This window comes from Gallibacterium melopsittaci (assembly GCF_042433085.1).
GTDB classification, from domain to species: domain Bacteria; phylum Pseudomonadota; class Gammaproteobacteria; order Enterobacterales; family Pasteurellaceae; genus Gallibacterium; species Gallibacterium melopsittaci.
Map to the genome: position 1 here is coordinate 64,714 of NZ_JBHLWA010000024.1, position 54,181 is coordinate 118,894.

Consider the following 54,181-nt stretch of genomic DNA (forward strand, 5'->3'; position numbering starts at 1 on the left):
TGTCAAGAATGGGACCAAGAAAAAGCGAGGAAAAGGCAAACTTCGTCCAAGAATTAAGAGTGCAGTATCCGTTAACCCTGTTGTTAATCTATGCGCAATTAGCCAGAAGTACGTTCTTTTATCATATAATGCAACAATCCAAGCAAGCAGATAAAGATACCTCCTTATCAACAGTTATTAGCTGAGCATCATATTGTGCAGAGTATGTCGAGGAAAGGAAATTGTATAGATAATGCTGCAATGGAAAGTTTCTTTGGTCGGATGAAAGTGGAATGTTTTTATGGGAAAACCTTCGAAAGCATTGAGGAACTGGAATCTGTTATCAAAGAATATGTTCGTTATTATAATGAGGAAAGAATACAATTAAAATTAAATGGACTGAGTCCTGTTCAATACAGAATTCAGTCCTTAAAATAGGCGTCCAACTTTTCGGGGTCAGATCAGAGGTATGCTCTTCGTATTATTTCATTTACAAGACAACAAACCTATCGCAAACATAGATACCAAGGAAATGACAGCCGAGGACAAAATTGTAACAGAAACGCTATAGAATACTGTTCAGAACAAGCCAATCAAAGGCAACGTTTAGGCGATTATGAAGGTGATACAAATGCTTGGCAAAAACATCAAGATGCATTGTAGTTAAAAGTTGAATCTACCTATTTACATGGTTTTATGGTGCTGTTAGAATCCCGCCCTTATCCTGATAAAAAAGCAAAAATATTTAATTTATTTAACAAAGCTTACTTAGTAACTAAACATTTTCATAGTAATAATATAGGGAAATAAAATGAATCATATTTTTAAAGTTATTTTTGATAAAACACGCGGTATTTTTGTTGCCGTTTCTGAATTAACTAAAAATCATACTAAAGAGAAGTCAGAACTGATAACCCGGCATAGGGGGGGGGTAGTGAGAACGTTTACGCTAACTAATGCTTCAGCGGGAGTGCTAGCTGGGCTAGGGGTATTAAGTGCATTCGTAATCTCGCTAGAAGCAAAAGCAGGGCTCGATATACGAGCAGCTTATAATGCTATTGCGTCTTTGGATTGTAGTAATCGAGAACTATATGGCGTGGATTTAGCACCAACAGCAACAGCAAATTCCATTAATGAAAATACTGGCTGTCCGACACAATACTCAGTGACTATTGGATATGGTGCTATTTCGCAGAGTTCTGGAGGCACTGCAGTTGGGTATATGTCAGAAACAAATGGAGAGAACTCAACTGCACTAGGGCGTGCAGCAAGAGCTGGAACTGTAAAGGAAACATCACGAAAAAATGTTTCAATTGTAGCACGCCAAGCCACAGCTGTTGGTTATAACTCGCTAGCTTTTGGGAATAATTCAGTGGCAGTGGGAACCTATGTAGGGGCAAACTTAAATGGGATTGTGGTGGGGAATAATACCTATGCACAAGGTGTCAGCTCAATTGCGATTGGTGGGGCAGATTTAGTATCTGGCATCAGTAATTCTGAATTTGGTGATAAATTACCAAATTCAACCATCCAATCTTTATTTGCACCATTATGGAATGAAACGACAGGTTTCTTTTCGCCAAGTTCGGTAAATAATGGGGTAGGAAATAGTTCAAATGGGTTTGCAAACCTTTACGGAGGATCTGATGATACCAATGAGCGCCGTATTAAATCACCAACCTATGCTCGTGGAAATGGGGCAATTGCAATTGGTACGCGAGCTTTAGCTGGGGGAGATGTGTCAACAGCGTTAGGTCCGCTTTCTTTTGCGTTAGCAAATCGCTCTACAGCTGTTGGGATACGCTCGTTTGTTGAAACTGGTGCAATTGGGGGAACAGCGATTGGTGAGCAATCACGTGTTTTCTCATCAAATGCGGTATCAATTGGGAACTTAACGGAAGCGACCAATGCTAATACTGTTGCTTATGGTTATAAAGCCTATGCGGTGGGTGAAAACTCAATGGCAATAGGGAATCAGGTCGTTGCTGGAGGATCTGTAGAAAATGGGGGGACATTCATTAATGCTTATGTTAATGGTGATAATGCAGTAAATATGGCAGATAATGATTTTGCCGATGTGCGAGCGGCGGTAAAAAACTATTTCATTGCACAAGAAAATAATAGATTGACTAGGAGAACTGGGGATACTTACTTAACCATTGGTGACTTAGATATCAAAAAATCAGAAGAAGTGGGTAAAAATGTTATTGTTCTAGGGAATAGTTCAGCTGCTTTAAAAGATAACAGTATCTCCATCGGTTATAGCTCATTAATTGATGCGAATAACTCTTTAAATATTGGTTCTTATAACTATATTAGAGCTAACTCTAATAACTCGATTATCTTTGGTTTAAATAATCGAATTATCAGTGGAGCTGGTTACGAAAATAATATCGCAATTGGTTTGGATAATATCATTAGTAGTGCCGTTAAAGATAGTATGACAATTGGAAGAACTAATTATATTGGTCAGAATATCAGCGATACTGTGGTGTTTGGTTCTAAGGTGTCTCTGCAAAATGGGTCTAATCGTACTTTTGCCATGGGGAAAGATGTGGCGATAGGTTATGATACCGTGGCTCGTGATAATAATAAAGCTATTAGTAACCTTTCTGGCGGAAGTGGGGCTAGTGATGTGATTGCCTTCGGAAGTTATTCAGAAGTATTTTCAGGTTCTAGTAACTCCATTGCGTTAGGAACTCGAGCAACTATTTCAAATAATTCTCCTTTTGCAACTGCAATCGGTAGTAGTGCACGTGCAAGTGCAAATTCTGCAATGGCAATAGGTGTGGGAGCTATTGCCTCAATTCGGAATTCTATTGCATTAGGGGTGAACTCGGTGACGGATTATACAGAATTTGCATTAGAAGGATGGATGCCCAATAAAGAGGATGCTATTTATAGCGTTAGTTCTAATTCAACTGGGATAATTTCGGTAGGTAAAAAAGGAGCTGAGCGTCGAATTACTAATGTAGCAGCTGGTGCATTAGATACGGATGCAGTGAATGTGTCACAACTTAAATCAGTTTATGCAGATATGATCGCAGCTGATTTTATGAGTAATAAGACCCAACGTGCCTTACATTATCTATCGGTTAGTAATAGCGGAGCGAGTTCTAAATTAGCAAAAGAATTAGAACAACAGGAAAATTATAATGATTATGTCAATAAGAAAGCTCAATACCTTACTTATGTTGCTCGTAAAGAAAAAAATAATGAGGCATTTAGTCAAACTTCATTAGACAAAATGAAAAGTTATTTAGAGCAGATAGAGACGAGCAATGCAAGTTTTGCATCTTTAGCAAGCAAACTTAGTCAGATTCAAACGGATGGTATGAGCCAATATAGCGATTTCAGTGCAGCAGTAGCGGCAATTAATGCTGCCAAAACGACTGATAGTGGGCAAAAAGTACTAACAACGATCAGTGAAAATGATATTGCAGCCTCTAACTATCAAAACAATACCGCTTTAGCAGAAGATAGTATCGCTATTGGCTATAAAGCTTCGGTCAAAGATACGGCGACAGGCGGTATAGCGATAGGAACTGAATCTCAAGTTGATCTAAGGAATAGTATTGCTATTGGTCATACAGCTCAAGTTAAAGTCGGCCCAGAGGGCAGCATTGCACTAGGTTTTGGCTCACAAACTGCCGCACTTAATGGTTCACAAGTTAGTGATTATGTGATTACTGGGAAAACGGAAGTAGCTGGTTTCAATGCAAACAATCCAGTCTTATCTATTGGTAATGCGACTGTTAATCGTCAAATTCAACACGTTGCACCAGGGGTACTTTCTGAATCATCAACTGATGCAGTCAACGGTTCACAACTTTATTTCACCAATCAAGCAATTGCAAATCTTGAGAGTAAGCTATCAGGTAATAGTATAAATCCTCCTTCGGACGGTGGCTCGTCTAGCAGCTCAGATGCTGCATCATCTTTGCAATTCACAGATGATAAAGACACAGATAGTTTAACGGTAGCACTAGCCAACCAAAAATTAAAAATAGCAGGTACGAAAGATCAAATCGAAACTGTGGGTAAAGATCAAACGTTAACAATTAAGTTAGCTGAAACGGTTACCAAGAAGTTAGATAAAATTGATACAAATGGCGAAGAATCTTTAACAGCGTTATTGGCGAAGAAAGCAAATCTTGATGCGTCTAACCTTAAAGACGGAGGTACGGATGAGACTAACTATCTCACTAAATGGCGTAATCAGTTAGGCGGAATAACTTTTAATGGCGACACTGGTTCAACGAAGAAAAAGTTAGGCTCAACCCTCAAGATCTATGGGGCATCTGATACAGAAACTGCTGAATCTGGCTTTACTAAGGGTAATATCAAGGTTATTGGCGGAGAAAATGGTTTATTTATCCAATTAGCACAGAATCTCCAAGGTCTAGGCGATATTCAAATCAATACCTTAAAATTAGGTACAAGTGATAATGCACCAACGCTTACTGCGGATAGCGGTAATATCAGAGTGAGTAATGGGGCGAAAATTACTAATCTAACTGATGGTACAGATTTAAGCGATGCGGCAACTGTTGGACAGCTTAAGCTAGACTTTGTAACAGATTCAACGGAAGCGAAAGCAGGTAAAGTTAACTTAGTTAAAGAGAAGTTAAGTATTAAAGGTGCTTCTGGTTTCATTACCACAGCAAATTCAAAAGATGGTCAAGAAATAACAATTGATCTTGCTCAGGATCTTAAAGATAAACTTGAAAAATTAAATACTCCGCAAGGAGAGCAAGGTGCTAGTGGTATCATTAAGGGTACTTTGGGTGATAAAGGCACAGATGCTGATGAAGCACGTAAAGCGGTAGCTGGCGATGCTAAAGACGGTAAAGGCGGTCTATTGGCGCAAAACACTGGCTTGAATAACGCTGCAACTGTTGGCGATCTCCAAACTGTGGCTAAAGCAGGCTTAAGTTTTGCGGATAATGCAGGTACGGAAGTTCATCGTCCATTAGGCACACAATTGAATATTGTTGGTAAATTAAATACTGATAAAACAGCAGGCGATACCACCGTTAAGGCAGATGATTACGCAAGCGATAATCTCGCTACCTTTGCTGATGCAACCAATAACTTAATCCGTATTGCGATGTTGAAGAACCCAACATTCACTGGGGTAACATTAGATAATGGTAATACTGATGACACCGCAGCAAAAGTTACTCTTACCCCATCTAAAGCAACAGATGGCGATAATAAAGGCAAGACTGTTCTTAACCTTTCTAATGGTGAGACAGTAGGAGATGATGGTAAAGGTGACGATGTGGTAATTACTGGCGTAGCTGCTGGTAAGACAAATGACTCTGTGGTGAACCTTGGTCAATTAAACGATCTTGCTGCTAAAGTGGGTACTGAACCTGTCAATGGTATTGATGGTAAAGATGGTAAAGATGGCATAGTTAGCACCACTGACGGTAAAGGCGTTCCAGGTACAAATGGTAACGATGGTAAACAAGGTCCAGCTGGTAAAGATGGCTTAAACGGCACTACTGTGGTGAACAAAGTTCAAGCACTACGTGATGGCGTGGCGGGTACGGTGGTTTATACCGAAGCTGATGGTAGCCGTGTTCTTGCTGAAAATGGTAGTTACTATAAAGCTGCTCTTGTAGATGGCATGGAAAAAGCTAATGACGGTTTATGGTATGCCGAAAACGATGTTGATGAAGATGGTAATGTGATTAACGCATCTGCTGAAGGTAAGACGCTCAAAGATCTTGCTACAGCAGATCAAAATAAGATTGTTGCAGCAAAAGACGTTATCCTCTCTGCGGTCAATGCGGATGGTACTACTAACCTACCAAGCACTTTAGCAAACGTGAAGAGTGGTTTAGGCTTAACTGGTAAGGCGGATAATTCTGATGCAGGCGATGATACAGCTGATAAAACAGCCTTGACAACACCTGAGGCAATCAGTGCTGATGCAGCTCAAAAAGTGATTGCTGGCGATACCAAAAATGGTAAAGGCGGTTTATTGGCTAAAGCAGGTGCTGACTTGAACAAAGCAGCAAATCTTGGTGATTTACAAGCGGTTGCTCAAGCTGGTCTAGATTTCACTGGTTCAATTGATGCGTCAACTGCTGGCGATAAAGGCACAACTGTACATCGTCCATTAGGTACTGCATTGAATATTATTGGTGCGAAAGATACTAATGAAGGTTTAGGTGGTAAAGAAGCTTACTCTGCACAAAACTTAACAACATTAGTCGATGCTGAGAATAATCAAATCCAAATTGCGATGAAGAAAGCCCCTGAGTTTGAGTCTATCACCCTTAAAGCAGAGGGTGCGACAAATGGTGTGCAAGTAACGCCTAATGTGAATGGCGATAAACTCACCTTTGCTAATACAACAACCACAGCAGGTTCGGATACCAAGGTCGTTCTCTCAGGCTTAAAAGACGATTCAACAGATGGAACTTCTGCGGTAACTCGTGCAGCCTTTGATCAATTAGCTAGCACAATCGGCGGCAATGGCAGCAATGGTGCAGCAGGTACACCAGGTATTGGTGGAGTGAATGGTACTAACGGTACTCAAGGTCCTGCTGGCAGAGATGGTCTTGATGGTAGATCGTTAACGGATCAAGTATTTGCACAACGTGAAGGAGTTTCTGGCAATATGGTTTACACCAATAAAGATGGTGATCGTTTAGTGAAGATCGATGGCGGATACTACAAGAAAGATGCATTTGATGGTTATACGTTAGCGAACGATGGTAAATGGTATGCGAAAGAAGATGTCAATGCAGATGGTTCCCTAATAGAGAATCCGACTAGCCAAGCTAAATCACTTACAGAACTTGCTGCTGAAGTAGCAAAAACTGATGGCAATAAAGTTGAAAGTAAAGATGTGGTGATTTCTGCGGTTAATACGAACGGTAGTACCAAAGATGCAATGGTCTTAGCGAATGTGGATAGCACCTTGAAACCAGCTGATACCACCGCAGACAATGCTCGTAAAGCGGTAGCTGGAGATAACAAAGACGGTACAGGCGGTATCTATAGCTTAACTGATGCAGAGCTTAAACACGCTGCTTCAATGAAAGACCTTCAAACTGTGGCTCAAGCTGGCTTAGAATTTGCTGGCAACAACGGCGACGCAGTACATCGTCCATTAGGTACACAATTGAATATTGTGGGTAAATTAAATGCTACTGAAACAGCAGGCGATACCACCGTTAAGGCAGATGATTACGCAAGCGATAATCTCGCTACCTTTGCTGATGCAACCAATAACTTAATCCGTATTGCGATTAAGAAAACCCCAACCTTTGAGGGTATTGTGTTGGATGGTCAAAATGGAAAAGATGGCTTTATCGGTGTAAATGAAAACGGTGAAGTGGTTGTTATCAATGGGGTTGATGGTAAGAATGGTGTTGATGGCCTAGACGGTAAAGATGGTTCTAAGATTATTACTGCAAAAGACCTTACTGGTGAGAACGCCACTATCAAACTTGCTTATGCAACTACTGATGGTAAGGGGTATTCAAAAGATAATAGCGAAGTTAAATCTAGCACGGTTAAACTTGATGAAGGGTTACATTTCAACAATGGTACCAATACCACAGCTGAAATTGGCGAAAATGGTATCGTGAAATATAACCTCAAGAGTGAATTAGCAGGCATTACCTCAATTGAAGGTGAAACTGAAGCAGGTAAAACAGCCGCTAAAATCACTTTGGGAAAACCTGTAGCGACAGGAGAGACCCCAACCATCAATGTAAATAAGGCACGTTTAACTGATGTTGCAGCAGCGCAAGATGATAATGATGCAGTCAATAAAGCACAATTAGATGCGTTGGCAGCAAAAGTTGGTGTTGGCACTAAGCCTATCAACGGTATTGATGGTGCGGCTGGTAAAGATGGTACAAGCAAGATCGGTGATCGTGGTGTTCCAGGAACAAATGCTAGCAATGGATTACAAGGTCCAGCAGGTAAAGATGGTCTTAACGGCACAACACTTGTTAATAAAGTCCAAGCCTTGCGTGATGGTACTGCGGGTTCATCGGTTTATACGAACGCAGAGACTGGCGAACGTGTTTTAGTCGAAAATGGCGAATATTACACAATCAATACAGTAGATGGTAAAGTCAAAGCTAACGATGGTCTCTGGTATGATAAAAATGATGTTGATAGCAAAACTGGTGAAGCGAAATCAGGTACAACAGGTCAAACGCTAGCACAGCTTGCGGGTGATGATGAGACTAAACATCTTACCAAAGATAAAGTGGCAGTGTCTGCGGTAAGTCCAGACGGTACAACCACTAACCCAACTACATTAGCAAATATCAAGGGTAACCTTGGCGACAAAGGGTTAGTAAGCGATGATGCTGCTAAGAAAGCTGCTGTTGATGCTTATAACGATGGTAAGGCAGAAGCTGATAAAGCGACTAGCTATGATGATTTAGTTGCTAAATTAACCGCTGCAGAAACAGAAGGTGATGATGCGGCTAAAGCAGCAGCGGCTAAAGCGAAAGCTGATCAACTTGTGGCGGATGCTAAAGTTAAGTTGATGACAACAAAAGATAGCGATACAGCACAAGCATTAGCAACAGCAGCTCGTGAAGCAGTTGCAGGTGCAAATAAAGATGGTAAAGGCGGTCTATTGGCACAAACCACTGGCTTGAATAACGCTGCAACTGTTGGCGATCTCCAAACTGTGGCTCAAGCTGGCTTAAGTTTTGCGGATAATGCAGGTACAGAAGTTCATCGTCCATTAGGTACACAACTTAATATTGTGGGTAAATTAAATGCTGCTGGAACAGCAGGTGATACCACCGTTAATGAAGATGCTTACGCAAGCGATAATCTCGCTACCTTTGCTGATGCAACCAATAACTTAATCCGTATTGCGATTAAGAACACCCCAACCTTTGAGGGTATTGTGCTTGATGGTAAGGGTGCTGATGGTAAAGATGGCTATATCGGTGTGGACGCTGACGGTAACGTTGTTGTGAAGAACGGTATCAATGGTACTGATGGAACAGGCGGTACTAATGGTGCTTCTCGTGTGATTACCGAAGCTGATATCAACGGTACTGGTGGTGTAAGTGTTAATCTTACTTACAGTGTAAATAAGGGTAATACTGGAACTACTTCGTTGAATAAGGGGCTAAATTTTGTTGATGGTACTAATACCACAGCTTCTATCGATAAAGATGGTAATATCAAGTATGACCTTAATGATACGTTGACGGGTATTACTTCTGTTGGTGGTAAAGATGGTCAAGGTAAGATTACATTTGGTGATAACAATACTATCAACGTAGGTGGTGCAAGAATCACTAATGTAGGTGCACCTACTGAGAACAGTGATGCAGCGAATAAAGGCTATGTAGATACCGAAGTAGCGAATAAAGTAACAACAGTAACAAATGAGCTTACTAATAAAGGCTTGAAGTTCTCTGCAAATGGCGAAGAAGGTACAACCGTTAAACTTGGCGATACTGTAAACGTAAATGCAGGAGCGAATACAAAAGTTACCACTACTAAGCCTAAGGACGGCGTATTTAGCTATACTATTGAAGTTAAAGGTATTCCGATGACTTATGTGGATAGAGAAGGTAAGCCATTAGTTCAAGTCGGTGATGATTTCTATCACTTGACAGCGAATGGTGCAGTTGACTTTACTACTAACGTTAAACCAGCTGGCATTAAGGCAGTAAAAGATCCAAGTAAGCTAAATAATGAAGCGGTTGCTGATGATAACTTAGCGACAGTTGAAGTAGCTGATGCAGATCTTACTGATTCAAAACAAGCAAAAGCAGCGGTAAATGCTGGGCAAGTGGCCGACTTAATTGGCAAAGATGCTATTAAGAAAGACAGCAACGGTAACACTAAAGTGGATATTGGTGGTACAGGTAAATCCAGTATCAGTGATGCTGTAGCTCAAGTGAAAGCAGATGCAGTAAAATCTAAAACAAAGATTGCTGCAGGTGATAATATTGAAGTGACTGATGCCATCAATAGTGACGGTAGCACAACTTATACTGTGAAGATGAAAAATAATCCTGAGTTCACTGAGTTGAAAGTGGGCAATGTGAAGATGACTTCATCAACAGATAATGATGGTATTAATGTATTAAATGTTGGTGATGTACAAAATCCTACCCGAATTTCAGGTGTTGCGAATGGCGTAAATCCAAACGATGCGGTAAATGTTAGTCAGCTTCAATCATTGGGTAACCACTTATCGAATCGTATTGAGAATGTTAACCGTAATGCGAATGCTGGTACTGCAAGTGCAATGGCAACCGCTGGCTTGCCTCAACCGATAGAAGCAGGACGTAGTGTAGTTGCTGTTGCTGGTAGTAGCTATGCTGGTGAAAATGCTCTGGCATTGGGGGTTTCAAAAGTTTCAGATAATGGTAAGATTATCTTAAAACTTTCTGGAAACTCAAATAGCCGTGGTAAGGTTGGTGTAACAGCTGGTGTTGCTTATCAGTGGTAATAGAGATAAACCTCAGTAAGTCGTTTTAATACGACAATAAACCAAAACCGAGTGAGAAGAAATTTTCACTCGGTTTTTTTGTGGATAAATTTAGGAAAATATTAAGCAAACCATTTCACAAACAACACAATCCCAATAATAGCGACTAAGGTTTGGCGAGTAATAATGCTGGTTATTAAAGGTAAATTTCCATCTAACTGGCACCTCTGCATTTATTTGTACGTGTCAGTTTTCATTTTTGCCAAATGTCTAATCTTTCCCAATTATCAATTATTCCAAAATCAGTGAGTGATACAGCATGATTTACGGGAGTAGGAAAATCATTTATTAAAGCTTGAAAACGCTGTCCCTAAGATGAATTTGGGTAAATAACTTTAATCCATGCTTCATAATTTTAATTTGAGATCAAAGCAAACCTTAAAAACTCCACAAAATGATCCGCCCAATGTTTTTCGTGGTGGATTTCGTTTGCCATTAAACGTAGGCAGATATTGTCTAGTGAGTGTCCTGTACGAATTAAGGTTTGATAATAGTGTAACGTACAATCAATATAGGCTTGATTCATATTGGAAATAAATTGTGCATCGGCATCATCACCTTCTTTAGTACCAACGTGAATAAAGACCTTACTAGCTTGATCAATGGGGTGTTGATGAATAAAGTCGAGAAAGGCAGATTCACTAAACCATGATGCTAAGGAAAAGACGCCTAAATGCCCAAAAATGTGTGGATAAGCCGATCCCATATAAGCGGTAATAATTCCACCCATTGAACTGCCTGCTAATAAGGTATGTTCTCGTTCTGGTAAGGTGCGATAGTGTTGATCAATAAAAGGTTTTACAACTTCGACCACCCATTGCCCATATTCCATACCTAAACCGCCGATATTCCGCATTTCTGCTGAACCGACATCTGTTTGCCAAGGGGCATACTCATCTAAACGAGCTTCTCCAGCATTATCAATACCGACGACAATCATTTGCGGTAGTTCTTTATCGTGTTTGATAGTGGGAATAATCTTCCACGAATAGCCAGAATAAGACTCTTTACTATAAAAAATATTCTGTCCATCGTGCATATATAGTACGGGATAGCGTTGCCATTGCTGTTGATGATAATTTTTGGGCAGAAGAACACGCACACGACGCATATGATCAAAATATGGCACATAAAAATGATGTTCTTGCATTTCAAGGTAATGATGACGATACACGATAATTCCTTTTGCGGTAATTAATGTTCAGATGTGAAATGCTCTAGACCATACTGATAGAGGGCATTCTTTTTATAACCATATATTTCGGCTACGATCGCAGCTGCTTTTTTCAGTGGTAATTCTTGGCTAATCAAGCGTAAACTTAGCAGAGCTTGTTCGCTAAAATCCGATTTATCAGATTCAGGTGCCCCTTCAACAACTAAAACAATTTCTCCTTTACAACGATTAGCATCTTGTTTTAACCAGTCAATTAATTCCACTAAACGGTTACCATAGATAGTTTCCCAGGTTTTGGTTAATTCTCTTGCCATGACAAGATAGCGATCTTCACCAAAGATCAATAGCATATCTTGTAGTGTGTCTAAAATTCGATGAGTGGATTCATAAAAAATCAGTGTTCGAGATTCTTGGCGTAACTCGGATAAGCGATCTCGGCGAGCTTTGCTTTTGGCTGGTAAAAAGCCTTCAAAACAGAAGCGATTAGAGGCAATTCCTGCTGTAGAAAGTGCTGTAATAGCAGCACAACAACCAGGAATAGGAACAACTTTAATATCGGCTTGGCGGCAAGCTCGTACAAGATGAAACCCAGGATCACTGATTAATGGTGTACCTGCATCAGAGATTAAGGCAATATTGGTACCTTGTTGTAATTTTTCGATTAATACAGTGGCTTTCTGTTGCTCGTTATGATCATGTAATGCGAATAATGGTTTTTTGATTGCATAATGATTAAGCAGTAAACCACTATGCCGTGTGTCTTCTGCTGCAATAAGATCAACTTGGGTTAAAATATCCAACGCACGTTGGCTAATATCATTTAAATTTCCGATTGGTGTAGCAACAATATACAATGTGCCAAATAAATTGCTCATAATTAAGTCTTTTATTTGCTTTTAAACTAATAGATAAGTAAGATTTTACAGGTACTCAACCTAAGGTTGAGCGGTTTTATTTTGTCATGATAGTTCAAATTATCATAGGGATGAATATGTTAAACATTCTATTACAACGGATGAATTTAAAAAATCTTTTCCTGATTTTTTTTGTTGTGTTTAGTGTCGCAGGATGTAGTGTTTTATCAGGTTCAGGTAACACGATGTTACAAAACGATGCTTACGCTAGTTCAGATTTTTATTTAGATAAAGTCAATAGTAGTCAAGATGATGAAGAACGAATAAATTATCAATTATTGGCAGTGCGTGCTTTATTAAGTGAGAATAAAATTGATCAAGCGGCAAGTTTATTAGCTTCGTTAAAATACTTAGATGATGATCAACAACTTGATGCAAATTTATTAAAAGCACATTTATTAGCAGCTCAACGTGATAATAATAGTGCTACTAGTTTATTAAATACGATTGATCTTAATCGTTTAAGTAATTCGCAAAAAGTACGTTATTATGGTGTATTAGCTCGAGTAGCAGAAAATAGTAAAGATATTGTGGGTTCAATTAATGCACATGTTCAAATGGATCGTTTTATTAGTGATATGCAGCGTAAACAACAAAATAACGATACGATTTGGAGCTTATTGAGAAGTTTAGATAAGAATACACTTAATAGCTTAATTGTTGACCCAAATGATATTGTGTTAAAAGGTTGGATAGATTTAGCAAAAGTTTATAACGATCATATTTCACAACCAGATCAAATGCGTTTTGCGATTCAAAACTGGAAAACCACTTATGCGAATCACTCTGCAGCATTCTTATTACCAACCGATTTGCGTGGGGTAGTTAATTTCCAAAATCAGCAACTTCAACAAGTTGCATTATTGCTGCCATTAAGTGGTAATGGTGAGATAATCGGAAAAATTATCCAACAAGGTTTTAATGACGCTCATGGGACTTCGTCAGTGATTGTGAAAGCCTATGACACAATGAGTGGCACACCTATTGCTGATCTTGTTAATCAAGCAAAACAAGAGGGGGCTCAAGCTGTTGTTGGTCCATTGTTAAAAAATAATGTGGAAACCTTATTGAATAGTAATGCGATGCAAGGATTAAGCGTATTAACGCTTAATACGGCACAGAGTATGCGTCCATTACAAGGTGTCTGTTATTATGGATTATCACCTGAAGATGAAGCACAATCTGCTGCAGTAAAAATGTGGAATGATGGTGAAACTAATCCAATGGTATTTGCACCACAAAATGATCTTGGACAACGCAGTGCTTCTGCATTTAATGCAAGATGGCAGAGTCTCGCAGGAACGGATGCCAATACTTATTACTACAATCTAGTGGATGACATTTTGGTAAATATTAAAAATGCTTCCATGTCAGGCAAAGTGAGTGCGATTTATGTGGTGGCAGATAGCCAACAGCTGCAAGAGATTAAAACCACATTAGATAATTCAGATGAACATGGCATTGCGATTTATGCAACTTCACGTAGTAATTCTGCGAATAATGGTCCTGATTATCGTATGACAATGAATGGCGTGAAATTTAGTGATATTCCATTCCTAAGTGATCTTGATTCAGCAAGTTATCAACAAGCATTAAAACTCGCTAATGGTGATTATTCATTACTTCGTTTATATGCAATGGGGGCGGATGCGTGGATGTTGATTAATAAATTTGCTGAAATGCGTCAAATTCCAGGTTATAGCATTAATGGATTAACTGGTGTATTAAGTGCTGGCGATGGCTGTAATATTGAGCGTGCTATGACATGGATGCAATACGATAACGGCAATATTAAGACAATTAACTAAAATAATATGTCGTTATTCCGTCCAAGAAAACAAGGTGGCGAGTTTGAACAACAAGCTCGCCATTTTTTAGAAAAAAAAGGGCTGAAATTTATTGCAGCGAATCAAAATTTTCCGTGTGGCGAATTAGATCTCATTATGCAGGATCACCAAACGATAGTATTTGTTGAAGTACGTCAACGTAAGAGTGATAAATTTGGTTCGGCAGTAGAGAGTATTTCTTGGGCAAAACAGCAGAAGTTATTAAAGACGGCAAATTTATGGTTAAGTCAACATGACCAAAGTTTAGATACGGTAAATTGTCGATTTGATGTAGTGGCGTTTGATGGTACTAATCATCAATTAACTTGGCTAAAAAATTTTATTGAATTCAATGGTTGAGAAATATGTTAGAGAGAATAAAAGTGTTATATGAAGAGAGTATTAAGGGGCATATTGCGACTGCAGCAGTCATTCCAGAGATTTTGGAAAAAACAACTACTGAATTGACTCAATGTTTATTGAGAGGCAATAAAATTGCTGTTTTTGGATATGGACGTTCTACGGCAAATGCTCAATTATTGGTCGCAAATTTAATTAATCGTTATCAATTAGTACGACCGAGCTTTCCAGCTGTATTTCTAGGATTGGAAGGAGCAATCGGTGCGGCATTATTAAGTGATAATAATCTGTTGGAAGCTTACCAAAAACAGTTTAATGCAATGGTTCAAACTGGCGATGTTTTAGTCGTATTAACTCCAGATACTGAAGAAATTTCACTTTCTCTTATTCGCCATGCTAAGGAAAAAGATATTTTAGTGATTGCATTAACAGGTGATAAAAGCGATCATCTAAATGGTTTATTAGATGAAAATGATATTAATATCGCTGTTCTTGTACAAAAAGAAGTTCGAGTATTAGAACAACATTTATTTATTATTAATACTTTATGCGAATTAATTGATTTTTCACTGTTTTCTCATTAATCCCAAAAAGGAGGCAATAATGCGTAATCGTCAATGGAACAAACTGGTAAAATTAGGTGTAATGGTTGGTACAATTTTATTATTGCAAGGTTGTGTTGCAGCTGTACTTGGTGGTGGAGCATTAGCGACTAAAGTGGCAACTGATCCACGTACTACGGGTACACAAATTGATGATCAAACTTTAGAATTTCGTGTAGCTGATGCGTTACGTAAAGATAAACAACTCAATGAACAAGCTCATATTAGTGCGATTGTTTATAATGCGAGAGTATTGTTGGTTGGGCAGGCACCAAGGGAGGATTTGCGTGAAGTGGCAGTTAATCTGGCTCGTGGTGTTAGAGATATTGCGGATGTGTATGAACAAATTGAAATTGGACCAGAAGTAAGTCTTGCACAAGTAAGTAAAGATACTTGGATTACTACGCAAGCGAAATCTAAACTTTTTGTGAATGGTAATGTAAAAGCGACAGATGTAAAAATAGTGACTGAAAATGGTATTGTCTATTTGTTAGGTCGTGTGACACAAGCACAAGCTAATGCAGCAGTTGAAGCCGTCCGAACTATTAATGGTGTGAAGAAAGTGGTTAGAGTCTTTACTTATTTAAATTAACTTCTGTTAATGAATAAATGCCTTAAATACCTTTGCTGTTTAAGGCATTTTTTATGGCTAATCTCAGGGTAACTGATAAAAGTAAAGGTAGTAAATTTTTCATTTACTACCCAAAACAATAAAAAGATAAAATTTTATTTACCATCCCATGCGTTTAATGCTGCTTCACGAATTTTTAGCCGCTCAGATGCAGATTTTTTGAAGTAGTTAGGATCTAAGCCACCTTCCCAATCTCCATAATTTGGATTTGGTAATACAATATATTGTTTACCAAATTTGCTTTCATTTTCGGCAACAAATTGACGGCGTTCTGCATTAGGTTTGCGGTAAGTTGCATCACCATAATCGTTTAGATTATCCCCAACATACATCACAATTTCATAACCCATTTTTTCAATTTCGGCAAAACGTGCTGATTTTGCTGATTTATCTTTCTTCAAGAGTAAAGTTTTATCATTTACACCAGTGAAACCTAAACGTTTCATATCATCAATCGTTGCAACTTTTTCATTGCTATCTTTACGGTTAGAAACATAGAACATTGTACCGCCATGGCTATTAACATAATTTGCGAACGCTACTGCACCTGGAACAGCAGCAGTTTGACGTGCATTTACCCATTTAGTCCAACCTTCGCTGGTATAAGGTTGTAAGTTTTTAGATTGCCATGCAGCGTGAGCACTATTATCCAATAGTGTTTCATCTAAATCTGATACCACTGCTTTTTTCTTACCTTTTTGGACTTTAGCTTTATCAAAACTTACTTTGGCAATATTAAATGCTTGGTAAGCTAATGCTTGGTATTCACCAGATTGTTGTACCCAGTTCACCCCAAAAGTTGCTTGATCTACTAAACGTTGTGCTGCTTGTTGTTCCGTATTTTGTTGCGTACTACAAGCGGATAACGCTAATGCAGTGGAAATGGCTAAAACAGATAATTTTAAAGTTTTCATTGTTATCTCCTTGAGGTTAGTTCAATAATGCACTTCGGTATTGTACGCTTTTCAATATTGAGAAGTTGTTGATAATCTGTGATATGGATCACAAATTTAAATAATTCTGCAGGATAAATTCTGCAATGATTATTTAACTGACTTAAATTGTTTATTTTTAGTAACCAATAATATGGTATCTTCCCCAATGTAAAAAGAGCCAAATTAGATTACAATATTTCGCCTGAACGAAGATAGCGTTAGAGACGTGTTTAATTTAATCATCAAGAGGAAAATATGAAAAAAAGTACATTAATTGCGGTTTTGATTGCGATTGTTTTAGGTTTTACTGTAATGAGTAGTTACAATAGTCTTGTGCAAGCAGAAGAAGATATTGATTCTGTTTGGGCGAATGTAGAGTCGCAATACCAACGTCGTGCCGATTTAATTCCAAATTTAGTGAATACTGTTAAAGGTCAAGCAAACTTTGAACAAGACACTTTAACTAAAGTGGTTGAGGCTCGTGCTAAAGCAACTCAAATTAAAATTGATCCTGCGAATATGACGGAAGAACAATTAGCACAATTCCAACAACAACAAAATCAAGTCGGTTCAACTTTATCTCGTTTGTTAGCGACAGTTGAAAATTACCCACAATTAAAAGCGAATGAAGGTTTTTTAACTTTGCAAACACAATTAGAAGGGACTGAGAATCGGATTAATGTTGCACGCAATACCTTTAATGAAGCAGCTAAAGTATATAACAAAAAAATTCGTACTTTCCCAACTAAATTAGTTGCCATGTTATTTGGTTTTAATGAAAAACCATATTTCAAAGCAGATATTGGTGCAGAAAAAGCACCAACAGTTAATTTTTAATGAATAATCGGATTTTTTATTATGTTATTTAAACAACCGATAGATAAAGCCCGTGTTGAACGGGCGATTGTGCAACTGGAATTACAAACCTCTGCTGAATTACGGGTATATGTAGAACAAAAGTTACCAGTGGAGCATGCTGTATCTGGTATGCAACGGGCAACAGAATTATTCCAACAATTAGAAATGGAAAAAACAGTGCAACGAAACGGGGTATTAATTTATCTGGCATTACATTCCAAGCAGTGTGCAATTATTGGTGATCAAGGTATTGATCACTATGTTGAGGCTGGTTTTTGGCAACAAGCGTGTGATTTGATTGTTACTGCAGCAAAACAGAAACAATATACCGAAGGTATTGTTAGTGCGATTGCCCTCATTGGTGAGCGTTTGTCACTTCATTTTCCATATCAAGAAAATGATCGCAATGAATTACCAAATGAAGTGGTGATCAAATGAAAAAATATGCTTATGTATTATGGTTCTGCTTATTTTTTTCGACAGTGAGTGGAGCTGCAAATTTCCCATCCGTGCCACAACCTTTTCACTATTTAAATGATTATACTCACACTTTAAGCGAACAACAGCAACAAGCTATTGAACAACAGTTGGTCAATTATAGCCAAAAGACCAGTTCGCAAATTGCGGTCGTGATGATCCCAACTACGGGGGAAATGGAGATTGCAGATTATACTTTTGCGTTGGGCGATCGTTGGGGTATTGGTCGTAAAAAATTAAATAATGGTGTCTTGATGTTGATTGCAAAAAATGATCGTAAGGTTTTTATTGCAACAGGACAAGGATTAGAAGGAGTATTACCTGATGCTTTTTTAGGTAAAGTGATCCGTCAAGTGATTACGCCCGCATTTCGTGAAAATCGTTATGCGACAGGGATTAGTGAAGGCTTGAAATATATTATGGCTGCCAGTCAAGGTGAGTTTAAGCCTGAACAACTTGCTGAGCCAGAGCGTTATGATTTTATTCCTGTATTAATGGTGGCTTTTTTCTTCCTAGTTGTTTTTCTTAGTGAACGTCATAAACGTAGAACTTATATTAGTCCACGTTCTCGGCATTACCAATCTGGTGGTATCTATATTAATCTAGATGATAATCCATTTGAACGACATCACAGAGGTGGTTTTGGTGGTGGTGATCGTGGTGGTTTCGGCGGTGGGAGCTTTGGAGGAGGCGGAGCTGGTGGAAGCTGGTAACTCTAATGAGTAAGATTGGTTTATTACGAGGCTTATGTTACAATCTCGACGCTTTTTGGTCTTGTCGTATAACGTGAGGTTAAAATAGATGGAAACTATTGAAAGAATTAAACAACAATTAAGTGAAAACCCAATTATGCTTTATATGAAAGGCTCACCAAAATTCCCATCATGTGGATTTTCTGCAAGAGCAGTAGAAGCAATTATTAATTGCCAAGTGCCTTTTGGTTATGTAGATATTTTGCAGCATCCAGATATTCGTGCGGAGTTACCCAAATTTGCAAATTGGCCAACTTTCCCACAATTATGGGTAGAAGGTGAGTTAATTGGTGGATGTGACATTATTTTGGAAATGTTCCAAAAAGGTGAATTACAGCCATTATTAAAAGAAACTGCTGCAAAATATGCAGATCCAGAACAAGCTGAATAAATCATAAGCAGCCCTCGACAATGAGGGCTATTTTTTTGAGGATAACAATGCAAAAAAATCTGACTTTTTATTTTTTACGTCATGGTCGTACTGAATGGAATGAAAAGGGACTGTTACAAGGACAAGGTGATTCACCATTGACAGTAGAGGGAGTGAAAGGGGCGTTATCTGCGGGACAAGCATTAAAGGCTATCCCTTTTGTTGCTGCATATTCTAGTGGTTTACAACGAACGATTGATACAGCACGTCATGTGATTGGTGAGCGTGATATTCCATTATTCCAGCATCAAGGATTAAATGAACAATTTTTTGGCCAATGGGAAGGTATTCAGATTGATACTATTCGGTATACTGAGCCATTTCAAAACTTGGTCAAACAACCTGAAATTTATGATCGACATATTGCAGAATATAATCAAGGCGAACCTTTTAGTACATTAGCCGATCGTTCATGGAAAGCCGTGCAAGATATTATTAGAGTGCATCAACAAGGAAATATTTTAATTGTTTCGCACGGGCATACCTTGCGTTTACTTTTGGCTTTGCTTGGTGGTCATACCTGGCAAACGCACCGTCAATTAGGCGTGAGTGAAAGTCTGATTAATTGCAGTATCAGTGTCGTCAATTATCAACAAAACGAAGATCAAAAAACGTTTAAAATTGAACGAAAGAATGATACTTCACATCTATCTATTGCTACTCCGTTATAAAGTCAGACTCTAAATTTGTTATGTAAATAATAGTGGCACAACAAAGATTGTTGCCACCATAACAATAAGCGTAAATGGGACGCCAATTTTGACAAAATCAATAAATTTATAACCCCCAGGCCCTAAAACCATTGTATTGACTGGGGAAGCAACGGGCGTCATAAAAGCGGCTGAAGCAGCAATGGCTATCGTCATTACAAAAGGAACTGGCGATGTACCCAATTTTACTGCCATTGCAACGGCGATAGGTGCCATTAAAATCGCCGTTGCGGTATTTGAGATAAACGAACTGATAATGGCACAAAGTATAAATAGGCTAGCCAAAATAGCGTGAATTCCCCAGCCACCTACCAAATCTAATAAGGTATCAACAGCTAATGCAATACCGCCTGTTTTAGTTAATGCAGTAGCAAAAGGCATCATACCAACAATTAAAATAAGGCTTGGCCAATGAATAGCATTGTAAGCACTTTTGGCATCAATACAGCGGAATTTAGCGAGTAAAATACAGGTGATTAAAGCTGCGATGACATTAGACACCATGCCTGAAACCATTAAGCCAACCATAATTGCAACGGAGAATAGTGCATGAGGTGCTTGACTTAAAGCAGGGGCAACCTGTTCAATTTCGGCGGGTGAATTTAGTAAAAAGAAATCTTGGTTTTTGCTTTGTAATGCTTGAATCTGTTTCCATTCTCCAATGACGACATATTGATCCCCAACGGTAAATTCAATGTTTGCCAGATCGGTTTGTAAAAGTTGATGACCTCGTTTTACCCCTGCAATCGTTAAGCCATATTTATTTTGAAAACGAACATCTCGTACTGTTCTGCCGAGTAAAGTACTTTCTGGAATTGGAGAAATTTCTGCCATACCCACACTTTTTGCTTTCTCACTAAAATAGTGACCTCTAACTTCGATTGGTTTTAAGTGGTGCTGCTGACAAAATTGCTGCCAATCAAGATCATCATTTGTAATATCAAATAACAAAATATCTTTTGCACGCAGTTCGGTTAGTGCTGTTGGTGTGACGACAATACGTCGAATACGTCGCCACCGTTCAATCGCAATAATCAAAATGTTATAGCGTGAATGGAGATGTAATTCATCTAATGTCTTACCAATAAAGGGAGAATCAGGTAAAACAATCACTTTGCGAGATCGGTTTGAGAGTTGATAACTTTCAATTAAATCGTTCATTGAGGTGCGGTTATAGTTTTGCTTTAAATCTTCTGGATTACCGCTATCTAACAAACGGCGAGCTAACAACAAATAAAGGATTCCTAGCACTAACACCATAATGCCAATAGGTGTAAAGGAAAAAAAGTTTAATGCGGGCCAGCCTACTTTTACTAATTCGGCATTGGCGATTAAGTTAGGTGGCGTTGCAATGAGTGTCATCATTCCGCTAATTAGGCCAGCAATACTTAAGGGCATCATTAAACGTTTTGGTGAGATGTGCATACTGCGACAGATCGCTAATACCACAGGAATAAAGATTGCTACAATGCCAGTTGAGCTCATGAATGCCCCTAAAGTACCAACTGCCAACATTAATAAAATGAGGACTTTCACTTCATTATTATTGGCAATTCGTAATAGCCAATCACTGACTTGGTAAGCAATGCCAGTTCGTAATAAAGCATCACCAACGACAAATAACAACGCAATCAATACAACGTTCGGATCGCTAAAACCAGCTAAAATTTCAGGGACAGTTAAGATGCCCGTTAAGCTAAAAGCAACTAATACTAATAAAGCAACGACATCCATACGGATTTTGTTAGAAATAAATAACCAGATTGCAGCAATTAATAGAACAAGGACAATAATAAGTTGAGGATTTATTTGATTGGGCAGCCACTCCATCAGTACCACGATAATGCTCCATAATGAAAAGAAAAATAAAAATAATCCTAACACAAAATAGGTATTTTAAATGTGATCAAAGGAGAAAATCAGAGAAATATTGTTAAATGTTAGAAAATTTAGAAAAAAGTAAACATTTTCATCACATAATACGATTTTTTGGCATATAATCAGACAGTTAGAGTTTTTATATTTTTGAGGTAATGGTTTAATGTTATTTAATGGTGTGTGTAAATGGAGTTATGATGCGGTACGTGATCGACTCACGGCTGTATTGCCTAATTGCACCCTAATTGAAACAACATTAAGCAAAAGTGTATTAAATGGTGATGGTTTAGCAACTAATGACTTTTCCCTAGCAGATTTAGACAAAGTAGCGACTTTTCTGGATATGCTAGATCCTTTACAACTTCCTGAAGAAATTAATCAACGTCTTGCATATAGTGCCATTGCTTGTGAACACTTTTTATTACCTAAACAACCACAAAACTGGTTTTTTGCGGTGTTAAATGGACAAACCGTGACTGAACCGAGTTTAGCTCGTTGCTTTATTAATGCAACACAATCTTGGGCAACGTTACTTGTTACCAATATTGAAGGTAATATAGCGAATGTTATTTTGCTTGAACAAAATATTGTGTTGCCACAATTAACTTACTATTTCGGTGATCCATTCCGAATCAATGTAAATCGTCTTGAGGCTTTAGTTATTGAAGTTGATGTGCCTGAGATGATGTTTAAACAATACGCTTAATTGGATAAAAATAAGAATAATGCAAGCTAGATTAGCACAACTTTCTGCAACAAAACTTGATTTACATACACATAGTAACGCTTCTGATGGTGTTTTATCGCCAACAGAATTAATTTTGCGTGCCAAAGCTCAAGGTCTGGAAATGCTGGCTTTAACGGATCACGATACAGTGGACGGTATTGCAGAAGCACGTTTAGCCGCTCAACAACAGGGCATTGCTTTTATTACTGGTGTGGAAATCTCCACAATTTGGCAAGGTAAAACAATTCATATTGTTGGTTTAGATTTTGCCGAAGATCATCCAGCGATGACGGCTTTATTAGCAGAACAAGCTAATTTACGCCATGCAAGAGCTGTGGAAATTGGTGAGAAGTTTAAAAAATTTGGCTTACCGAATGCGTTTGCCGAAGCTCAGGCACTAACCAGTGGTGAAGTCACTCGTGCACATTATGCACGTTATTTAGTGAATATTGGGTTAGTGAGTAATGAGGGGCAGGCGTTTAAGCGTTATTTATCGCAAGGAAAACCTTGTTATGTGAAAGCGAATTGGTGTGATATCCCGACTGCAATAGACGTAATTCATCAAGCGGGAGGAATGGCTGTCGTTGCTCATCCAATGCGTTATCAAATGACAAATAATAAGATTCATAGTTTGATTAAAGATTTCCAACAATGGCAAGGTGATGCGGTGGAAATTGCGGGTGGTGTTGATCATAACCAGCAAAAGATGTTGATTAAGTGGCTCACGGAATTAAATCTACTCGCTTCTGTTGGTTCAGATTTCCATTATCCTTGTGGTTGGATTGAATTAGGGCGTAATTTGGCAATCCCTGAACAAGTCAAAACAGTTTGGCAACGAGCGAATTAAATCTTTGGCTTATACTTATTCTTGGAGGAATTGCGTTATATAATAGACGCGTTTTTTGTTGTAACGGCGAAGGAGAGTGTTATGAGTCAGTTCTTCTATATCCATCCAGACAATCCACAACAACGTTTAATTAATCAAGCAGTTGAAATTTTGCGTAGTGGTGGTGTGATTATTTATCCAACCGATTCTGGATACGCATTGGGTTGTATGATTGGTGATAAACACGCAATGGATCGGATTATTCGGATTCGTCAGCTTCCTGAAGGGCATAATTTTACTTTGGTATGCAGCGATTTATCAGAATTATCTAATTATTCATTAGTGACGAACAGTGTTTATCGTTTAATTAAAAATAATACGCCAGGACGTTACACGTTTATCTTAACGGCGACCAAAGAGTTGCCAAGACGCTTAATGACATCTAAACGAAAAACTATCGGTATTCGTGTGCCAGATAATAATATTGCGTTGGCATTATTAAAGACATTGGGTGAGCCAATTTTATCTTGTTCATTAATGGTACCTGGTGAAGAGTACTTTACTTTATCTGATCCAGAAGAAATTCGTAATTTATTGGAAAATCAGGTAGATCTTATTATTCATGGTGGCTATTTAGGACAAGATCCTACAACCGTAGTCGATTTAACCGTTGAGCCACCAGTGATTTTACGTGAAGGTAGTGGCAGCACCACGCCTTTTATTTGATGATATTTGATATAGACGTCTGAGAAGACGACAAGAGGATTTATGCAATTAGCAAAAAAAGATCTTAGTAACGAAAAAAATAAAAAAATTGTTGGTGAAAAACTACAAAAGGTTTTAGCACGAACAGGTTTAGGTTCACGTCGTGAAATTGAAACCATCATTGCTGCTGGCCGTGTCAGTGTAAATGGTTCTATTGCAACGTTAGGGGAACGAGTCGAAGTCAAAACCGATACGAAAATTCGTGTTGATGGTCAGTTAGTTTCGCTTACCCCTGCCCGTAAAGAGATTTGTCGGGTGTTAATGTATTATAAGCCAGAAGGTGAGTTGTGTACTCGCCACGATCCAGAAGGTCGAGCTACCGTATTTGAACGCTTACCTAAGATTAGTAATGGGCGTTGGATTGCCGTTGGTCGTTTGGATATCAATACTTCTGGTTTATTGTTATTTACGACTGATGGTGAATTAGCGAATCGTTTAATGCACCCAAGTAAAGAAGTTGAGCGAGAGTATTCAGTGCGTGTATTTGGTGAGGTAACTGATAAGATATTAGCTCAGCTTAGAAAAGGCGTGCAGTTAGAAGATGGTCCAGCGAGTTTCAAAAAAATTATACCACAAGAAGGTGGTCAAGGTATGAACCAATGGTTCTCCGTAACTTTAACTGAAGGGCGTAATCGTGAAGTACGTCGTTTATGGGAATCGCAAGGTATTCAAGTCAGCCGTTTAATTAGAACACGTTATGGCAATATTGAGTTAATGCGTGGTTTACCGAGAGGTGGCTGGGAAGAACTACCATTAGATAAAGTGAATTATTTGCGTCAATTAGTTGGGTTACCATTAGAAACAGAAAGCAAATTAGATGTACGCAATCCACGCAAATTTAAATCAAATCAAATTCGTAAAGCCGTAAAACAGCATTCGTTGAGAAAACGTTATCAACAACGCTAGAGATAAAAGGAAGAGAGGGAAGCAATGAAGTTACAGCAACTGCGTTATATTGTTGAAATTGCAAATCATAATTTGAATATTACTGATGCGGCAAAGGCACTTTATACTTCCCAACCAGGCATTAGTAAGCAAGTTAAATTATTGGAAGATGAATTAGGCTTACCGATTTTTGAGCGTAACGGTAAGCATATTCAATGTTTGACGGCAACTGGTGAAAAAATTGTGTCAATTGCTCGTGAATTGTTGGTCAAAGAGCAGAGCATCAAAGCTATCGCAGACGAGCATAAGCGACCAGATGTAGGAACATTACGCATTGCAACTACGAATACACAAGCTCGGTATAAATTGCCTGATGTTGTTAAGCAATTTGTTAAACGTTATCCAGATGTGAGTTTGCATATCCATCAAGGTTCACCACAACAAATTTATGAATTGTTATTATCGGGTGAGATCGATTTAGCCATTATTACCGAAGCACAATATCTGTTTGAAGATGCAATTTTATTACCTTGCTATATGTGGAATCGGTCTGTGATTGTGAAAAAAGATCATCCATTAGCACAAGTGAAAGAACTCACGATAGAAGAGCTAGGGAAATATCCATTAGTGACTTATATTTTCGGTTTTACTGGGCGTTCAGATCTGGACTATGCTTTCAGTCGTGAAGGCATCTTACCAAATACAGTCTTTACGGCGACAGATGCGGATGTAATTAAAACCTATGTGCGTTTAGGGCTAGGTGTTGGCATTATGGCTTCTATGGCTTATACCGAAAATGATAGTGATTTAGTTGCGATCGATGCAAGTCATCTCTTTAAAGCGAGTATGACGCAAATTGCTTTCAAAAAAGGTTCATTTTTACGTCGTTATACTTACGATTTTATTCATCTCTTTGCACCTCATCTTTCTCGCTCGCAAGTAGAACGTGCAGAGCAGATTCGAGATAATAATGAAATCCGTAAGATGTTTGATGATGTGGATTTGGATTATTTGTAATATTTTTTATCCCCTTCTTTGAGAAGGGGAATTCCGCTTTAATTGCCCAAAAATCCCGCAATAGAAAATATACCCTTCATTTGATAGCAAATTTAGTGCTTTTGCTCATCTAAAAATTATGATCTAGATCTCAAAAAAAAATTATTTTTCTTGTTCTTAATTCGACATAAGAGTAAATTACACATCACAATGAAGTCTAACTTCTTTTTTATTAAATTTACTGGAGTTTATATGTCAAAATTAGACCAACAACAAATTCTTGAAGTAATTAAACATGGTCTGATTGCTTCTTGCCAACCAGTGGATGATGGTCCAATGGATCATCCTGAAATTGTTGCCGCAATGGCACAAGCCTCTGTAATCGGTGGAGCAGCAGGGTTACGTATTGAAGGTGTTGATAATTTAAAAGCAACACGCAAAGTGGTCAATGTGCCAATTATTGGTATTGTAAAACGTGATTTACCAGATAGCCCAGTACGTATTACCCCATTTTTAAAAGATGTTGAAGCCTTAGCAGAAGCTGGAGCTGATATTATTGCCTTTGATGGTACTTTCCGTACACGTCCAACTAGCATTGAAGAAACCGTAAAACGTATTAAAGAGTTGGGATTATTGTCAATGGCGGACTGTTCTACCTTTGAAGAAGGAGTGTTTTGCCAAAAATTAGGCGTGGATTTAATTGGTAGTACTATGTCTGGTTATACTGGCGGTCCTGTACCAGCAGAGCCTGATTATCAACTTGTGATCGATTTGGCGAAAGCAGGTTGCCGTGTGATGGCAGAAGGTCGTTATAACACACCTGAATTAGCCAAAAAAGCGATTGAAATCGGTGCACATTCTGTCACAGTCGGTTCGGCATTAACACGTTTAGAGCATATTGTTAGTTGGTTTGCAGATGCAGTGAAAGCTGCCAATAAATAAGAGAAAGGAAAAACTATGCAAGTTCTCGCATTAGATATTGGTGGTACTAAAATTGCTGCGGCTTTAGTGAAAAATGGTGAAGTTACACAACGTCAACAAATTGTGACACCGCAACAAAATGCTGCAGATGGTATGCATCAAGCATTAGCACAAATTGTAGAGCAGTATCAAGGGCAATTTGATTGTGTAGCGGTTGCTTCAACTGGCATTATCAATAATGGTGTTTTAACCGCATTAAACCCCAAAAATTTGGGTGGTTTAGCTGAATTTCCATTAAAAGCGAGTATTGCCCGTCATACCGATAAACCGATTGGTTTACTCAATGATGTACAAGCTGCTGCTTGTGCAGAATATAAAGAACAAGATGCAACTGCTGTTGAAAATTTTGTGTTTATTACTGTTTCAACTGGAGTAGGTGGAGGCATTATTTTACAACGCCAATTACTTACAGAACCAAACGGTGTTGCTGGACATATTGGGCATACCTTAGCCGATCCAAATGGTCCTGTCTGTGGTTGTGGTCGTCGTGGTTGTGTCGAAGCCATTGCTTCTGGGAGAGCGATTGAAGCTACTGCAAGTTTATGGGACAATCCATGTTCTCCAAAAGAAGTGTTTGAACGTTTTCGTCAACAAGATCCACAAGCGAGTGCTGTGATACATCGTTCTGCTCAAGCGATTGCCAATTTGATTGCAGATTTGGTGATTGGTTTGGATATTCAAAAAGTGGTGATTGGTGGCAGCGTTGGTTTAGCGGAAGGCTATTTACCATTAGTCCAAACTTATCTACAACAACAACCTAAATTCTATCAATGCCAAGTTGAACGTGCTTTCCATGGACAAGATGCAGGTTTAATTGGTGCTGCGTGGTGGGTTGAACAAAACCTAACAAAATTAAAATAAGGATCAGCTATGTTTATCGGTGATTTAACAAAACAAGATTATAAATTAGGCTTACCAGCAGTAATTGGTGAAGCACTTGATTATCTTCAAACTCTCAATCTTGAAGAATTAACATTAGGTCGTCATGACATTACAGAACAAATTTATATGAATGTGATGGAGTTTGATACCAGTGCAGCAGACAGCAAAAAAGCAGAAATCCACCGTCAATACTTAGATATTCAAGTATTAATTAGTGGTAAAGAAGCAATTCAATGCAGTCCAGTCTATCCAGATCTCTCTTTATATACTGAGTATAACGAGCAGGATGATTATCAATTAACTCCAGATATTGAAGCTAAAAGTGAAATTGTATTGCGTCCAAAAATGTTTGCGATCTTTTTGCCTTATGAGCCACATAAACCAGGCTGCCTTGTTGAGCAACAAGCGCATCATATTAAAAAATTAGTGGTTAAAGTACCAGTAAACTTACTTTAACTTGTTAGGAGGTCGGAATGTCAGAAAGCGGTAAAATCCTAGATACTATTGGTGCATTGCAAAATAGTTTAACTAAAACGGAAAAGCGTATTGCATCCGCAATATTGGCATCTCCAAACTTATTAAGCCAATCGTCTTTATCAGAAGTTTCAGCACAATTAAATGTAGGTGAAGCAACATTTATTCGTTTTTGTCGAACTCTTGGTTTTAAAGGTTATACCGATTTTAAACTTGAATTAGCGATTGAACTTGCAACACAAGAAAAACAGAACCAAACATTATTAGATACAGATGTTTCTTCTGATGATAGTGCATTTGAAATTGCGAAGAAATTACAAACAGCATTAGTGAATGTGGTTGGTGAAACGATTAATTTACTTGATTTTGAGCAGTTAGAACGTGTAGTAGATGAATTACAACTGGCAAAACGTATTTTCTTGTTTGGGGTAGGCTCATCTGGAATTACTGCTGAAGATGTTAAACATAAATTAATGCGAATTGGCTTACAGGTAGATGCGACAACCAATAATCACTTTATGTATATGCAGGCATCATTAATGAAGAAAGGTGATGTAGTGATTGGGATAAGCCATTCAGGTTATTCTGAAGAGATTATTCGGACCTTACAAATTGCACAGAAGAATGGTGCAAAAACAATTGCCTTAACGCATAACTTACGCTCACCAATTACTGAAGTAGCGGATTATGTATTGATTAATGGTAATCGCCAAGGACAAATGCAAGGTGATTCTATTGGTACAAAGATTGCACAGCTTTTTGTAATGGACTTAATTTATGCCTTATTAGTCCGCAAGGAAGAACAACGTGCAATTCAATCAAAACAAAAAACAATTAATGTCATTTTAGAACAACGAATCAAATAACTCTCTTTGTAATAAGGAAACAATATGAAAAACTTAAAAGGTATTATTAGTGCATTATTGGTGTCATACAACGCAGATGGCTCAATTAATGAAAAAGGTTTACGTGAAATCATTCGCTATAACATCGATAAAATGAAAGTTGATGGATTATATGTGGGTGGTAGTACTGGTGAAAACTTTATGCTTTCTACGGAAGAGAAAAAACAAATTTTCCGTATTGCAAAAGATGAAGTCAAAGATCAAGTAGCATTAATTGCTCAAGTTGGTAGCGTTAATTTACACGAATCTGTTGAATTAGGTAAATATGCGACTGAATTAGGTTACGACTGCTTGTCAGCGGTAACACCGTTCTATTATAAATTTAGCTTTGCAGAAATCAAAAATTACTACGATACCATTATTGCGGAAACTGGTAATAATATGATCGTTTACTCTATTCCATTCTTAACAGGTGTGAATATTGGGGTAGAACAATTCGGTGAACTTTATAAAAATCCAAAAATTATTGGTGTGAAATTCACTGCTGGCGATTTCTATTTACTAGAACGTGTGAAAAGAGCGTATCCAGATCATCTTATTTGGGCAGGTTTTGATGAAATGATGCTTTCTGCTGCGGTATTAGGTGTTGATGGTGCAATCGGAAGTACTTTCAATGTGAATGGTGTGCGTGCAAGACAAATTTTTGAATATGCACAACAAGGCAAAATTGCCGAAGCACGTGCAATTCAACATGTGACTAATGATTTAATCGAAGGTATCTTAAATAATGGTCTCTATCTCACTATCAAAGAATTACTCAAATTAGATGGTGTTGATGCAGGTTACTGCCGTGAACCAATGACGAAAGAACTGACTCCTGAGAAAGTGGCATTTGCGAAAGAGTTAAAAGCGAAATATTTAGCGTAATTTAGCCATTTAAATAGCAAGAACCGATACAGTGATGTATCGGTTTTTTAATCTTTATTTTCTCCGCCAAGCGACATCAGTTTGCAAAATTTGTTGATAAATTGGACAGTCTGGATCGTGAGCATTAGGCAAATAACCACAACTCATCAAAAATTCATTCACAATTTCTCCACCCACAAATTTGAAATGGCGTTTAAAGAGCTTAATCCATTCAGGTAAAGTTTTAGGATGATGATAATCTAGCCATTGCTTAAAAGAACCAAATTGCTGTTGTAATTGCAGAATTTGTTGGGCGTTGTAAATGGCTGCATTGATCTTTAAACGATTACGAATAATATCTGGATTAGCTAGTAATCGTTGGCGATCTTCATCGGTATATTGTGCGACTTTTTCAATCTTAAATTGATCATAAGCGGCACGAAAGCCAGCCTCTTTTTTTAGGATAAGCATCCAACTCAATCCAGCTTGATTAATCTCCATAACTAAGCGTGCAAATAGCTCATTATCGTCTTCAATCGGAAAACCATAACGGTGATTATGATACGCTTGATTCAAAGGATCTTGTCCTTCTGTAAGTTGATTAACGTAGCGACAATAACTCATTGCTTAACCTTTAGTTGGTCGGATACGCTGCATAAACATAGGTAATTCATCAGTTAATACCCGTTGTTGCATAAGATCTTTAATCGTGGTGGCACGAAATATCGCTTTATCGGCATTCTCACCATGAAAGAGTTGTTGTACCGTGGTTTGCCAATGTTCTAACCAGACAGCAAACATTGCTTCGCTCATTGGTTGGCGATTATGTAGTTTAATATGGGCGAGCATTGGATTACCTTGGTAGCTTTCTAGATCAAAGATATTACTTTCCCAAAAACGATACATCTTTTCTAAATGGGCTTGCCAATGTTTGCCTTTTAGATGATCAAACATATAGCCAATGCGTGGATCTGCACGTACTTTGTCATAGAAAGTATTGACTAAACATTCAATATCAGCACGTTCAGTTAATAATTTGGTTGGCATAAGTTAATCCTGTTGTTTCTTGAAAAGTGAAAGAGTAAAGAGCAGTGATGAACAGATCACAACTGATGGGCCTGCTGCAGTATCATAAAATGCCGATAACAATAAACCACTACTGACCGCCAACATACTAATAATAATCGCAATAAATGCCATACTTTCTGGGGTACGAGCAAAACGGCGAGCAGTCGCTGCTGGAATAATCAGTAGTGAAGTAATAATTAAAGCACCGACAAATTTCATACTTAAGCCAATCGTAATTGCGGTGAGTAACATTAAAATTAAACGGCTTCTTTTGACATTAATCCCTTCGATTTGGGCTAATTCAGGATTTACCGTAGCAGAAATTAATCCAGCCCAAGAAGTGCATAAAATGGCTAATACCATGATTACCCCAATACCAATCCAAAGTAAATCTTGATAATTAATTGCGAGAAGATCGCCAAAAAGATAATTCATTAAATCCACACGTACGCCACCAATTAAGCCAATGGTGACGACACCGAGCGAAAGGCTAGTATGGGCAATAATACCTAGCAGTGTATCAACGGCAAAATGGGTATTGTTTTCTAACCAGACCAATACTAAAGCGAGCAGCACAATTAAAATGAGAATGGCAACATAAGGATTAAGATCAAATGCGATACCTAGGGCAATACCGAGTAAGGCAGAATGTGACAACGTATCGCCAAAATATGCCATTTTTCGCCAAACAACAAATGCACCAAGAGGTGCAGTAATTAACGATAAAATCATACCTGTTAGCCAGGCAGGGAAAATAATTTCAAACATAGTGTGCCTTATGGTTGGTGTTGACAATCAGGGGAACGATGTTCATCGGAACAACATACATCACCATGTAAATTGTGTTTGTGGTTGTGATGGTGAGTATAGATAGCGACATTTTGTTCACGTTGATTGTTAAAAAAGTCAATAAAATGCGGATGTGTACTAATGGAATCTGGCGCACCTTGACAACAAAGATGCTGATTAATACAAAGTACATGATCGGTTTTTGCCATCACTAAATGTAAATCGTGCGATACCATTAATACAGCACAATCAAAACGTTCACGCATTTGATTAATAAGCTCATAAAGTTCATTTTGCCCAACGACATCTACGCCCTGTGTTGGTTCATCTAGAACTAACAAATTTGGTTTATTTAAAATGGCTCGTGCTAATAAGACACGTTGCATTTCTCCACCAGAGAGTTTTTGCATACTGTGTTGTGCAAGATGACTAATGGAGAGTAACTGTAATACTTGCTCAATATCTTGTTTTGTTGTTTTCGGTTTTAAAGAGAGAAATTTACCCACAGTAATAGGAAAAGAGGGATCAAGATAAATTTTTTGTGGAACATAGCCAATTTTGGTCTGTGCAGCATAATGAACACTACCTTGTTGTGGAGTAATAAGTTTTAATAACACCTTTAATAAAGTCGATTTACCACCGCCGTTTGGACCAACAATGGTTGTAATAGAACGTGGTTGAATAGATAAAGAAATATCTTGTAATACGAGCTGATCATTGAACTTAACGGAGATATTTTTTAATTCGACTAAAGGAGTTTGTAATTGCTGCATAATGATGACATCTTTTGAAAAATCGGTCTGTATTTTATGCAAATCAGATATGGGATCAAATAATTTTTTAGAGAATGCCGAATAATTATTCATTCAAAAAATTTAATCGGCAAATTAGGGAATTTTTAGGCTAATATTATGTCTTACAAAAGTTCTTTAGAAATGATTAAGTTTTATCCATTTTAGGTTACATTGAATGCAACATATTAAACTGGCAAGAGATCGCTTAAAGAAGAAAATAACGATAAGAATAGTTCTTTTTGTGATTGCATTACTTTGCTTTTCATCCATTATCTATTTTTTACAACATCAAACAACGACACCGAGTAGCAAAACAGTGATTGCATCAACAAGTGTTGATGTAACTAAACCAGCACTTCCAACAGAACAAGATAATAAAACGACAGAAGAAACAGCCAATCAGACGGCTACTTCAGAAGATCAAAACGATACAGAACAGTCCACAGATACTGATACTAATGATAGTAACGATAGCACAGAAAATTTTGATGATCAGTTATCAGATGAAACGGTCTTTAGTGATGATGAGTTACCTGAAGATGCAAAAGATGCACTAAACGAATTATTAGATGCAGCAGGTGAAGCATTAAGAATCACGAATCAATTTGGCTATACAGTTGCAGAGGGCGATAAATTAAGTGATGTATTGGGATCAAGTGGGTTAGATGCCGATGTTATTAATGAATTTTATCAATTAGATCCTACGTTAAAGAATCTACAAACAGGTCAACAGTTTTATTGGATTTTGTCAAAAGATGGTGAATTACAATATTTAAACTGGTTAGTTTCACGCAAAGAAGAACGCATTTATGAACGTCAAGCCGATGGACATTTTGTGATGCAAATTATTCAAAAGAAAAGTGTGTGGAAAGAGGAAGTTTTAAAAGGGGATATTGACGGAAATCTCTATGCCCATCTGCGTGAAAATGGTTTGGACTCAAAACAGATTTATCAACTCATTAATGCGTTACAGTGGCAAGTTAGCTTAACAAAATTGCAAAAAGGCGATCGCTATGCTATTTTGGTGAATCGTGAATATTTGAATGATAAATTAACTGGACAAGGTAATGTGATTGGTATTCATATTATTAGTCGAGGTAAAAGTTATTATGCGATTCAAGCAGAAAATGGACGTTATTATAACAACCATGGTGAAACCTTAGGTAAAGGTTTTTCTCGCTATCCAACCCAACGACAATATCGTGTTTCATCATCATTTAATCCACGCAGAAAAAACCCTGTCACAGGAAGAGTAGCTCCGCATAAAGGTGTAGATTTTTCAATGCCAGTGGGTACGCCAGTTATCGCACCAGCAGATGGTGTTGTGATGAAAGTTTCCTATCAAGCTGGTGGTGCAGGACGTTATATTATGTTACGTCATGGACGAGAATATCAGACTGTCTATATGCATTTAAGTAAACCTTTAGTTAAGCCAGGTCAGTCAGTCAAGAAAGGACAACGTATTGCATTATCGGGGAATACTGGTCGTTCAACAGGTCCGCATTTGCACTATGAATTCCATGTCAATGGTGTAGCTGTTAACCCAATGAAGGTAAAACTGCCAGGTATGAACAACACGATGGCAAGCAAAGAGCGTCAACGTTTCTTAGCTAAAGCAAAAGTTGTACAGAATAAGTTGCAGATGTAATGAAGTAGGGGCTAGTTAAGCCCCTATTTTTACAGAAAAATTTCTTCTTTATCAAATTGATCTCATCTTAATAGTTCTTTATATAAACTTTTTTTATATCAAATTAGGTTTTTTATTTAAATGATAATAATTCTCAATTATACTTAATGGGAATTTTAATCAACCTAAGGAGAAAGTTTTAATGAATTTCACTCGTTCCACACTTAGCTTATGTGTTACAGCTGTCCTCGCTACACCAGCATTCGCTGCACAATTAAAAGAACCTTCGACATTAGATGATATTGTGGTAACCGCTTCAGGTTCTACGCAAAGTTATCAAGATGCACCAGCTAGTATTTCAGTTATCAATAACAAAACATTAGCAAAACAGCCTGTTGCTAATTTAATTGATGCAGTGAAATATGTACCTGGTGTGAATGTTTCTGGTAGTGATGTAAATAAGGAAGATATTTCGATTCGTGGTTTACCAGGCGACTATACATTGATCTTGGTAAATGGCAGACGTCAAAATACGCGAGAAGCACGCCCGAATGGGAATGGTGGTTTTGAAGCGGGTTTAATGCCACCAGTAAGTGCTATTCAACGAATTGAAGTGATTCGCGGACCAATGTCATCACTTTATGGTTCAGATGCAATGGGTGGTGTAATCAATATTATTACCAAAGAAAGTTATGATAAATGGAGCGGCAATCTTTCATTAGGAGGTACGGTACGTCAAGGTTCTGATGGCGAAGAGGGCTTAGGTAGCTTCTTTATTTCAGGTCCATTAATTGCCAATAAATTGGCAGTACAACTCTATGGAAATGGTCAATTACGCCAAGAAGATCCAATGGTTGGGGGGTCAAATAAATTAAAGAATAGTTCATTAACCAGTAAATTAATTTTTACGCCAATAGAGAAACAAAAATTTGAGTTTGAAGTTGGGCGTAATCGTCAAGAGAAAACGGCAACGCCAGGTAAATCACTTGCACTCACTACCAATCGAGGCGGTTCAATTACTAACAATGTGACTTCAATTACTAAATTCTCACGTAATCATTGGGCGGCGAGTTACAGTGGTGAATGGGACAATTTCAATTCTGAATTAAGTGTGTATCAAGAAGTAGCGAAGCGTGAAGTATGGTCAGAAAAAAACAGAAATTATGATTCACGTCGCCCAGAAATTGCTAATACAGTGGTGGATGCTAAATTTACTGTGCCAATAGGTTCACATCTGTTTATTTTGGGTGGGCAATATCAACATGCCAAATTAGAAGATGATTCAGTGACTAAAGTCATCAACAAAAAAGCGAAAATGCAGAAACTTACAGAAAGTGTCACTCAACAAGCACTCTTTTTAGAAGACGAAATTAGTCTTACAAAAGATCTCCTATTGACACTTGGTACACGTATGGATCACCACGAAAAATATGGAACACACTGGAATCCACGAGCTTATCTCGTTTATCACCTTAATAATGAATGGACGTTTAAAGGTGGTGTGGCGAAAGCGTTCCGTGCACCAAGTATCCGAGAAATTAGTCCAAATTATATCGCTTCCACACAAAGTGGTGCTGGCGTAATTTATGGTAATCCTGAGCTTAAACCTGAAACCAGTGTAAACCAAGAAATTGGTGTGGAATATAGTGGCGTGAATGGTTTAAAAGCCTCAATGACTTTATTTAATACTGATTTTAAAAATAAGTTAATTAGTTATCAATTAAAAGGAAAAACAGATCCTATTACAGGTGGAAATCTGTTTACTTATGACAATGTTGGTCGTGCCAATATTAAAGGTGTTGAGTTTTCGACTTTTATTCCATTTACCGAAGCGTGGAATCTAGAGTTGAATTACACCTACCAACATTCAAAACGGAAAGAAGATAAATTACCAAATGCTACTTTTTCCTATGATGGTTATCCGTTAGCTAATACTCCAAAACATAGTGCGAATGCGAAATTAAGTTGGCAAATTGATGAACAATGGGATACCTATCTTCGTTATAACTATGTTGGTAAACGAATTTGGGCAGATCAACGGACAGGATATAGTAAAGGGCCAGCACGTTATGCAGACGCCTATAGTACTGTTGATTTAGGATTAAATTACCAATTAACTAAAGAGGTGTTATTTAGTTTTGCAGTGCTTAACGTAGGTAATACTCGTGGTGAAACCATTGATGCTGATAATGGTGGTAACTGGTCTGTTGTAGATGGTCGCCGTTATTGGGCGAATATGACAGTGTCTTTTTAAATGAAGAAATTATTATTAAGTCCGCTTTGCTACATAGCTGTAGCAAAGCATTTTTATAAGCAATATCGTGAAAACCTATTATGCTTAATAAGTTTTTTCTTATTAACGACTAATTCATTAGCACAACAAGAACTGCTTGCTATGGATAAATTTAATCAATATTTTACAATGTCGCAGACAGACATTAGTTACCAGCAACAAAACTATCGTTTATTTATTGCTGTTCCGAAAAAAACGCAAACTCATCGCTTATTATTGTTATTGGACGCGAATGCTCAATTCCCAATAGCTTTATCGCAACTTGATTTAAACAAACCTTTGCCATTACTGGTTGGAATAGGTTATGTAACAGATCAACCTTATGCTGTGGCAGAACGTACCAGAGATTATACTTTCCCTGCAAAAGGCGAAGAGTTTAGCAAAGGAGGCAAAGCGGCTGATTTTTTACAATTTATCAATACAGAAGTTTTACCATCAATAGTGCAGCAACATCAAATTAAACAGCGAATCTTTTTTGGCCATTCGTTTGGCGGATTATTTGGTTTATATACATTATTTCGACAAACTAATCTGTTTGATGATTATGTTATAGCGAGTCCATCTTTATGGTGGGGGAATGGTGCAATTACGCAATATTGGACAACACATACGACTAAGCCAAATTCCGTAGTGTTAACAATCGGAGAATATGAGCAAAATCCTCAGGCAGATCCACATATTAACCCTGAACGATTAGCCAGAATTCAACAGCGTCGTCAGCATCAGCAAGTGAAAGTAGAAACATTACAACAACAATTTTTCGCAAAAGGATGGAATAGTGAATTCATTGTGATTCCGAAAGCAAATCATGGCAGTTCAATTCCATTTGCGATTAAGATAGCTATCGAAAAAGCTCAACAGGAAAATTGAATAGCGAAATGGGGCAGTAAGCCCCATTTTTAATGCACTGGAACAGCTTCTTCAACAGGAACACCATTATCATTACTATTATTTGGTGCTGTTGGCGTATCATCTTCTGTCGCCTCATCAACAGAATCATTATTTAATTGTAATGCGTCCCAAACACTTGGTTGTGATTCTGTTGCTTGAGATTCTGCAGAACCACAAGGATTATGATTAATCCATACTGGAATTTCTTGTCCACCGCCATTACACGCCCAGCTACCGTGGCTATCAATATGTACCCATTTTAATGTGGAAGTTAAAGGCAGTTTTAACGGCTTCACTTCAATATTAGCGAGTAATGCTTTATAAATTTGCAGTGCACCTGATGCACCAGTGAGTTTTGTCTTACGGTTATTATCTAGTCCTGCCCAAACAGTTGTGACATTATTACCATCAATACCTACAAACCAAGTGTCACGACCATCATTCGTTGTCCCTGTTTTGCCCGCAAGATGCAGGGAGGCAAATTGCGGTTGTAAACTACGCGCGGTACCACGATCCACCACTTGTTGCATAGCAAATAGCGTTTCAATCACGGCCTCTTCCGCTACGACTTGTTCTGGATTAACAGTACGTTGATAGAATAAATGGCCATCACGTTCCACAATATTACGAATAGTCGTTAATGGAATTTTTGCCCCTTTATTTGCAATGACTTGATATAACTTTGTTACATCGTAAGGTGAGATCGAATAAGAGCCAAGCAGCATTGATGGTACACGAGGAATAGTTGCCTGATCCCATCCCATACTTTTTTGATTACGAATAATATTATCTAAACCAACTGCCATACCAATATTTACTGTTGGGATATTTAGTGATCTCACTAACGCATTTAATAGTGTCACCGAGCCACTATATTTGCGGTCATAGTTACGAGGTTGCCACGCAGGTTGACCTTTTAGTGGAATACTAATTGGTTGGTTTTTAATTGGGGTATTGAGCGCAAAACGTTCTGGATAAGAGAGAGCCGTTAAATAAACGGACGGTTTTACTAAAGAACCGATTTGACGTTTTGCCGATAATACACGATTAAATCCAGCATAATGCACATCTGTACCTGAAACTAATGCTTGAATCTCACCAGTATGATAATTCGCAATTAGCATCGCAGCTTCTAAGTCAGGAATTTTATTTTGTAATTTGAGTTGGTTAGAACCATTAATAATGGCAGCTTCAGCTTGAGCCTGTAACGCTGGATCTAAGGTTGTAAAAATTCTTGCCCCAGATAGGTAATTGAGTTTTTTGTTACCCAGTAATTGACTTAACTCTTGGCGAACTGCTTGCATAAAGCCTGGTTGTGGTTGTTGAATTGGACGTTGCGGTTGTACGCCTAGCGGTCGTTGGCTTAACATCTGATAAAGTGAATTATCAATAATATTGTGTTCTAACATCAGTTGTAATACGGTATTACGGCGTTTTTTCGCATTTTCTGGATTACGCCAAGGATTATATAGTGATGGTCCTTTCACCATACCAACCAATAATGCGATTTGATCGAGATTAATTTCTTGAATTGGGCGACCAAAATAAAATTGACTCGCTAATGCAAAGCCGTGAATTTGAGTATCGCCACTTTGACCTAGATAAATCTCATTTAAATAGGTTTCTAGAATACGATTTTTGTCATAATGCGCATCTAGCATAATTGCCATAATAATTTCATTGAATTTACGTGTTAGGGTACGTTCATTGGTTAAAAATAGGTTTTTGACCAACTGTTGCGTAAGCGTGCTTCCACCTTGTACCGTATGTCCAGCTTTTAAGTTATTGATCAATGCACGAGCAATACCAATAAAGCTAACGCCATCATGAGTAAAGAAATTACGATCCTCTGTTAGGATTAAAGTATCAATAAGAAAACGTGGATATTGCTGTAAAGGAATTGCCAAGCGTTCTTCATCTTCCGAATTTAACATCGCAATCAATTTAGGTGAAAGGCGAAATTCAGGCACGACTTTACGTGTAACGAGATCTTCTATCGCACTTAATTGTTGCTGTTGAAAACGTAAACGTAATACCCGTTGTGGTTCAGGTTGTTCAGGAAAAGCGAAAGCTCGCCGAATTAACACGAGTGTATCTTGATCAATTTTAAAATCACCAGGCGCAGCGAGTAGAGAAGTTTGACGATAGCCATTATCAATAAGCTGTTTTTTGACTTGATCTAGTGTAGGTTGCGTTTCTTGTTTGATACTCGGAATTTGCCCGTAAACTTCTGCTGGTAATTGCCAAATTTGTCCATCCATTTTGGAACGAATTTTGCCATCTAAATAGATTCCGTAAAATCCACCCATAAAAATGGCGGTTATACCTAATTTAATTGAAAAAGAGAGTAACCTTTGTTTAAGCACTGGCGTTTGCTTTTTAGGTGCTTGTTTCGCTGAATTTTCGGTCATATGCTAACTACTGCTTTATTGGCGACTAATTTGTTTGACTTTTCTTATCTAATTCAATGACGTACTCAAGTGCTTGTTCAAATTGAGCAAAATAATGTTGTTCACCAATTAATTGAATGATACCTGATTTTTTCAGTTCACGATCAACACGCTTATTGGCACCAGAAAACATTACGATAACATTACGACGATGTAATGAACGGATAACATCTTCTAAGGCTTGAATACCTGTCATATCTATAAAAGGTACCCATTTTAAACGAATAATCAAGAATTTCGCATCAGTATTTGTTCCAGCTAAAGCACGTTCAAAATTTTCTACTGCACCGAAGAAGAATGGTCCTTCTAATGCAAACACCAAAGCGGATTCTGGTAATGTTTCTTTTTCCCCTTGTCGAGCAAGTTCTTGATTAATTTCGTGAGCACTGCTTGGCGAGATTTCAACACTAGAAGCCATTCTTTTAAGGAAATAAAGAGTAGCCAAAATAACGCCAATATTTACCGCGATCACTAAATCGGCAAAGACAGTTAAGAAAAAAGTAATTAAGAGAATGACAACATCTGCACGAGGTGCACGTTTGACCATATTGAGGAAACGTCTTGCTTCGCTCATATTCCAAGCAACAACAAATAAAATTGCCGCTAATGCCGCCAGCGGAATATTAGCTGCGAGAGGCGCAAGAACGACTAAAATAACCACTAAGGTTAACGCATGTACAATCCCAGCTAGAGGGCTATTACCACCATTACGAATATTGGTTGCCGTTCTGGCGATTGCACCAGTGGCGGCAAATCCTCCAAATAATGGTGCGAGAATATTAGCAATACCTTGTCCAATTAATTCTTGATTGGATTGATGTTTGGTACCCGCCATACCATCTGCTACAACCGCAGAGAGTAGTGATTCAATCGCACCTAACATTGCGATAGTAAAGGCTGGTCCAATAAGTGTAATCATTTGATTCCATTCTAAACGTGGAATCGAGAACTTAGGTAAACCTTGAGGAATACCGCCAAAGACACTCCCGATAGTTTTAACACCATCAAATTGAGCGACTTGTTGTACTAATGTAATTACGACTAAAGCGACTAATGGGCCAGGAATACGATGCAAATATTTAATTTTAGGGGCATATAAGACTAAGAGTAATGCTGCAATCGCTAATACTGTGGTAGCAAAGTGCAGTTGCGGAAAAACTTGTAAAAGATGCCAAACTTGTTGATGAAAATGTTGTCCTTCAACGGCAGGTAAACCGAAAAAATTCCGCCATTGTCCAACCCAAATAATCACTCCAATTCCTGCAGTAAAGCCAACAATCACAGGTGCAGGAATAAATTTAATAATGGCACCCATTTTACTGATACCTAATGCAAAGAGGATTAATCCTGCCATTAGCGTTGCAATTTGTAGGCCTTCAATACCGTATTGTGCTGTGATGCCAGATAACACCACGATAAAAGCACCAGTTGGCCCTGCAATTTGTAATCGACTGCCCCCAAACAACGAAACAGCTATACCAGCAATAATGGAGGTATAGATCCCTTGTTCTGGTTTTACACCCGAGGCAATTGCAAATGCCATTGCGAGAGGTAAAGCAACTACGCCAACAATTACGCCAGCGATAAGGTTATTTAGCCAATATTTTTTTTGTAATAGCCCGGCTTTATAGGCTTCTTGAATTGCAAACATAAGTGAAGTTTAAAAGGAAAATGAGGCATTATTATATAAAACAGAGTGGATCTTTCTCAAATAAATTAGCAGAAATTTAGTGTGATAGTGCTATTAGATTGATCATTATCAGCTAACTTGTCTAAATCCAGAAAATAGTATTTTTTTATAAGGATTGTTTGGCGATAAATTAAGGATAGTTTCGAGCTAAAAAGTATTAGATATAACTATTTGTGAGTAGTAGAATGAATTATATTAAGCATATATTAATCTTTACTTAAAGCTGTGTAATTTTAAGTGATTAAAAAATGAAGCGTATTTTTATGATACGTGCTTATGTCAAAAACAAACTAAGGAGGTTTGTGTCTATGTCTACTTATTATTTTCTACCTACTCGTAATATTTTTGGTGAAGGTGCAGTAAATGAAGTAGGGCATTTAATGCTTTCACTTGATGCACATTCAGTAATGATTGTTACAGATAAATTTCTGGCAAAATCTGGTATGGCGGATCAAGTCGTAGCGATTTTAGCGAAGAGTAATATTAAGGCTGTTATTTTTGATGGGGCAGAACCTAACCCAACGGATAAGAATGTTGAAGCTGGGGTAGATTTTTTTAAACATCATGATTGTGAAGGAATTATTTCTCTTGGTGGTGGTTCTTCTCACGACTGTGCAAAAGGGATCGCACTTGTAGCTTCTAACGGTGGCCGTATTCACGATTATGAAGGTATTGATAAAGCAACAAAAGATATTATGCCGTTATTAGCGATCAATACTACTGCAGGTACTGCATCTGAAATTACCCGTTTTTGTATCATTACTGATACCTCTCATCACGTTAAAATGGCGATTGTTGACTGGCGAGTGACACCAAAAGTTGCGGTGAACGACCCTGAATTAATGAAAGGTATGCCACCATCACTTACTGCAGCGACTGGTATGGATGCATTGACCCATGCTATTGAGGCTTATGTTTCCTCTGCTGCAAATCCATTAACTGATGCTGCAGCTTTAAAAGCGATTGAAATGATTTATCGTTATTTACCAAAAGCGGTAGCAAACGGTGATTATATGCACGCACGTGACAAAATGGCCTATGCACAATATTTAGCAGGTATTGCCTTTAATAATGCTTCGCTTGGTTATGTTCATGCAATGGCACACCAATTAGGTGGTTATTACAACCTTCCTCACGGCGTGTGTAATGCTATTTTATTACCGTATGTCGAAGAATTTAATATTATCGGTAATATGAATCGTTTCCGTGATATTGCAGAAGCTATGGGCATTAATACTGCAAATATGACCACGACTGCTGCTGCGCAAGCCTGTATTGATGCGATTAAATTAATTAATCGTCAAATTGGTATTCCAGCAAATTTACGAGAACTTGGTGTTAAACCAGAAGATTTTGAAGTCATGGCACAAAATGCACAAAAAGATGTTTGCTGTTTAACAAATCCACGCAAAGCAACAACAGCCCAAGTAATTGAAATTTATCGTCGTGCTTATGAAGGGGAATAACCTTTATTGATCAATAGGTTGAAAAGAATAAGGCATCTGCATATTACACAGATGCCTTTATTTTTCTTTTTATTCTGAAATTTCTTCTAGCACTTCTGGTGTTTTAAATGGAGAAGGTTGATTAGTTAATTTAGCTAAAATACTGGCTAAAGTTTGACGCATCTCTTTACGATGCACGATCATATCAATCGCCCCTTTTTCCAATAAGAATTCACTGCGTTGGAAACCTTCTGGGAGCTTTTCACGAACAGTTTGTTCAATGACACGTGGACCAGCAAAACCAATCAAGGCTTTTGGTTCAGCAATATTAATATCACCAAGCATAGCAAAACTTGCAGAAACTCCGCCTAATGTTGGATCGGTAAGTACTGAAATAAAAGGCACACCTTGTTCACGCATTTTCGCTAATACTGCACTGGTTTTTGCCATTTGCATTAAGGAAATTAATGCTTCTTGCATTCTTGCACCACCACTGGCAGAGAAACAAACAAATGGACAATGATCTTCTAATGCTTTTTCCGCAGCTTTGACAAATTTTGCCCCAACCACTGATCCCATTGAACCACCCATAAAATCAAAGTTTGATGCAGCCGCTACAATTGGCATTTCATAGAGCTTGCCAGAAAAAACAATTAATGCATCTTTTTCGCCTGTTTGTTTTTGTGCGGCAGAAAGACGATCTTTATAACGTTTTAAATCTTTAAATTTTAAAATATCTTGAGGTTCAAGATCGGCAGCTAATTCTACCGCACTATCTTGATCTAATAATGCTAATAGACGAGTACGTGCATCAATTCGCATATGATGTCCACATTTTGGACAAACTTCTAAATTACGGCTAAGTTCTTCACTATATAAAACTTGTTCACAGCCTGTACATTTAGTCCAAATCCCTTCAGGCACGTTCGATTTGCGTGCACCAGAAATTGGGTTTTTATTAAAAATTCTTTCAATCCAGCTCATATTTATTTTATCTCCAAGGTTAGGATGATAGCGAATGCGGCGTTATTAAAGCATAATTTTGATAAATTGAGTATCTTTTCCTGATGTTTACTCGATGGAATCTGATAAAAATAGTGGTCCAACAGCATTTTTAGGTAAGGCAAATTGTGTTGGATAGCGAACCTCAACTAAATATAACCCCGCAGCTTTTGCAGTTGGTGCGGCAAGGGTACGATCTTTTTGTTGGAGTAACCATTGAATCCATTCTGGTGATTGTTTACCAGATCCGACCTCTAATAAGCTACCGACAATATTTCTGACCATATGGTGGACAAACGCATTGGCTTGAATATCGACAATAATATAGTTGCCTTTGCGTGAGACATTTAAATGATGCACATTGCGATTAGGTGATTTTGATTGGCATTGTGCAGCACGAAATGAACTAAAATCATTTTCTCCCAATAAAAATTGACCAGCAAGATGCATCTTTTCTGCATCAAGCGGTTGATGATAATGGGTAATACCTGTGGCTAAAATAGCAGGGCGTTGAGTATGATTATAAATAATGTATCGATAACGACGTGAAAGCGCACTAAAACGTGCATGAAAATCTTCAGGTACTTCCGTTGCCCAACTAACCGCAATATCTGGCGGTAAATGGACATTGGTACCAAATGTCCACGCCTGTGTTGGACGAATTGCATTGGTAGTAAAATGAATCACTTGTCCAGTGGCATGTACGCCAGCATCAGTTCGTCCAGCACAAAAAATTTCAATCGGTTCATTGGCTACAATACTTAATGCACGTTCAATTTCACCTTGGATACTTTGTACAGCTTGTTGTTTTTGCCAACCAAAATAACGAGAACCATCGTAAGTAATGCCGAGTGCAATTTTTTTCATATATTTAATTAGGAAATGAGTTTTTTAGATAAAAAAACACCAACAGAAATGTTGGTGTCTTTTTAAACAACATTGAATTAAACGCGTTTGAAGTCAATGTGAAGAAGTTTTGGTTTGAAGTGGTGACGTTGCATTGCTTGTACTTTTACAGCAACTTCTTTACCGTCGATAACCAAAGTAATGACTTCAGAATAGAAGTTATCTTGAACTTGAGCGTTATTTAATTCATCGTGATTTAAAACGATTGATACTGGTGCTTCTTCACCGCCATAAACGATGGCAGGAATTTGACCATTTCTACGCAAGCGGCGGCTCGCACCCTTTCCTTGCGCTTGACGAACTTCAGCGTTAAATTTAAACATTTTTATATCTCTATTTAGTTAACCTAAAAAGGTTGTTAAACAAAACAAGCTACAGGCGACCCAGCAGCTTGACGAAAACAAGTACTGAAAAAATCAGCTAGAGCATTATAGATAAACAGATTAAAAATGCAATATTTTTATCTGCTACACAGAGATTTCTCTAGGAGAAGTGATAATTTTTCTAGGATAAAAAGAAATTTTTGTTATCTACATCAATAATTGAAATATTTTAAGTAGTAATTCCATGTTAAAGAAGGCAAAATAACATTTTGAAAAAGGGTAACCTCAATAATTTTTGGCAGAAATTTGTATTTTTATTTGGAAGTTTGTTGTGCAATTATTAGTTGAATTTTTTAGTAATTATGGCTATTTCGCCGTTTTATTTGTATTAATTATTTGTGGGTTTGGCGTACCAATTCCAGAAGATATTACGCTAGTTTCTGGAGGCATTATTGCTGGGTTAGGTTATGCCAATCCACATATTATGTTAATCGTTAGTATGGTAGGAGTATTGTTTGGCGATAGTACGATGTATTGGCTTGGTAGAGTTTATGGCGTGAAGATTTTACGCTTTCGTCCATTGCGTCGTATTTTGAAACCAAAAACAATGCGAGCAGTACGTGAGAAATTTGATCGTTATGGTAATCGAGTTTTATTTATTGCACGTTTTTTACCTGGACTAAGAGCACCTATCTATATGGTAGCAGGGATTACTCGACGTATTAGTTACGTTAGATTTGTGTTGTTAGATTTTTGTGCTGCAATTATTTCTGTACCGGTGTGGATCTATTTAGGTTATCACGGTGCTCATAATATTGATTGGATAAAAGAACAAATTAGTAAAGGACAAACAGGGATTTATATCTTATTAGGTTTGTTAGCTCTCTATTTAGCTTTCCATTATTTCCGTAAAAAACGTCAATAATCATTTCTTTAGGGCATTTAATCGTTAGGTTAAATGCCTTTAATGGATATCTGAATTATCCATAAGTTGTAATTGTAGGCACGATAGATCATTTTCTTCATAATAAATCCTCGAAAAATTGTGTTAGCTCAAATTCTAGTAATCAGAACTCCTTTATAATTCGTGGCAGTTTTTTTATAAAGGGAAGAAATAATGAGTTGTTTTTTTGTAACGGGTACGGATACGAACGTTGGGAAAACAGTTGTCAGTCGTGCAATTATTCAGGCTTTACAAGCAAAGGGTGTAAAAATTGTTGGGTATAAGCCCATTGCCTGTGGAGAAGAAGATAGTATCTATACTGAAGTATTGAAAGAGGAACTTGAGGCGGATCATTCGGAAGATAATAAAGATGTTAAAACATTGATGGAAAGTACGAATGAATCGGTAACATATCAAGAAGTCAATAGTTATACCTTTACTGAAAGTAGTGTGCCAGTATTAGCAGCATTAGATGAAGTCAATAATATTGATATTGATAAAATTAATCGAGATCTTGCACATTTAACCTCTCGTTATCAATCCGTATTGGTAGAGGGAACATATGGCTGGTTAACACCGATGAATCGTGATGTGACTTTTGATAAATGGGTACAAGAACATAAAATGCCTGTGGTTTTAGTAGTGGGAATTAAAGAGGGATGTGTGAATCATGCCTTATTAACAGCACAATCGATTATTGCAGCAGGTGTTCCATTAATTGGTTGGGTGGCGAACCGAATCAATCCTTGTTTACGGCATTATGCTGAAATTATCAAATTATTACATCAAGTGATAGATGCACCATTATTAGGTGAAATTCCTTATGTACATCGTCCAGAACAACAAGAATTAGGTCATTTTATTACTAATCTTGATCGTTTAACTTATTTGAAAACAGAGATTTGTTAACCTTAAAAGCCTCGATTGAGGCTTTTTTTAATCTCTCTATTGAAATGAGAATTGTTATCACATAAAATTCGCCAGCTTTATTATGGAGAATAGTGTTAGGTGGATTGTGTTTGAATTAAATGCCGTTTCATTTTCAATTGCAGAGAAAGTATTACTACAATCAATTTCATTGCAATTTTCGACTGGGAAAATTTATGGAATTATTGGTCCAAATGGTTCAGGAAAATCCACGCTAATTAAATTACTCGCTCGCCAACAGTCCGCCTCTAGTGGGCAGTTATTGTTTAATCAACGCCCAGTTGCATATTGGAAACCACGAGAGTTCGCACAACAAGTTGCTTATTTACCACAGCACCTACCACAAGCTAGCCATCTAAAAGTTAAAGAGTTACTACAAATGGGACGTTATGCTTGGCAAGGTTTGTTAGGTCGTCATTCAGAAAAGGATCAACAAGCAATAACTGAAGCATTACAACGTACTAATATGCAGCGTTATGCAGATCAATTAGTGGATACATTATCTGGTGGTGAACGTTCACGAGCTTGGTTGGCGATGTTACTGGCACAACAAAGTCGCTTTTTATTGCTGGATGAACCGCTTGCTGCATTAGATATTGCGCATCAAGTGGAAGTGATGCAATTAATTCAACAACTCACACAACAGCTTCAAATTGGTGTGGTGATTGTTATCCACGATATTAATCTGGCAGCACGGTTTTGTGATCAACTGATCGCCTTGCAAAATGGACAATTATTAATGCAAGGAACACCACAAACGTTAATGACTAATACACAGCTTAAAAAAATTTACCACATTGATTTAAATGTGATTTCTCATCCATCAGTAGCTGATACCCCAGTTGCATTTTATTAGAAGGGAGTATCAGTGATGGAAAGCGTGTTAAAGCGTATTTTGCTTTTATTAAGTCTATTAATGGTTCATCTTGGTAGTAGTGCAAATTCTAACCAATTACGTTTGGCTTCATTAGATTGGACAGTAAGTGAAACCTTAATTGCATTATCTAATGCACCGATTGCGGTAGGTGATGCACAAAGTTATCGTCAATGGGTCGTTATTCCAGAGTTGCCTTCTGAAACAGTCGATTTAGGATCGCGTTTGATGCCTAATCGTGAATTATTAGTTACATTGCAACTAGATAAGTTTATCAATAGTTCAATGTATGCCAGTTTAACGCCAATATTGGCAACGTATGTTGGGCAAGACAATGTCATCATTGTTGATTTTTATCGCACAGGAAGTATTTGGCAAAATCAACTTGCCGCAACACGCCAAATAGCTGCCTTAATTGGACAACCTGAACGAGGTGAGCAATTAATCCAACAAACAGAACAATTATTACAAAAATTAAAGGCACAAATAACTGCGATGACAGCACGCCCAGTCCTAATGGTACAGTTTGATGATGCACGACACTTACGGGTATATGGTGAAAATAGCTTGTTAGGTGCTGTTGCGATGAAATTAGGATTGCAGAATGCGTGGCAAGCTCCTGTTGGTATTTGGGGGACTAGCACAATTGATATTCATCAGTTAGCACAATTAGCAAAAAATAGCCGTTTAGTAGTAATAAAACCTTACCCAATTAATGTACCGACAGCACTGGCACATAATAGCTTATGGCAACGTTTACCAATGGCAAAAGATCCAATTGTACTTCCAACCATTTGGACATTTGGTGGTTTACCTTCCGCACAACGTTTTGCACTGGCGTTAACCCAAGCATTACAGCAAGGAGGTGAAGCATGGTAAAGCGTAAATTTATTGTCTGGAATAGTTGCTTACTACTGATAGCCATATTGCTTATTTTAGGACTATTTGCATTGCAATTACCGCAGCAGGATAGTGCAATAGAGGTTAAATCGTTGGCATGGTTATTGATCCAAAACTATACCTTACCACGAATGATCATGGCAATTCTTGCTGGTATAGCACTTGGTTTAGCAAGTTTATTGCTACAACAAATTGTTAATAATCCGTTAGCTTCAGATAGTACATTAGGTGTAGGGAGTGGTGCACAATTCTTGCTGTTTATTGCCACATTATTTGTACCTCATTTACTCTCTTGGGGGACAACGATAATTGCTTTTTTAGGGGCTCTGCTTGCGTTAGTTACCGTTTTTCTATTAGCGTGGCGACAAACTTTATCGCCGTTATTGCTTATTTTGGCAGGGTTAGTTGTCAATCTCTATTTTGGTGCAATCAGTGCCACACTTATGTTGTTTTATCCAGAAGAATCGCGCGGTTTAATGATCTGGGGTGCAGGATCATTAGTACAGGAAAGTTGGCTTGATAGTTGGCAACTATTTGGATTATTACTGCCAGCAATATTGTTATTGGCAATATTACAACGTCCATTAGCAATTTTAGGCTTAAACGAAAGTAATGCTAAAAGTTTAGGAGTATCAGTACAAAAAGTACGTGTTATTGGGTTATTGTTAGCCGCTTATTTAGTTGCGATTGTGGTAAGTCGAGTCGGAATGCTCGGGTTTATTGGTTTTATTGCTGCTGCATTAAGTCGCCAATTAGGTATTCGCACATTTAAAATGCAAATGCTGCAAACTGCTTATCTTGCAGCAATGCTATTACTCATCACTGATCTCATTTTGCAGCTTTTATTAGAATATTATCAGCTAAATTTACCAACAGGTGCAGTAACTTCGCTTATTGGAACACCACTATTACTTTGGTTGATGTTTAAATATTTACCACAAGGACGGCATCTACAAACCACACATTCTCATTCTGATGTTCGTCTGCCACAGCGTCATTATGCTTGGATAATTTTATTTGCGTTATTGTTAGTATTGATATTAGCATTAACTGTGGGACGTAGTGATGAAGGCTGGCAGGTTAGTTGGCAACAATCACTGCTTACGTTACGTTATCCTCGTCTCAGTTATGCCTTTGTTGCAGGTGTGTTATTAGCGTTAGCTGGCGTATTATTACAACGTATCAGTTTTAATGCCATGGCAAGTCCTGAATTATTAGGGATTACATCAGGTGTTAGTTTTGGGGTATTAGTGGTTATTTTTCTATTTGCCCAAGCGAATATTGTGGATTTTTGGATCGCTGGTGTGATTGGTGCATTAATTGTTTTGTGCCTACTTATTGGTTTAAATCACCGTTCGGGCATGTTAGCTGAACGTATATTACTGACAGGTATGAGTTTAACGGCGTTGTTTGATGCAGTACAACGCATCATCTTAGCAAGTGGTGATTTTCGTTTACAACAATTATTAAGCTGGACATCTGGTTCAACTTACTATGCAGAAAGTTCCTTAGCAGCGTACTTATTACTTGTTGCTACGGTTGCTATAGTCGCTGCATTACTTATCGCAAAATGGTTAGATTTACTAAGTTTGCAAGCTGTGATGGCACAATCGTTGGGGTTAAATCTTACTTATGTACGTTGGTGGTTAATTTTATTTAGTGCTGGATTAACGGCAATCGCAACGTTGATGATTGGACCATTAAGTTTTATAGGGCTGCTTGCACCTCATTTTGCAAAATTTTTAGGCTTTTATCATGCACGTTCACAACTCATTAGTAGTGCATTACTTGGCGGTATTGTGATGGTATTAGCGGATTGGCTAGGACGACAAGTACTTTTTCCCTATGAAATTCCAGCTGGATTGGTTGCAACCTTGCTGGGCGGAATGTATTTCTTACTGTTGGTCAGAAAGTTGTAATTTATTTAATCACTACAGGAGTAAGTTATGAAAAAACGTCATTTAATTAGTTTATTTTGTGGGGTATCGCTTCCATTTGCTGCTCAAGCACATGATCTTTGGGTATATGGACAACAAGTTACAGCTGGCAAACCTTTACAGGCCGTGTTGGGTTATGGTGATCGTTTTCCATTAGGTGAACCTATTGCAGAAAGCCGACTCAATATTTTTGATCCATTGGTGTTACACATGGTTGATGGTAGTAAAGAAACCTTAACCCAACAAGGTGAAAACTATCATTATGTTACTAAACAGAATTTATCTGCAGGTGAATATAAAATTTCTGCTAGCTATAAACCGACATTTTGGTCAAAAAATGCGAAAGGGTGGAAACGTGAAAACTTAACACAAATGCAAGATACGAATTATTGTGAAGAGTCTAGTATGTTTGCTACCACCTATATTAATACAGGAGGTGATGTGAGTGATTTTGCGATTGCCCCAGTTGGCTTACCGTTAGAAATTGTGCCATTAGTTGATCCTACAGATATCCGTCCTTTAGAAGCGGTGCCTTTTCAAGTTCTCTATAACGGCAAACCAGCAAAAGAGGTTGTGGTGATTGGTACTACCAATGAATTTACTAAATTAGATGAAAAAGCGGTTTATGATCATCGTGAACCACAAGCCTTTTCAGGAAAAACTGATACACAAGGAAAAATTAATATTATTCCAGCATTAGCGGGAATCTGGAAGATTAAGACATCTTATGAAATGCCATATCCAGATCAAAAGATTTGCCAAAAACGTAAGTTATATAGCACTTATACGTTTAGCGTAAATGCAAAATAATTAACTAACTTTTTATTCATCTTTAAGTAACCTAAGGAGCTTTTATGCAAAAGAAAATATTTAAATTATCGTTACTATCAACGGCATTGTTGCTATCAATAAATCCAGCAATGGCAGAAGAAACGCAGGAGTTGGATGCGATTGATGTGGTGGCTGGTTCAATGTACCGTATGGGAGAAGTCCCTGTATATCAAGCAAAATCAGCTGTTGCCATGACACGTGAACAGCTTGATCAGCAAAATATTAGCAAAATGGACGAAATTGGTCGTTATCAATCTGGTTTCCAAAATCAAGTATTTGGTGAAGATACAAATACCAACTGGTTTAGAGTGCGTGGTACTGAAGTTACGCAAGCAGTAGATGGTTTACCTTTGTTTAGTTATGGTTTCTTTACTCCTTATACGAATGCTTTTGCGTTAGAAGCGATAGAGATCACCAAAGGGGCGGATGCAATGACCTTTGGGGCAGCGAAATCTGGTGGTTTAATTAACTATGTGACTAAACGTCCACACAAAGAACAAATTGGTAAGGGCGAGTTCAAAATAAATATGGGGAATAATACTCAATATGGTTTTGCCGCAGATTATACAGGTGCTATCAATGGTGATGAAAGTTTACGTTATCGCTTAGTAAGTTCATATGGTGCAAAAGATGGACAGTGGGAAGGAACTAAAAATAGCACTTTCTATATTTCGCCAACAGTAGAATGGGACATCAGTGATCGTACTCGTTTCACTTTATTAACCAGTTATCAATTTGATAAAGGGATTCCTAGTTCAAACTTCTTACCACAGGAGGGAAGTTTAGTGGCATTTCCTAATGGAGAATATATCAGTCGTTCCACTAATTTAGGAGATCCAATTAACGATAGAGAATATAATCGTCAATACAATATTGGTTATGAGTTAAATCATCAATTTACTGATAATCTCTCTTTTAGCAGTAGCTATCGTTATTCATATGTTAATAATTTCCATCGTGGTTCTTATGTCTATCCTTCCGTTGATTCGACAACCTATGATGTAATACGTGGTGTTGTTTATAATAATGGTACCTTAAAATCTCACGTTTTAGATAATCATATCAACTGGCAGTTTGAGCAAGATTGGTTTAAAAATACAGTAAGTGTGGGAGTTGATTATCGTCATCAAAAAGTGAATGCATTTTATACCTTGTTTGGTAGTACGAGTAGTACTAATGCTTTTAATGTCCACTCAGGCTATAACCAAAATCAGAACGTAAGTTCAGCGCCATATGCAACGATTACGGCACGCCAATTAGGACTTTATTTACAAAATCAAAGCCGTTTCTTTGATACGGTGGTATTAAACCTTGGTATACGCCATGATCGAGCTAAACAAGATGAATATACTTCTACGCAAACAGTTAAAAATAATTACACTTCTTATTCTGGTTCATTAATGTATGAGATGCCGTTTGGTTTAAATCCATATATTAGCTATAGTGAATCATTTTCTTTACCTGTAGGATTAAGTGGTAATCAGACACTTTATGATCCAAATATTACACATCAATATGAAGCTGGAATTAAATATTTACCTAGTTGGTTAGATGGTTCGATTACTTTTGCTGGATTTAGAGCCAAAGATAAAGGTGCATTAATTTCTAATGGTGTAGGAGCAACAGAAAGTAACAAAGATCCTGTTTATCGCAAAGGAATTGAAGTACAAGCAGATGTGAATGTGCTACAAAATTGGAATGTCAGTTTAGCTTATACTTACCTTAAATCGATTACTCGTACCAATACAGGCGATGTACGCAATCCATTATTACCGAAACATACTTTTGCTGCAAAAACAGATTATACCTTTGATAAAGGTATGTTAAACGGTTTAACTGTTGGTGCAGGTGTGCGTTATATTGGTAAGAGTGTGACAGCACAAGGCTCACTCTATTCGGGTAGAGAAGTGCCATCTGCAACATTAGTGGATTTAATGGCTCGTTATCAATTTACGCCAAATTGGAGTACGCAACTTAATGTAGAGAATGTAGGTAACCGCCGTTATCTCGCAGGTTGTGATTACTATTGCTATTATGGCGCAGGACGTAATATTAATGCTACTTTAACTTATAAGTTTTAAAAAATTAAGGTCTAGCCATCTGATCTGCACCCCTAAAGTTGGACTTATTATCCAACAGACAGAGGTGCAGATTTTTTATGACCAAATATAACC

At 37.8% G+C, this 54,181-nt stretch carries 44 protein-coding genes and 2 pseudogenes; 33 read left to right on the forward strand and 13 right to left on the reverse strand.

Translation table 11 applies throughout. The features are described 5' to 3' along the window. From ACFFHT_RS10985 to ACFFHT_RS05505, 3 genes and pseudogenes are all read left to right on the forward strand, one after another. Positions 1-185 (forward strand): annotated as a pseudogene (locus ACFFHT_RS10985) (hypothetical protein); the annotation flags it as partial. After that, positions 166-417, forward strand: a pseudogene (locus ACFFHT_RS10990) (transposase); the annotation flags it as partial. The pseudogenes ACFFHT_RS10985 and ACFFHT_RS10990, both read left to right, overlap by 20 nt. A gap of 373 nt (positions 418-790) precedes the next feature. Beyond that, positions 791-10,444 (forward strand): YadA-like family protein, encoded by a 9,654-nt coding sequence (locus ACFFHT_RS05505; RefSeq protein WP_382374221.1) that lies wholly within the window; start codon positions 791-793, stop codon positions 10,442-10,444. A gap of 394 nt (positions 10,445-10,838) precedes the next feature. Here ACFFHT_RS05505 and ACFFHT_RS05510 read toward each other — a convergent pair whose 3' ends face one another. Together ACFFHT_RS05510 and rsmI are read right to left on the reverse strand one after the other, a co-directional pair. Then, positions 10,839-11,633 (reverse strand): alpha/beta hydrolase, encoded by a 795-nt coding sequence (locus ACFFHT_RS05510; RefSeq protein ID WP_382374310.1) that lies wholly within the window; start codon positions 11,631-11,633, stop codon positions 10,839-10,841. Between the two features lie 44 nt (positions 11,634-11,677). Beyond that, positions 11,678-12,532 carry a 16S rRNA (cytidine(1402)-2'-O)-methyltransferase gene (gene rsmI / locus ACFFHT_RS05515; RefSeq protein WP_382374223.1) on the reverse strand — a complete coding sequence of 285 codons (855 nt, stop codon included), beginning with the start codon at positions 12,530-12,532 and terminating at the stop codon, positions 11,678-11,680. A gap of 116 nt (positions 12,533-12,648) precedes the next feature. Here rsmI and ACFFHT_RS05520 point away from each other — a divergent pair, with 116 nt between their 5' ends. From ACFFHT_RS05520 to dolP, 4 genes are read left to right on the forward strand one after another with little or no spacing between them, the layout of a single operon-like run. Further along, on the forward strand, positions 12,649-14,379 hold the full coding sequence (locus ACFFHT_RS05520; protein WP_382374225.1) for a penicillin-binding protein activator: 1,731 nt from the start codon (positions 12,649-12,651) through the stop codon (positions 14,377-14,379). Positions 14,380-14,385: 6 nt separating this feature from the next. Next, positions 14,386-14,757: a YraN family protein gene (locus tag ACFFHT_RS05525; RefSeq protein WP_382374227.1), complete on the forward strand. Its 372-nt coding sequence runs from the start codon at positions 14,386-14,388 to the stop codon at positions 14,755-14,757. 5 nt (positions 14,758-14,762) lie between these two features. Further along, entirely contained in the window at positions 14,763-15,341 is a 579-nt protein-coding gene (locus ACFFHT_RS05530) for a D-sedoheptulose-7-phosphate isomerase (RefSeq protein WP_382374229.1), read from the forward strand. Between the two features lie 19 nt (positions 15,342-15,360). Next, entirely contained in the window at positions 15,361-15,951 is a 591-nt protein-coding gene (gene dolP, locus ACFFHT_RS05535; RefSeq protein ID WP_382374231.1) for a division/outer membrane stress-associated lipid-binding lipoprotein, read from the forward strand. A 134-nt stretch (positions 15,952-16,085) separates the two neighbouring features. Here the strand turns inward: dolP and ACFFHT_RS05540 are convergent, their stop codons facing one another. Next, positions 16,086-16,904 (reverse strand): 5'-nucleotidase, lipoprotein e(P4) family, encoded by an 819-nt coding sequence (locus ACFFHT_RS05540; RefSeq protein WP_382374233.1) that lies wholly within the window; start codon positions 16,902-16,904, stop codon positions 16,086-16,088. Between the two features lie 276 nt (positions 16,905-17,180). On the opposite strand from ACFFHT_RS05540, the gene ACFFHT_RS05545 reads away from it, so the two are divergent. The 5 genes from ACFFHT_RS05545 (at position 17,181) to ACFFHT_RS05565 (ending at position 20,113) form a co-directional block, all read left to right on the forward strand. Then, the gene (locus ACFFHT_RS05545) at positions 17,181-17,762 is read left to right on the forward strand and encodes a LemA family protein (RefSeq protein ID WP_382374235.1); all 582 of its coding nucleotides are present in this window, start codon (positions 17,181-17,183) and stop codon (positions 17,760-17,762) included. Positions 17,763-17,780: 18 nt separating this feature from the next. After that, a complete protein-coding gene (locus ACFFHT_RS05550; protein WP_382374312.1) occupies positions 17,781-18,221 on the forward strand; it encodes a TPM domain-containing protein in 441 nt (146 codons plus the stop codon). Continuing rightward, positions 18,218-18,973 (forward strand): TPM domain-containing protein, encoded by a 756-nt coding sequence (locus ACFFHT_RS05555; protein WP_382374237.1) that lies wholly within the window; start codon positions 18,218-18,220, stop codon positions 18,971-18,973. The genes ACFFHT_RS05550 and ACFFHT_RS05555 overlap by 4 nt, the downstream gene beginning before the upstream one ends. Positions 18,974-19,061: 88 nt before the next feature. Continuing rightward, positions 19,062-19,403, forward strand: a complete 342-nt coding sequence (grxD, locus tag ACFFHT_RS05560) for a Grx4 family monothiol glutaredoxin (protein ID WP_382374238.1) — start codon at positions 19,062-19,064, stop codon at positions 19,401-19,403. Positions 19,404-19,450: 47 nt separating this feature from the next. Further along, a complete protein-coding gene (locus ACFFHT_RS05565) occupies positions 19,451-20,113 on the forward strand; it encodes a histidine phosphatase family protein (protein WP_382374240.1) in 663 nt (220 codons plus the stop codon). A gap of 18 nt (positions 20,114-20,131) precedes the next feature. Here the strand turns inward: ACFFHT_RS05565 and ACFFHT_RS05570 are convergent, their stop codons facing one another. Further along, entirely contained in the window at positions 20,132-21,982 is a 1,851-nt protein-coding gene (locus tag ACFFHT_RS05570; protein WP_382374242.1) for an SLC13 family permease, read from the reverse strand. Positions 21,983-22,193: 211 nt separating this feature from the next. Here ACFFHT_RS05570 and ACFFHT_RS05575 point away from each other — a divergent pair, with 211 nt between their 5' ends. From ACFFHT_RS05575 to nanA, 10 genes are all read left to right on the forward strand, one after another. Next, positions 22,194-22,736 carry a hypothetical protein gene (locus ACFFHT_RS05575; RefSeq protein ID WP_382374244.1) on the forward strand — a complete coding sequence of 181 codons (543 nt, stop codon included), beginning with the start codon at positions 22,194-22,196 and terminating at the stop codon, positions 22,734-22,736. A gap of 19 nt (positions 22,737-22,755) precedes the next feature. Then, positions 22,756-23,604 carry a PHP domain-containing protein gene (locus tag ACFFHT_RS05580; protein WP_382374246.1) on the forward strand — a complete coding sequence of 283 codons (849 nt, stop codon included), beginning with the start codon at positions 22,756-22,758 and terminating at the stop codon, positions 23,602-23,604. A gap of 81 nt (positions 23,605-23,685) precedes the next feature. After that, on the forward strand, positions 23,686-24,309 hold the full coding sequence (locus tag ACFFHT_RS05585; protein ID WP_382374248.1) for an L-threonylcarbamoyladenylate synthase: 624 nt from the start codon (positions 23,686-23,688) through the stop codon (positions 24,307-24,309). Positions 24,310-24,351: 42 nt separating this feature from the next. Next, positions 24,352-25,254 (forward strand): 23S rRNA pseudouridine(2605) synthase RluB, encoded by a 903-nt coding sequence (gene rluB, locus ACFFHT_RS05590; RefSeq protein WP_382374249.1) that lies wholly within the window; start codon positions 24,352-24,354, stop codon positions 25,252-25,254. Positions 25,255-25,278: 24 nt separating this feature from the next. Next, positions 25,279-26,250, forward strand: a complete 972-nt coding sequence (gene cysB, locus ACFFHT_RS05595; protein WP_382374250.1) for an HTH-type transcriptional regulator CysB — start codon at positions 25,279-25,281, stop codon at positions 26,248-26,250. A gap of 231 nt (positions 26,251-26,481) precedes the next feature. After that, the gene (locus ACFFHT_RS05600) at positions 26,482-27,171 is read left to right on the forward strand and encodes an N-acetylmannosamine-6-phosphate 2-epimerase (RefSeq protein WP_382374252.1); all 690 of its coding nucleotides are present in this window, start codon (positions 26,482-26,484) and stop codon (positions 27,169-27,171) included. Positions 27,172-27,186: 15 nt separating this feature from the next. After that, the gene (locus ACFFHT_RS05605; protein ID WP_382374254.1) at positions 27,187-28,071 is read left to right on the forward strand and encodes an N-acetylmannosamine kinase; all 885 of its coding nucleotides are present in this window, start codon (positions 27,187-27,189) and stop codon (positions 28,069-28,071) included. Positions 28,072-28,080: 9 nt separating this feature from the next. After that, on the forward strand, positions 28,081-28,548 hold the full coding sequence (gene nanQ / locus ACFFHT_RS05610) for an N-acetylneuraminate anomerase (protein ID WP_382374256.1): 468 nt from the start codon (positions 28,081-28,083) through the stop codon (positions 28,546-28,548). 17 nt (positions 28,549-28,565) lie between these two features. Next, positions 28,566-29,432, forward strand: coding sequence for a MurR/RpiR family transcriptional regulator (locus tag ACFFHT_RS05615; protein WP_382374258.1), 867 nt, complete (start codon positions 28,566-28,568; stop codon positions 29,430-29,432). Positions 29,433-29,456: 24 nt separating this feature from the next. Continuing rightward, complete coding sequence (gene nanA / locus ACFFHT_RS05620; protein WP_382374260.1) at positions 29,457-30,338, forward strand: N-acetylneuraminate lyase; 882 nt, start codon at positions 29,457-29,459, stop codon at positions 30,336-30,338. A gap of 54 nt (positions 30,339-30,392) precedes the next feature. Here nanA and ACFFHT_RS05625 read toward each other — a convergent pair whose 3' ends face one another. Genes ACFFHT_RS05625 through znuC form a run of 4 tightly spaced genes read right to left on the reverse strand, consistent with a single transcriptional unit; the run spans position 30,393 to position 32,947 of the window. Further along, complete coding sequence (locus ACFFHT_RS05625) at positions 30,393-30,941, reverse strand: DNA-3-methyladenine glycosylase I (RefSeq protein WP_382374261.1); 549 nt, start codon at positions 30,939-30,941, stop codon at positions 30,393-30,395. A 3-nt stretch (positions 30,942-30,944) separates the two neighbouring features. Continuing rightward, complete coding sequence (locus ACFFHT_RS05630) at positions 30,945-31,364, reverse strand: group III truncated hemoglobin (protein ID WP_382374263.1); 420 nt, start codon at positions 31,362-31,364, stop codon at positions 30,945-30,947. Between the two features lie 3 nt (positions 31,365-31,367). After that, entirely contained in the window at positions 31,368-32,153 is a 786-nt protein-coding gene (gene znuB / locus ACFFHT_RS05635) for a zinc ABC transporter permease subunit ZnuB (protein WP_382374265.1), read from the reverse strand. An 8-nt stretch (positions 32,154-32,161) separates the two neighbouring features. Continuing rightward, entirely contained in the window at positions 32,162-32,947 is a 786-nt protein-coding gene (gene znuC / locus ACFFHT_RS05640) for a zinc ABC transporter ATP-binding protein ZnuC (protein ID WP_382374267.1), read from the reverse strand. A 196-nt stretch (positions 32,948-33,143) separates the two neighbouring features. On the opposite strand from znuC, the gene mepM reads away from it, so the two are divergent. The 3 genes from mepM to ACFFHT_RS05655 all read left to right on the forward strand — a co-directional run bounded on the left by mepM (position 33,144) and on the right by ACFFHT_RS05655 (position 37,758). After that, positions 33,144-34,616 (forward strand): murein DD-endopeptidase MepM, encoded by a 1,473-nt coding sequence (gene mepM, locus ACFFHT_RS05645; protein ID WP_382374269.1) that lies wholly within the window; start codon positions 33,144-33,146, stop codon positions 34,614-34,616. Between the two features lie 181 nt (positions 34,617-34,797). Next, a complete protein-coding gene (locus tag ACFFHT_RS05650) occupies positions 34,798-36,849 on the forward strand; it encodes a TonB-dependent receptor domain-containing protein (protein ID WP_382374271.1) in 2,052 nt (683 codons plus the stop codon). Then, the gene (locus ACFFHT_RS05655; protein WP_382374273.1) at positions 36,850-37,758 is read left to right on the forward strand and encodes an alpha/beta hydrolase; all 909 of its coding nucleotides are present in this window, start codon (positions 36,850-36,852) and stop codon (positions 37,756-37,758) included. It begins immediately after the preceding gene. Positions 37,759-37,787: 29 nt separating this feature from the next. On the opposite strand, the gene mrcB is transcribed toward ACFFHT_RS05655, so the two are convergent. Continuing rightward, positions 37,788-40,190 (reverse strand): penicillin-binding protein 1B, encoded by a 2,403-nt coding sequence (mrcB, locus tag ACFFHT_RS05660; RefSeq protein ID WP_382374275.1) that lies wholly within the window; start codon positions 40,188-40,190, stop codon positions 37,788-37,790. 25 nt (positions 40,191-40,215) lie between these two features. Beyond that, positions 40,216-41,880 (reverse strand): SulP family inorganic anion transporter, encoded by a 1,665-nt coding sequence (locus tag ACFFHT_RS05665; protein WP_382374277.1) that lies wholly within the window; start codon positions 41,878-41,880, stop codon positions 40,216-40,218. A 347-nt stretch (positions 41,881-42,227) separates the two neighbouring features. Between ACFFHT_RS05665 and ACFFHT_RS05670 the strand changes: the two genes are divergently transcribed. Further along, positions 42,228-43,385: an iron-containing alcohol dehydrogenase gene (locus tag ACFFHT_RS05670; RefSeq protein ID WP_382374279.1), complete on the forward strand. Its 1,158-nt coding sequence runs from the start codon at positions 42,228-42,230 to the stop codon at positions 43,383-43,385. Positions 43,386-43,454: 69 nt separating this feature from the next. On the opposite strand, the gene accD is transcribed toward ACFFHT_RS05670, so the two are convergent. The 3 genes from accD to rplY form a co-directional block, all read right to left on the reverse strand. Beyond that, positions 43,455-44,348 carry an acetyl-CoA carboxylase, carboxyltransferase subunit beta gene (accD, locus tag ACFFHT_RS05675; RefSeq protein WP_382374281.1) on the reverse strand — a complete coding sequence of 298 codons (894 nt, stop codon included), beginning with the start codon at positions 44,346-44,348 and terminating at the stop codon, positions 43,455-43,457. Positions 44,349-44,435: 87 nt separating this feature from the next. After that, positions 44,436-45,233 carry a tRNA pseudouridine(38-40) synthase TruA gene (truA, locus tag ACFFHT_RS05680; protein WP_382374283.1) on the reverse strand — a complete coding sequence of 266 codons (798 nt, stop codon included), beginning with the start codon at positions 45,231-45,233 and terminating at the stop codon, positions 44,436-44,438. Positions 45,234-45,310: 77 nt separating this feature from the next. After that, positions 45,311-45,595, reverse strand: coding sequence for a 50S ribosomal protein L25 (gene rplY, locus ACFFHT_RS05685; RefSeq protein ID WP_382374284.1), 285 nt, complete (start codon positions 45,593-45,595; stop codon positions 45,311-45,313). A 331-nt stretch (positions 45,596-45,926) separates the two neighbouring features. On the opposite strand from rplY, the gene ACFFHT_RS05690 reads away from it, so the two are divergent. The 7 genes from ACFFHT_RS05690 to ACFFHT_RS05720 all read left to right on the forward strand — a co-directional run bounded on the left by ACFFHT_RS05690 (position 45,927) and on the right by ACFFHT_RS05720 (position 54,088). Further along, positions 45,927-46,520 carry a DedA family protein gene (locus tag ACFFHT_RS05690; protein WP_382374286.1) on the forward strand — a complete coding sequence of 198 codons (594 nt, stop codon included), beginning with the start codon at positions 45,927-45,929 and terminating at the stop codon, positions 46,518-46,520. Between the two features lie 192 nt (positions 46,521-46,712). Then, positions 46,713-47,447 (forward strand): dethiobiotin synthase, encoded by a 735-nt coding sequence (bioD, locus tag ACFFHT_RS05695; protein WP_382374288.1) that lies wholly within the window; start codon positions 46,713-46,715, stop codon positions 47,445-47,447. Positions 47,448-47,553: 106 nt separating this feature from the next. Then, positions 47,554-48,321, forward strand: coding sequence for an ABC transporter ATP-binding protein (locus ACFFHT_RS05700; protein ID WP_382374290.1), 768 nt, complete (start codon positions 47,554-47,556; stop codon positions 48,319-48,321). 15 nt (positions 48,322-48,336) lie between these two features. After that, the gene (locus ACFFHT_RS05705) at positions 48,337-49,218 is read left to right on the forward strand and encodes an ABC transporter substrate-binding protein (RefSeq protein WP_382374292.1); all 882 of its coding nucleotides are present in this window, start codon (positions 48,337-48,339) and stop codon (positions 49,216-49,218) included. Continuing rightward, a complete protein-coding gene (fhuB, locus tag ACFFHT_RS05710) occupies positions 49,212-51,158 on the forward strand; it encodes a Fe(3+)-hydroxamate ABC transporter permease FhuB (protein ID WP_382374294.1) in 1,947 nt (648 codons plus the stop codon). Before ACFFHT_RS05705 ends, fhuB begins: the two co-directional genes overlap by 7 nt. Positions 51,159-51,185: 27 nt before the next feature. After that, the gene (locus tag ACFFHT_RS05715) at positions 51,186-51,986 is read left to right on the forward strand and encodes a DUF4198 domain-containing protein (RefSeq protein WP_382374296.1); all 801 of its coding nucleotides are present in this window, start codon (positions 51,186-51,188) and stop codon (positions 51,984-51,986) included. 44 nt (positions 51,987-52,030) lie between these two features. Further along, on the forward strand, positions 52,031-54,088 hold the full coding sequence (locus ACFFHT_RS05720; RefSeq protein ID WP_382374298.1) for a TonB-dependent siderophore receptor: 2,058 nt from the start codon (positions 52,031-52,033) through the stop codon (positions 54,086-54,088). The last annotated feature ends 93 nt before the right edge of the window (positions 54,089-54,181 follow it).

What these genes read in the sequence shown, in the direction of transcription:
- ACFFHT_RS05505 (WP_382374221.1), top strand. Translation starts at nt 791, where the DNA reads ATGAATCATATTTTTAAAGTTATTTTTGATAAAACACGCGGTATTTTT.
- ACFFHT_RS05510 (WP_382374310.1), bottom strand. Translation starts at nt 11,633, where the DNA reads ATGCAAGAACATCATTTTTATGTGCCATATTTTGATCATATGCGTCGT.
- rsmI (WP_382374223.1), bottom strand. Translation starts at nt 12,532, where the DNA reads ATGAGCAATTTATTTGGCACATTGTATATTGTTGCTACACCAATCGGA.
- ACFFHT_RS05520 (WP_382374225.1), top strand. Translation starts at nt 12,649, where the DNA reads ATGTTAAACATTCTATTACAACGGATGAATTTAAAAAATCTTTTCCTG.
- ACFFHT_RS05525 (WP_382374227.1), top strand. Translation starts at nt 14,386, where the DNA reads ATGTCGTTATTCCGTCCAAGAAAACAAGGTGGCGAGTTTGAACAACAA.
- ACFFHT_RS05530 (WP_382374229.1), top strand. Translation starts at nt 14,763, where the DNA reads ATGTTAGAGAGAATAAAAGTGTTATATGAAGAGAGTATTAAGGGGCAT.
- dolP (WP_382374231.1), top strand. Translation starts at nt 15,361, where the DNA reads ATGCGTAATCGTCAATGGAACAAACTGGTAAAATTAGGTGTAATGGTT.
- ACFFHT_RS05540 (WP_382374233.1), bottom strand. Translation starts at nt 16,904, where the DNA reads ATGAAAACTTTAAAATTATCTGTTTTAGCCATTTCCACTGCATTAGCG.
- ACFFHT_RS05545 (WP_382374235.1), top strand. Translation starts at nt 17,181, where the DNA reads ATGAAAAAAAGTACATTAATTGCGGTTTTGATTGCGATTGTTTTAGGT.
- ACFFHT_RS05555 (WP_382374237.1), top strand. Translation starts at nt 18,218, where the DNA reads ATGAAAAAATATGCTTATGTATTATGGTTCTGCTTATTTTTTTCGACA.
- grxD (WP_382374238.1), top strand. Translation starts at nt 19,062, where the DNA reads ATGGAAACTATTGAAAGAATTAAACAACAATTAAGTGAAAACCCAATT.
- ACFFHT_RS05565 (WP_382374240.1), top strand. Translation starts at nt 19,451, where the DNA reads ATGCAAAAAAATCTGACTTTTTATTTTTTACGTCATGGTCGTACTGAA.
- ACFFHT_RS05570 (WP_382374242.1), bottom strand. Translation starts at nt 21,982, where the DNA reads ATGGAGTGGCTGCCCAATCAAATAAATCCTCAACTTATTATTGTCCTT.
- ACFFHT_RS05575 (WP_382374244.1), top strand. Translation starts at nt 22,194, where the DNA reads ATGTTATTTAATGGTGTGTGTAAATGGAGTTATGATGCGGTACGTGAT.
- ACFFHT_RS05580 (WP_382374246.1), top strand. Translation starts at nt 22,756, where the DNA reads ATGCAAGCTAGATTAGCACAACTTTCTGCAACAAAACTTGATTTACAT.
- ACFFHT_RS05585 (WP_382374248.1), top strand. Translation starts at nt 23,686, where the DNA reads ATGAGTCAGTTCTTCTATATCCATCCAGACAATCCACAACAACGTTTA.
- rluB (WP_382374249.1), top strand. Translation starts at nt 24,352, where the DNA reads ATGCAATTAGCAAAAAAAGATCTTAGTAACGAAAAAAATAAAAAAATT.
- cysB (WP_382374250.1), top strand. Translation starts at nt 25,279, where the DNA reads ATGAAGTTACAGCAACTGCGTTATATTGTTGAAATTGCAAATCATAAT.
- ACFFHT_RS05600 (WP_382374252.1), top strand. Translation starts at nt 26,482, where the DNA reads ATGTCAAAATTAGACCAACAACAAATTCTTGAAGTAATTAAACATGGT.
- ACFFHT_RS05605 (WP_382374254.1), top strand. Translation starts at nt 27,187, where the DNA reads ATGCAAGTTCTCGCATTAGATATTGGTGGTACTAAAATTGCTGCGGCT.
- nanQ (WP_382374256.1), top strand. Translation starts at nt 28,081, where the DNA reads ATGTTTATCGGTGATTTAACAAAACAAGATTATAAATTAGGCTTACCA.
- ACFFHT_RS05615 (WP_382374258.1), top strand. Translation starts at nt 28,566, where the DNA reads ATGTCAGAAAGCGGTAAAATCCTAGATACTATTGGTGCATTGCAAAAT.
- nanA (WP_382374260.1), top strand. Translation starts at nt 29,457, where the DNA reads ATGAAAAACTTAAAAGGTATTATTAGTGCATTATTGGTGTCATACAAC.
- ACFFHT_RS05625 (WP_382374261.1), bottom strand. Translation starts at nt 30,941, where the DNA reads ATGAGTTATTGTCGCTACGTTAATCAACTTACAGAAGGACAAGATCCT.
- ACFFHT_RS05630 (WP_382374263.1), bottom strand. Translation starts at nt 31,364, where the DNA reads ATGCCAACCAAATTATTAACTGAACGTGCTGATATTGAATGTTTAGTC.
- znuB (WP_382374265.1), bottom strand. Translation starts at nt 32,153, where the DNA reads ATGTTTGAAATTATTTTCCCTGCCTGGCTAACAGGTATGATTTTATCG.
- znuC (WP_382374267.1), bottom strand. Translation starts at nt 32,947, where the DNA reads ATGCAGCAATTACAAACTCCTTTAGTCGAATTAAAAAATATCTCCGTT.
- mepM (WP_382374269.1), top strand. Translation starts at nt 33,144, where the DNA reads ATGCAACATATTAAACTGGCAAGAGATCGCTTAAAGAAGAAAATAACG.
- ACFFHT_RS05650 (WP_382374271.1), top strand. Translation starts at nt 34,798, where the DNA reads ATGAATTTCACTCGTTCCACACTTAGCTTATGTGTTACAGCTGTCCTC.
- ACFFHT_RS05655 (WP_382374273.1), top strand. Translation starts at nt 36,850, where the DNA reads ATGAAGAAATTATTATTAAGTCCGCTTTGCTACATAGCTGTAGCAAAG.
- mrcB (WP_382374275.1), bottom strand. Translation starts at nt 40,190, where the DNA reads ATGACCGAAAATTCAGCGAAACAAGCACCTAAAAAGCAAACGCCAGTG.
- ACFFHT_RS05665 (WP_382374277.1), bottom strand. Translation starts at nt 41,880, where the DNA reads ATGTTTGCAATTCAAGAAGCCTATAAAGCCGGGCTATTACAAAAAAAA.
- ACFFHT_RS05670 (WP_382374279.1), top strand. Translation starts at nt 42,228, where the DNA reads ATGTCTACTTATTATTTTCTACCTACTCGTAATATTTTTGGTGAAGGT.
- accD (WP_382374281.1), bottom strand. Translation starts at nt 44,348, where the DNA reads ATGAGCTGGATTGAAAGAATTTTTAATAAAAACCCAATTTCTGGTGCA.
- truA (WP_382374283.1), bottom strand. Translation starts at nt 45,233, where the DNA reads ATGAAAAAAATTGCACTCGGCATTACTTACGATGGTTCTCGTTATTTT.
- rplY (WP_382374284.1), bottom strand. Translation starts at nt 45,595, where the DNA reads ATGTTTAAATTTAACGCTGAAGTTCGTCAAGCGCAAGGAAAGGGTGCG.
- bioD (WP_382374288.1), top strand. Translation starts at nt 46,713, where the DNA reads ATGAGTTGTTTTTTTGTAACGGGTACGGATACGAACGTTGGGAAAACA.
- ACFFHT_RS05705 (WP_382374292.1), top strand. Translation starts at nt 48,337, where the DNA reads ATGGAAAGCGTGTTAAAGCGTATTTTGCTTTTATTAAGTCTATTAATG.
- fhuB (WP_382374294.1), top strand. Translation starts at nt 49,212, where the DNA reads ATGGTAAAGCGTAAATTTATTGTCTGGAATAGTTGCTTACTACTGATA.
- ACFFHT_RS05715 (WP_382374296.1), top strand. Translation starts at nt 51,186, where the DNA reads ATGAAAAAACGTCATTTAATTAGTTTATTTTGTGGGGTATCGCTTCCA.
- ACFFHT_RS05720 (WP_382374298.1), top strand. Translation starts at nt 52,031, where the DNA reads ATGCAAAAGAAAATATTTAAATTATCGTTACTATCAACGGCATTGTTG.